This window comes from Sinomonas sp. (assembly GCF_051955515.1).
Taxonomy (GTDB): domain Bacteria; phylum Actinomycetota; class Actinomycetes; order Actinomycetales; family Micrococcaceae; genus Sinomonas.
On sequence record NZ_JBQCGQ010000075.1, the window covers coordinates 1 to 41,488 of the forward strand.

The 41,488-nt window shown below is 68.8% G+C and carries 39 protein-coding genes, 6 tRNA genes and 1 pseudogene; 26 read left to right on the forward strand and 20 right to left on the reverse strand.

Annotation, left to right across the window (positions count from 1 at the left end):
• Positions 1-416, forward strand: a pseudogene (locus ACTHL9_RS04080) (thymidine kinase); the annotation flags it as partial.
• Between the two features lie 2 nt (positions 417-418).
• Here ACTHL9_RS04080 and sepH read toward each other — a convergent pair.
• Positions 419-1,774, reverse strand: a complete 1,356-nt coding sequence (gene sepH / locus ACTHL9_RS04085; RefSeq protein WP_440517501.1) for a septation protein SepH — start codon at positions 1,772-1,774, stop codon at positions 419-421.
• 233 nt (positions 1,775-2,007) lie between these two features.
• On the opposite strand from sepH, the gene ACTHL9_RS04090 reads away from it, so the two are divergent.
• On the forward strand, positions 2,008-2,307 hold the full coding sequence (locus tag ACTHL9_RS04090) for a DUF4193 domain-containing protein (protein WP_043122976.1): 300 nt from the start codon (positions 2,008-2,010) through the stop codon (positions 2,305-2,307).
• 24 nt (positions 2,308-2,331) lie between these two features.
• On the opposite strand, the gene ACTHL9_RS04095 is transcribed toward ACTHL9_RS04090, so the two are convergent.
• Positions 2,332-2,814: a DUF3093 domain-containing protein gene (locus ACTHL9_RS04095; RefSeq protein WP_440517502.1), complete on the reverse strand. Its 483-nt coding sequence runs from the start codon at positions 2,812-2,814 to the stop codon at positions 2,332-2,334.
• Between the two features lie 24 nt (positions 2,815-2,838).
• Between ACTHL9_RS04095 and dut the strand changes: the two genes are divergently transcribed.
• The 4 genes from dut (at position 2,839) to ACTHL9_RS04115 (ending at position 5,128) form a co-directional block, all read left to right on the forward strand.
• Entirely contained in the window at positions 2,839-3,354 is a 516-nt protein-coding gene (gene dut, locus ACTHL9_RS04100; protein WP_440517503.1) for a dUTP diphosphatase, read from the forward strand.
• 63 nt (positions 3,355-3,417) lie between these two features.
• Positions 3,418-4,128 (forward strand): DUF3710 domain-containing protein, encoded by a 711-nt coding sequence (locus ACTHL9_RS04105; protein WP_440517504.1) that lies wholly within the window; start codon positions 3,418-3,420, stop codon positions 4,126-4,128.
• The gene (locus ACTHL9_RS04110; RefSeq protein ID WP_440517505.1) at positions 4,121-4,432 is read left to right on the forward strand and encodes a hypothetical protein; all 312 of its coding nucleotides are present in this window, start codon (positions 4,121-4,123) and stop codon (positions 4,430-4,432) included. Before ACTHL9_RS04105 ends, ACTHL9_RS04110 begins: the two co-directional genes overlap by 8 nt.
• Positions 4,433-5,128 (forward strand): DUF3159 domain-containing protein, encoded by a 696-nt coding sequence (locus ACTHL9_RS04115; protein WP_440517506.1) that lies wholly within the window; start codon positions 4,433-4,435, stop codon positions 5,126-5,128.
• A gap of 34 nt (positions 5,129-5,162) precedes the next feature.
• On the opposite strand, the gene ACTHL9_RS04120 is transcribed toward ACTHL9_RS04115, so the two are convergent.
• Complete coding sequence (locus ACTHL9_RS04120; RefSeq protein ID WP_440517507.1) at positions 5,163-5,882, reverse strand: potassium channel family protein; 720 nt, start codon at positions 5,880-5,882, stop codon at positions 5,163-5,165.
• Entirely contained in the window at positions 5,879-6,553 is a 675-nt protein-coding gene (locus ACTHL9_RS04125) for a potassium channel family protein (RefSeq protein WP_440517508.1), read from the reverse strand. Before ACTHL9_RS04125 ends, ACTHL9_RS04120 begins: the two co-directional genes overlap by 4 nt.
• A 78-nt stretch (positions 6,554-6,631) precedes the next feature.
• Between ACTHL9_RS04125 and ACTHL9_RS04130 the strand changes: the two genes are divergently transcribed.
• The 12 genes from ACTHL9_RS04130 (at position 6,632) to ACTHL9_RS04185 (ending at position 22,193) form a co-directional block, all read left to right on the forward strand.
• Positions 6,632-8,605: an APC family permease gene (locus ACTHL9_RS04130; protein WP_440517509.1), complete on the forward strand. Its 1,974-nt coding sequence runs from the start codon at positions 6,632-6,634 to the stop codon at positions 8,603-8,605.
• Positions 8,602-9,933, forward strand: a complete 1,332-nt coding sequence (locus ACTHL9_RS04135; protein ID WP_440517511.1) for a class I SAM-dependent RNA methyltransferase — start codon at positions 8,602-8,604, stop codon at positions 9,931-9,933. The genes ACTHL9_RS04130 and ACTHL9_RS04135 overlap by 4 nt, the downstream gene beginning before the upstream one ends.
• Positions 9,934-10,081: 148 nt before the next feature.
• Complete coding sequence (locus tag ACTHL9_RS04140; RefSeq protein ID WP_440517513.1) at positions 10,082-12,931, forward strand: aconitate hydratase; 2,850 nt, start codon at positions 10,082-10,084, stop codon at positions 12,929-12,931.
• A gap of 134 nt (positions 12,932-13,065) precedes the next feature.
• Positions 13,066-15,045 (forward strand): 1-deoxy-D-xylulose-5-phosphate synthase, encoded by a 1,980-nt coding sequence (dxs, locus tag ACTHL9_RS04145; protein WP_440517514.1) that lies wholly within the window; start codon positions 13,066-13,068, stop codon positions 15,043-15,045.
• Positions 15,042-15,647: a DUF402 domain-containing protein gene (locus tag ACTHL9_RS04150; RefSeq protein WP_440517515.1), complete on the forward strand. Its 606-nt coding sequence runs from the start codon at positions 15,042-15,044 to the stop codon at positions 15,645-15,647. The genes dxs and ACTHL9_RS04150 overlap by 4 nt, the downstream gene beginning before the upstream one ends.
• 11 nt (positions 15,648-15,658) lie before the next feature.
• Entirely contained in the window at positions 15,659-16,201 is a 543-nt protein-coding gene (locus tag ACTHL9_RS04155; RefSeq protein ID WP_440517546.1) for a hypothetical protein, read from the forward strand.
• Between the two features lie 30 nt (positions 16,202-16,231).
• Positions 16,232-17,209: an aldo/keto reductase gene (locus ACTHL9_RS04160; RefSeq protein ID WP_440517516.1), complete on the forward strand. Its 978-nt coding sequence runs from the start codon at positions 16,232-16,234 to the stop codon at positions 17,207-17,209.
• 62 nt (positions 17,210-17,271) lie between these two features.
• Positions 17,272-18,282, forward strand: coding sequence for a nucleoside hydrolase (locus ACTHL9_RS04165; RefSeq protein ID WP_440517548.1), 1,011 nt, complete (start codon positions 17,272-17,274; stop codon positions 18,280-18,282).
• Between the two features lie 90 nt (positions 18,283-18,372).
• Positions 18,373-19,224, forward strand: coding sequence for an ECF transporter S component (locus ACTHL9_RS04170; protein WP_440517517.1), 852 nt, complete (start codon positions 18,373-18,375; stop codon positions 19,222-19,224).
• Between the two features lies 1 nt (position 19,225).
• On the forward strand, positions 19,226-20,041 hold the full coding sequence (locus tag ACTHL9_RS04175; RefSeq protein WP_440517518.1) for an energy-coupling factor transporter transmembrane component T family protein: 816 nt from the start codon (positions 19,226-19,228) through the stop codon (positions 20,039-20,041).
• Positions 20,038-21,582, forward strand: a complete 1,545-nt coding sequence (locus ACTHL9_RS04180; protein ID WP_440517520.1) for an ABC transporter ATP-binding protein — start codon at positions 20,038-20,040, stop codon at positions 21,580-21,582. The genes ACTHL9_RS04175 and ACTHL9_RS04180 overlap by 4 nt, the downstream gene beginning before the upstream one ends.
• Positions 21,583-21,626: 44 nt before the next feature.
• Positions 21,627-22,193: a hypothetical protein gene (locus tag ACTHL9_RS04185; protein ID WP_440517521.1), complete on the forward strand. Its 567-nt coding sequence runs from the start codon at positions 21,627-21,629 to the stop codon at positions 22,191-22,193.
• Between the two features lie 19 nt (positions 22,194-22,212).
• Here the strand turns inward: ACTHL9_RS04185 and ACTHL9_RS04190 are convergent, their stop codons facing one another.
• The 8 genes from ACTHL9_RS04190 to ACTHL9_RS04225 form a co-directional block, all read right to left on the reverse strand.
• On the reverse strand, positions 22,213-24,342 hold the full coding sequence (locus ACTHL9_RS04190; protein ID WP_440517522.1) for a 3-hydroxyacyl-CoA dehydrogenase NAD-binding domain-containing protein: 2,130 nt from the start codon (positions 24,340-24,342) through the stop codon (positions 22,213-22,215).
• Between the two features lie 62 nt (positions 24,343-24,404).
• Positions 24,405-25,775, reverse strand: a complete 1,371-nt coding sequence (locus ACTHL9_RS04195; protein WP_440517523.1) for an HRDC domain-containing protein — start codon at positions 25,773-25,775, stop codon at positions 24,405-24,407.
• 27 nt (positions 25,776-25,802) lie between these two features.
• Positions 25,803-26,420 (reverse strand): DUF3000 domain-containing protein, encoded by a 618-nt coding sequence (locus tag ACTHL9_RS04200; protein WP_440517525.1) that lies wholly within the window; start codon positions 26,418-26,420, stop codon positions 25,803-25,805.
• Positions 26,421-26,488: 68 nt separating this feature from the next.
• Positions 26,489-27,577, reverse strand: a complete 1,089-nt coding sequence (locus ACTHL9_RS04205; protein ID WP_440517549.1) for a threonine aldolase family protein — start codon at positions 27,575-27,577, stop codon at positions 26,489-26,491.
• Positions 27,578-27,610: 33 nt separating this feature from the next.
• Complete coding sequence (locus ACTHL9_RS04210) at positions 27,611-28,372, reverse strand: SDR family NAD(P)-dependent oxidoreductase (RefSeq protein WP_440517526.1); 762 nt, start codon at positions 28,370-28,372, stop codon at positions 27,611-27,613.
• A complete protein-coding gene (locus tag ACTHL9_RS04215) occupies positions 28,369-29,811 on the reverse strand; it encodes a DUF6421 family protein (protein WP_440517527.1) in 1,443 nt (480 codons plus the stop codon). The genes ACTHL9_RS04210 and ACTHL9_RS04215 overlap by 4 nt, the downstream gene beginning before the upstream one ends.
• Positions 29,812-29,935: 124 nt before the next feature.
• Positions 29,936-30,394 (reverse strand): peptide-methionine (R)-S-oxide reductase MsrB, encoded by a 459-nt coding sequence (gene msrB / locus ACTHL9_RS04220; protein ID WP_440517528.1) that lies wholly within the window; start codon positions 30,392-30,394, stop codon positions 29,936-29,938.
• A 14-nt stretch (positions 30,395-30,408) separates the two neighbouring features.
• A complete protein-coding gene (locus ACTHL9_RS04225) occupies positions 30,409-30,897 on the reverse strand; it encodes a hypothetical protein (protein WP_440517529.1) in 489 nt (162 codons plus the stop codon).
• Positions 30,898-30,930: 33 nt separating this feature from the next.
• On the opposite strand from ACTHL9_RS04225, the gene ACTHL9_RS04230 reads away from it, so the two are divergent.
• Positions 30,931-32,253, forward strand: coding sequence for an alpha/beta hydrolase family protein (locus ACTHL9_RS04230; RefSeq protein ID WP_440517530.1), 1,323 nt, complete (start codon positions 30,931-30,933; stop codon positions 32,251-32,253).
• Here the strand turns inward: ACTHL9_RS04230 and ybaK are convergent.
• The 3 genes from ybaK to ACTHL9_RS04245 form a co-directional block, all read right to left on the reverse strand.
• Complete coding sequence (gene ybaK, locus ACTHL9_RS04235) at positions 32,227-32,742, reverse strand: Cys-tRNA(Pro) deacylase (RefSeq protein ID WP_440517532.1); 516 nt, start codon at positions 32,740-32,742, stop codon at positions 32,227-32,229. The genes ACTHL9_RS04230 and ybaK overlap by 27 nt on opposite strands.
• Positions 32,743-32,748: 6 nt before the next feature.
• Positions 32,749-33,219: a SufE family protein gene (locus tag ACTHL9_RS04240; protein ID WP_440517534.1), complete on the reverse strand. Its 471-nt coding sequence runs from the start codon at positions 33,217-33,219 to the stop codon at positions 32,749-32,751.
• Between the two features lie 138 nt (positions 33,220-33,357).
• Complete coding sequence (locus ACTHL9_RS04245; RefSeq protein ID WP_440517536.1) at positions 33,358-34,272, reverse strand: sulfurtransferase; 915 nt, start codon at positions 34,270-34,272, stop codon at positions 33,358-33,360.
• 213 nt (positions 34,273-34,485) lie between these two features.
• Here ACTHL9_RS04245 and zapE point away from each other — a divergent pair, with 213 nt between their 5' ends.
• Entirely contained in the window at positions 34,486-35,529 is a 1,044-nt protein-coding gene (gene zapE, locus ACTHL9_RS04250; protein WP_440517537.1) for a cell division protein ZapE, read from the forward strand.
• Between the two features lie 354 nt (positions 35,530-35,883).
• On the opposite strand, the gene ACTHL9_RS04255 is transcribed toward zapE, so the two are convergent.
• From ACTHL9_RS04255 to ACTHL9_RS04275, 5 genes are all read right to left on the reverse strand, one after another.
• Positions 35,884-35,955, reverse strand: a tRNA-Val gene (locus tag ACTHL9_RS04255).
• Positions 35,956-35,981: 26 nt separating this feature from the next.
• Positions 35,982-36,054, reverse strand: a tRNA-Gly gene (locus ACTHL9_RS04260).
• Between the two features lie 22 nt (positions 36,055-36,076).
• Positions 36,077-36,148 (reverse strand) — tRNA-Val (locus tag ACTHL9_RS04265).
• 37 nt (positions 36,149-36,185) lie between these two features.
• Positions 36,186-36,256: transfer RNA gene (locus ACTHL9_RS04270), tRNA-Cys, on the reverse strand.
• Positions 36,257-36,297: 41 nt separating this feature from the next.
• Positions 36,298-36,370: transfer RNA gene (locus ACTHL9_RS04275), tRNA-Gly, on the reverse strand.
• A 198-nt stretch (positions 36,371-36,568) separates the two neighbouring features.
• Here ACTHL9_RS04275 and ACTHL9_RS04280 point away from each other — a divergent pair.
• From ACTHL9_RS04280 to rpe, 6 genes are all read left to right on the forward strand, one after another.
• Positions 36,569-36,643: transfer RNA gene (locus tag ACTHL9_RS04280), tRNA-Val, on the forward strand.
• Between the two features lie 97 nt (positions 36,644-36,740).
• Positions 36,741-37,592, forward strand: coding sequence for a cytochrome (locus tag ACTHL9_RS04285; RefSeq protein ID WP_440517538.1), 852 nt, complete (start codon positions 36,741-36,743; stop codon positions 37,590-37,592).
• A 65-nt stretch (positions 37,593-37,657) separates the two neighbouring features.
• Positions 37,658-38,254, forward strand: a complete 597-nt coding sequence (gene def, locus ACTHL9_RS04290) for a peptide deformylase (protein ID WP_440517539.1) — start codon at positions 37,658-37,660, stop codon at positions 38,252-38,254.
• On the forward strand, positions 38,251-39,174 hold the full coding sequence (fmt, locus tag ACTHL9_RS04295) for a methionyl-tRNA formyltransferase (protein ID WP_440517541.1): 924 nt from the start codon (positions 38,251-38,253) through the stop codon (positions 39,172-39,174). Before def ends, fmt begins: the two co-directional genes overlap by 4 nt.
• Positions 39,129-40,661 carry an RsmB/NOP family class I SAM-dependent RNA methyltransferase gene (locus ACTHL9_RS04300; RefSeq protein ID WP_440517542.1) on the forward strand — a complete coding sequence of 511 codons (1,533 nt, stop codon included), beginning with the start codon at positions 39,129-39,131 and terminating at the stop codon, positions 40,659-40,661. Before fmt ends, ACTHL9_RS04300 begins: the two co-directional genes overlap by 46 nt.
• A complete protein-coding gene (rpe, locus tag ACTHL9_RS04305; RefSeq protein WP_440517544.1) occupies positions 40,662-41,330 on the forward strand; it encodes a ribulose-phosphate 3-epimerase in 669 nt (222 codons plus the stop codon).
• The last annotated feature ends 158 nt before the right edge of the window (positions 41,331-41,488 follow it).

The window sequence follows — 41,488 nt, forward strand, 5'->3', positions numbered from 1 at the left end:
ACTATCTGGTGTGCGACGAGGCTCAGTTCTACCTTCCGGCACAGGTCGACGAACTCGCGCGCGTGGTGGATGAACTCGACGCGGACGTCTACGCCTTCGGGATCCTCACCGACTTCCGCACCCAGCTGTTCCCGGGGTCGCAGCGCCTCGTCGAGCTCGCGGACAGGATCCAGCTCCTGCAGGTCGAGACCCTATGCTGGTGCGGACGGCGGGCCACTCACAATGCCCGCACGCTGGACGGCCGGATGATCGTCGAAGGCGCGCAGGTCCTCGTCGCAGACGTCCGCACCGAGCGCCTGCCCACCCGCGAGATCGGGTATGAGACGCTCTGCCGCCGCCACTACCGGGAAGGGCGCACGGCAGCCCTTGCCAACATCCTCCACGAGGAGGATCAGCTGCTGCCGTTCGAGGAGTGAGGCTATTCGCTCTTCGTGCCGAAGACGATCTCGTCCCAGCTCGGGATCGACGATCGCTTGGGCCGGGACGAACGCCGTGTGGGCTCCGACGCACCGAGTGAGGGCGCCTCTCGCTCAGCCTTGCGCCCGTCCACCGGTTCGGGCCGCATAGGCTCGGGCTGCACAGGCTCTGGCTGCGCGGCCTCCGAAGGTGCCTCCTCTGCGGCGCTTGGCGGCGTCCGGCCCTCGGCATCTTCGCGCGGCGCGACCTCGTGGCGGTCCTCGGTCGGGGCAGCCGGTGCCGTCGGCCGCGGCACGATCGTGATCTCGCGCGTTGCAGACCCCAACCCCGGCGCAAGCCGCAGGTGACCGTCCTCGTGGCCCGGACCGTCGTCGTCGTTCGCTGTGGTGTCCGGGAACCTCGACGGCGCCGAGTCGCGCACGGGTTCGAGGCGCCTCGGCCGCTGCGGTTCCCCATCCCGCTCCTCGCCCTGCCGCTGACGCTCGGTCGGCGTCTCGGACGGGCGCGGATGCGCGGCAGGAATCCCTTGGGTCAGGAGCAGCGCAAGCGCGTCGTCCCCGTTCTCGTCCACCCCCAGACGCTGGCCTCGGCGCGCCCTGAGCATGTCGAGGAGCTCGGCCTCCGCGTCGCGAGGCTCGGGAAGGGGCTCGGGCGCGGCCTCGACATCGAACGGCCTGTCCACCACGGAGAGCCGGCGGGGAGACGTGGGTCCGTCCAACGGTTCGAGCTCGCTGAGCTGCTGGGCCCAGCGGTTGGCGTTCGTCACGCCGCGCCGCACCGGATTGAAGGTCCACATGGCCGGCGGCTCCTCGCCGATCGACGCCGGTGCGCCCTCGGGGAGCGTGAACCGCGCAACCACGGTCCACATGCCGTCTCGGCGCCGCCACGAATCCCACTCGACCGTCGACGGATCGATGCCGTGGACGGCGAGGCGATGGGAGACCAGGTCTCCCAGGCGGGCAGGGCCAGTCCCGAATTCGGCGGCGAAGGCGGAATTCGTGGGCGGTGGCGGGCCGATCTCGGCGGCCTGGGCCAGCTGGGCGATGTGCTCCCGCTCCGCGAGGACGGGTGATTCGTAGCGGCGGACGCGGTCCAAGGGGATGCCCGAGGATTCGGCGATGCTCTCGGCAGTCGCGCCCGCCCGGATCTCAGCCTGGATCTGGCGCGGCGACATGGTGGCGCCGTCACTGGGCATGGGGCGCTGGGGAGCCGGGCGCGCGACGGCGCGCCGCAGGGCTTCGTCGAGGCGAAGACGGAAGAGCTCACCCGAGTTGGCGCTCAGCAGAAGATGCTGCCCGTCGTCGTGCACGCCGACGAGGCGAAGGTCCTGCAGATTGTCCTGCGGTTGCTCCCGCATTGAAGCCTCCAGCTTTGCCTAGTCCTCCGAGAACTGTGCCATCCTCGAGCCCGGATTTCCGGGCAATCCCTCGGTGTGCCGCGACTTCTGGCGTCCCGAGTGGCAATTCCGCGCGCGATCGGGAACAATCTCCCCGTCACTGGGCACAAAATGGGGGCCGAGTGCGTTAGAGAGTGGACCACGTGGAGTGTCCACGTGACTGATGTGACCAACCGGAGCGTGAACGAATAACTATGGCGACCGATTACGATGCGCCGCGCAAGAATGAAGAAGAGCTCAACGAGGATTCCATCGAGGAGCTGAAGACGCGGCGCACGGACAAGCAGTCCGCCTCGGTGGACGAGGATGAGGCCGAGGCCGCCGACAGCTACGAGCTGCCCGGCGCCGACCTCTCCGGCGAGGAGCTGCTCGTACGCGTCCTGCCTGCTCAGGCAGACGAATTCACGTGTGCGTCCTGCTTCCTCGTGCGCCACCGGTCGCAGATTGCCCGCGAGAAGAACGGGCTCTACTACTGCAAGGAATGCGAGGGCTGATCGGGGACTGCTGATGCAGTCCGTTCAGCGCCCTTCGGCCAGCGCGGCAACCAGCTGCGCTGGCCGTCGTGTTGAAACGAGCCAGTACGGCGTCGCATCGTCCGGATCGTCGAGCTCGACCCGGACCACGGGGGAGATCCAGCCGCGCAGGCAGAGATAGGCACGTCCGTCGAGGCGCGTCCCGCGTTCGGCGGTGGCCTCGTCGCCCGTGAACGGTTCAGCCGAGGCGATGAATTCGCGCGGCAGCACCGCACGGCCGGCGCGCAGTTCGCGCGGCGTGACGACCACGGCCGGCGTGCTGGCGATCAAGGCTCCGACGAGCACGAGGAAGACGACAATCGCACCGATGATGCCGGCCGCGATGCTGATGGGGGCGAGCACAAGGATGCAGGCACCGGAGACGCCGACCACAACGATCCACACCCACAGGGCCGGCCACAGCTTCTCACTGTAGACGGAGGCCGTGGTGTCACGGGGCAGGGGACCGGTAGAGGGCGATTCAGGCATGCCTCCAGCTTATAGAGTGGTGGGGTGACCTCAGACGCCACAACCTCAGAAGCCACCGCGGACCGTCCAGAGGCCGCCCTCGCCTGGCAGCCCAGCCTCGACGTCGAAGTGGTGATGCTCGACGACGGCCTCCCGCCGCCGTCGTATGCCCACCCCGGGGATGCGGGCGCCGATCTCTGCTCGCGGGTCGATGTCACGCTGGAGCCCGGCGAGCGGCGGCTCGTGCCGACCGGAGTGAGCATCGCCCTCCCGTTCGGATTCGTGGCCCTCATCCACCCCCGGTCCGGCCTCGCCACGCGCCACGGCCTCACCGTCGTGAACGCACCGGGCACCGTGGACGCTGGCTATCGCGGCGAGATCGCGGTGACCCTGCTGAACACGGACCGGCACGAGGCACTCACACTTCGCCGCGGCGATAGAATTGCCCAGATGGTGATCCAGCGCGTCGAGTACGCGCGCTTCGTCCCCGTCGCCTCGCTTTCCGAGTCGGCGCGGGGGACCGGCGGCTTCGGCTCCACCGGGGGATTCGGGGCGCACTAGCGCCTGCACGGCCGGGGACCGCTGAGCGCTCGCCCCGGACGGCTGACTGAAGGAGTTGTTGACGTGCTGTTCGGACGTGGCAAGAACGCCAAGCTGACGGCTGAGGATCCCTCGGTGCTCGGCACGCCCGAGCGAGGCCAGGAGCCGGACAAGAGCGGCTATGGGAGATCGACCACCGGGCCCTTCGACGCGAGCGAGAAGGACACGACGGTCGGCTACGTTGACCTGGGGGCGCTGCTGATCCGGCCCGTCGAGGGCCTGCAGATCCGGCTCGAAGTCGAAGAGACAACGCGCCGTGTGGTGGCGGTCACCATGGACCTCAACGGCTCCAGCCTCCAAGTCCAGGCCTTCGCCGCCCCCCGGACCGAAGGGCTCTGGGGCGAGATCCGTGCCCAGATCGCGCAGTCTGTGGCGAGCCAAGGCGGCACGGTCGAGGAGGCGGAGGGCAGTTTCGGTCCCGAGCTGATCGCCAAGCTGCCGACGTCCACGGCGGATGGTCGCCGCGGCTACAGGGTGGCGCACTTCATGGGCGTGGACGGACCCCGGTGGTTCCTCCGCGGTGTCATGTCCGGCAACGCCGTGACGGATCCCGCCGCAGCCGAGGAGCTGAAGGAGCTGTTCCGCTCCGTCGTCGTGGACCGCGGAGAGGCTCCGCTGCCGCCGAGCGAGCTGCTGCCGCTGCGGCTGCCGGTCGATCAGGCCCAGCCGGAGCAGGGGACCGACCCCGGATTGACGGCCCCCGAGCGAGGGCCGGAGATCACGCATCTTGGCTGATCGGAGCGCACCGCTCGACTTCTCCCGGATCCCCGAGCGCGGCGTGGTCCAAGGCGAAGGAGTCATCCGGTCGGTGACGTTCGTGCCACCCAGCCAGCCTCCGAGCTTCAGCGCGGTGATCGAATCGCCGGACGCGGAACGCCCCGGCCGCGGGCCGGCCATTCGCCTGTTCTGGCTCGGCCGCAGGCGGATCCGCGGGATCGAAGCTGGGACCCCGCTCCGCTTCTCGGGGATGCTCTCGGCACCCCACGGCGAGCCGACCATCTACAACCCGCGGTACGAGATCTTGGCCAAGGAGGACTGAATGAGCACCGAGGGGCAGCCCCGCGAAGAGCCGAGCGCCGCCGAGCTCGCGGCGGCCTACGCTGCGAAGGCGGGGGTGCACCGCCACGAGGACGGCCGCATCAACGTCCTCAAGAGCGCCGGCGGCGTCAGGGGAGTCCTCGAGTCCGTGGTTCCGGGCGTCGTCTTCCTCGTCGCCTTCACGATCCTGCGGGACCTCGTGCTCTCGACCGTGCTCTCCCTCGTGGTCGCGGCGGTCTTCGTCGTCGCCCGCCTCGTGACGCGGACTCCGCTGACTCAGGCCTTCGCAGGCGTCGTCGGAATCGCGGTCTCGGCGGCTCTCGCGCTCTTCACTGGCAAAGCGGAGAACTTCTACATCTCGGGGTTCCTCACGAACGCGGCGTACATTCTGGCGCTCGTCATCTCGATTGCGGTTCGGTGGCCGCTCATGGGCGTCGTGTTCGGGCTCCTCCGCAGCGAGGGCGTCCACTGGCGCCAGGACGCACAGCGGTCTCGGCAGTATCGGATCGGCACGTGGATCATGGTCGCCGTCCTCGCCCTGCGGCTCGTCGTCGAGGTTCCCCTCTACCTCATGGGCGATCCGGGGCTCGTGGCCCTCGGAACCATGCGGCTCATCCTGGGGGTGCCGCTCTATGCGCTCGGCCTCTGGCTCGCGTGGCTCGTCACGCGGCCAGCCGTCTCAGCCGAGGAACGCTGAGCACGTGCGCTGACCCACCCGGGCGCCCAGGGCACTACCCGTCGAACAGGTCGTCCTCGTTCTCGTCTGCGGGCAGCTCCTCGGACTCCTGTCCGTTGCCGGGGGCGAGCAGATGCCGCAGCTCGTCTTCGGCGGGAAGGGTCGTGACGAAGAACAGCTCGTCGCGGTGCTCGATCACGTCGTCGACGCTCGGCGCGATCGGCGACTGGTCGCGCAGGATCGCTACGAGGGTGGCGTCGGCCGGCCACTCGACCTGACCGACGGTCCGGCCAATGAGCTCCGAGTGCTGCGGGACGGTGAACTCGACGAGGGAGGCGACCCCGGTCTGCAGGGTCAGGAGGCGGACGACGTCGCCGATTTCGACGGCCTCCTCGACGAGCGCGGTCATGAGGCGCGGGGTGTTGACGGCCACGTCGACACCCCACGAGCCGTCGAACATCCAGTCGTTCTTGGGATTGTTCACCCGCCCGACCGTGCGCCCCACGCCGAATTCCGTCTTGGCCAGACGGGAGACAACGAGGGTCACCTTGTCGTCTCCCGTGGCGGACACCACGACGTCGGCCTCGTCGACGCGGGCCTCCTTGAGGGTCGAGATCTCACAGGCGTCTCCGACGAGCCACTTCGCGCCTCGGAGTCCGCTGCGGCCGATGACCTCTGGCTTGGGGTCGATGAGGAGCACATCGTGGCGGTGCGCGAGGAGTTCGCGCGCGATCGATGAGCCGACGCTGCCCGCGCCCGCGATGATGACCTTCACAGCCCCTCCTTCACCGGCGGCGCCGACAGGATGCGGCCGACTTCCGAGGAGTCTTCGAGCCGCATCATCACGTGGACGGTGTCGCCTTCCTGATAGCTCGTGCTCGGGGCAGGGACGACGCCCTCTCCGAATCGCGTCAGATACGCCACCCTGACCGGTGCTGCCTTCTCGATCGCGGTGATCGGCTCGCCGAGCCATCCAGCATCGAGACCGACTTCCGTGAGGACGAGTCTGCCGGAGGCGTCCCGGAAGTCTCCCGCGATTCCGGCTTCGGGCAGGATCCGGCGCAGGACCTGGTCGGCGCTCCAGCGCACCGCGGCCACGGTGGGGATGCCGAGCCGCTGGTAGATCTCCGCGCGGCCCGGGTCATAGATGCGCGCCACGACGTGTGGCACATGGAAGGTCTCGCGCGCTACGCGGGTGGCCAGGATGTTGGAGTTGTCGCCACTGGACACCGCGGCGAACGCATAGGCCTCTTCGATGCCGGCCTGGCGCATGGTGTCGCGGTCGAAGCCGATGCCCGTGACCTTCCGCCCGCCGAAGGTGCGCCGAAGGCGCCGGAAGGCGCGGTCGTCCTGGTCGATGATGGCCACCGAATGGCCCGAGTCCTCGAGTGTGTGGGCGAGGGACACGCCAACGCGCCCGCATCCCATGATGACGTAATGAGCCACAGGTTCAATCTACCGAATCCACAGCCTCTCAGCTGCGTGCGACTATGACTTGCCGCGCGCAGCGCATACCGTGTCTTCGTGCTGCAGATATTCAACGCGGTGAAACGGGTGCTCGTGGGGCGTCCCTTCCGCAACGACAGGATGAGCCACACGCTCCTCCCGAAGCGGATCGCACTTCCCATCTTCGCCTCCGACGCGCTCTCCTCGGTGGCCTACGCGCCCGACGAGATCCTGCTGACCCTTGCCCTGGCCGGGGTGAGCGCCGTCGCCCTCTCGCCGTGGGTGGGCATCGCCGTGATGCTCGTCCTGCTCACCGTCGTAGCCTCCTACCGCCAGAACGTCCACGCCTACCCTTCGGGCGGCGGCGACTACGAGATTGCGACGACGAACCTCGGCCGGTTCGCGGGCCTCACCGTCGCGTCGGCGCTTCTCGTCGACTACGTGCTCACCGTCGCCGTGTCGATGTCCTCCGCGGCGAACTACCTGACGACGGCGGTCCCGTCCCTCGAGGGGGACCAGGCGGCGATCGCCGTGGTCGGCGTCCTCGTCCTGGCCCTCGTCAATCTGCGCGGCGTGAAGGAAGCCGGAACGGTGTTCGCCGCGCCGACGTACATCTTCATGGCCTCGATCATCGGCATGACGCTCGTCGGCCTGTTCCAGTTCCTCACCGGGAACCTGAGGCCCGCCGTGAGCGCGGGCTTCGAGATCGTCCCGTCGACTGAATTCGATCAGGGGCTCGTCGGGCTCGCGGGGGCCTTCCTCCTGCTCCGGGCCTTCTCATCCGGCGCGGCCGCCCTCACGGGGGTCGAGGCGATCAGCAACGGCGTCCCCAACTTCCGGCCGCCGAAGAGCGCCAACGCAGCCAGGACGCTGCTGCTGCTCGGCGTGGTCGCGGCGAGCATGCTCGCCGGGATCCTCTTCCTCGCCAACGCGACCCACGTCCACATCGTCCAGGACCCCGCGAGCGAACTACGGGCAGGGGGCGCGCCGCTGTCGTCCGACTATATCCAGACGCCGGCGATCGGGCAGATCGCCGATGCCGTCTTCGGCAGCGGAAGCGTCGCGTTCTACATCGTGGTGGCCGCTACCGGCGTCATCCTCGTGTTCGCGTCCAATACCGCGTTCAACGGCTTCCCCATCCTCGCGTCCATCCTGGCCCAGGACGGGTTCCTCCCGCGTCAGCTGCGCACCCGCGGCGATCGCCTCGCCTTCAGCAACGGCGTGATCCTTCTCGCGGCCGGCGCCCTCGTGCTCATCGTCGCCTTCGATGCAGACGTGACCCGACTCATCCAGCTCTACATCGTCGGGGTGTTCGTCTCGTTCACGGCGAGCCAGTTCGGGATGATCCGCCACTGGACCAGGGAGCTCAAGCGTGTCAAGGACCGCAGCGTGCGCCAGCGCATGCAGCGGTCCCGGGTGGTCAACACGATCGGCTTCGGCATGACGGCCACGGTCCTGGTGATCGTCCTCATCACGAAGTTCGAGCACGGCGCCTGGATCGCCCTGCTGGCCATGTTCGTCCTGTTCCTCATCATGTGGAGCATCCGGGCGCACTACGTCAGCGTGGCCCGCGAGCTCGCCGTCGGCGACGACGCCTCGGCGCGCGCCCTGCCGAGCCGCGTGCACGCCGTCCTGCTCGTCTCCCACGTGCGCAAGCCCGTGCTCCGCGCCCTCGCGTACGCCCGTGCGTCGCGGCCTTCCCGGCTCGACGCGGTGACGGTCGATATCAGCCCGGAGGAGACCGCCCAGACGATTGCAGACTGGGAGAAGCTCGATATCCCTGTTCCGCTGACCGTCCTGGCGAGCCCTTACCGCGAGACCGTCACGCCGCTGCTCGAGTACATCGACAGCATGCGGCGCGAATCCCCGCGCGATCTCATCGTCGTGTACATCCCCGAGTACGTGGTGGGCAAATGGTGGGAGCAGCTGGTCCACAACCAGACGGCGCTGCGCATCAAGACGCGGCTCCACTTCGAGCCGGGGGTCATGGTGGCGAGCGTGCCGTGGCAGCTCAAGTCCTCGGAGGCGTCGAGGAAGCTGCAGGAACTGTGAGCGAGACCCTGCCCCTGCTCGAGTTCCGGCTCGGCCCCATCGCCCATGGGGGTCATACCGTGGCCAGGCACGAAGGGCGCGTCGTCTTTGTCCGCCATGGCATTCCCGGAGAGCTCGTCCGCGTGCAGCTCACGGAGGCGGAGGAGGGCAAGAAGTTCTGGCGGGCGGATGTCGTCGAGGTCCTCGATCCTGCTCCCTCTCGACGCCCCCATGTCTGGGCCCCCGCCGACTCGCCCTCTGCCTATGCCGCGGGAACTCTTCCCGTGGGCGGGGCGGAGTTCGGGCACATCGAGCTCTCGGAGCAGCGCCGGCTCAAGGCCGCCGTGGTGCGCGAGCAGCTCTCGCGGCTTGCGCACGTGGAGCTCGACGTCGTCGTGGAGCCTGTGCCCGTCGATGGCGGGAGTTCCTCCAGCGAGGGGCTGCACTGGCGGACGCGCTGCAGCTTCGCGGTCGACGGCGAGGGGCGCCTCGCGATGCACGCCCACCGCTCCGACGCCGTGGTGCCGATCCGGGACATGCCTCTCGCCGTCGAGGAGATCGAGGACCTCGGGCTGTGGGACACGGACCTCTCTGGCGTCGAGCGGGTTGAGGTGGCTGCTCCGTCGGCCGGAAGCGCACCGCTTGTCATCTTCACGCTGCAGGACGGCTTGGACTCTTCGCGTCTCGCCGAACTCGTCGAGGCGGTGGATCCGCGCGATTCGGTGAGCGCGGTAGGCCCCGACGGGGGAGCGCCACTGACCCTCCGAGGACGCGGCTCGGTCACGGAGGAGGTCGAGGGCTTCCACTACACCGTGACGGGTGAGGGGTTCTGGCAGATCCACCGCCGTGCCCCCGAGACCCTGATGCGCGCGGCGCTTGATGCGGTCGAACCGGCGCTCTTGAAGGGTTCGGCCGCGGCCGACCTCTATGCCGGGGCTGGCCTCTTCACGGCTCCTCTGGCCGCGGCCGTCGGTCCCTCAGGCGCTGTTCTCTCTGTCGAAGGCTCCCCCGGGACCAGCCGCGACGCGCGGCGGACCTTCAAGCGGCAGCCGCAGGTCGACGTCGTCCAAGGGCGAGTCGAGCGAGTGCTGCGGCGTCACGCCGGGACCCGATTTGACGCCGTCGTCCTCGATCCTCCCCGCGCCGGGGCGGGGCGGGAAGTCGTGCGCGGTCTGGTCGACCTCGCCCCGCGCGCCATCGCCTACGTGGCCTGCGATCCAGCCTCGTTCGCTCGCGATCTCGGCTGGTTCCGCGACGGCGGGTGGAGGCTGGAGTGGCTGCGGGCGTTCGATCTGTACCCGCAGACCCACCACGTGGAAACTGTCGCACTGCTCACGCCGGGATGGTGACTCCCGTCGCTTGGAACGGGTGCCCGAACTAGGATGGCTTTGAACCGGGAGCCCCTTCGCGTCAGGACGCAAGCTAGCTAAGGCTTGCCTAACTAGCAACGCTTCTTGTGCGCGACAAAGATGGCAGTGTTGCGAGAGGAGTGGTGCATTGAGCACTGTGGACAGCTTCGGGTCCAAGGGCGTACTGAACGTCGGAGGAACCGATTACGAAATTTTCCGTCTGAGCGCGGTTGAGGGCTCGGAGACCCTCCCGTTCAGCCTCAAGGTTCTGCTCGAGAACCTTCTCCGCACCGAAGATGGTGCCAACATCACTGCTGAGCATGTGCGTGCGCTGGCGGGCTGGGATCAGAATGCCCAGCCGAGCACTGAGATCCAGTTCACCCCTGCCCGCGTCATCATGCAGGACTTCACCGGCGTTCCGTGTGTCGTGGACCTCGCGACCATGCGGGAGGCCATCAAGGATCTTGGCGGCGATCCCGAGCGCGTGAACCCGCTCGCACCCGCCGAGCTCGTCATCGACCACTCCGTGCAGATCGACGTGTTCGGCAACGCCGGCGCGATCGAGCGGAACATGGAGATCGAGTACCAGCGCAACGGCGAGCGGTACCAGTTCCTGCGGTGGGGCCAGACTGCTTTCGAGGACTTCAAGGTCGTCCCGCCGGGCATGGGCATTGTGCACCAGGTCAACATCGAGTACCTCGCCCGCACGGTCATGACCCGCGAGGTCGAGACGCCCGAGGGCAAGGTGCTGCGCGCCTACCCGGACACGCTCGTCGGCACCGACTCGCACACCACGATGGTCAACGGCCTGGGCGTCCTCGGGTGGGGTGTCGGCGGCATCGAGGCGGAGGCCGCCATGCTCGGCCAGCCCGTTTCGATGCTCATTCCGCGGGTGGTCGGCTTCAAGCTGTCCGGCTCGATCCCGGCCGGCGCCACCGCGACCGACGTCGTCCTCACCATCACCGAGATGCTCCGCAAGCACGGTGTGGTGGGCAAGTTCGTCGAGTTCTACGGCGAGGGCGTGGCCGAGGTCCCGCTCGCGAACCGCGCAACGATCGGCAATATGAGCCCTGAGTTCGGCTCGACCGCCGCGATCTTCCCGATCGACCAGGTCACGCTCGACTACCTCCGCCTCACGGGCCGCGCCGAGGAGAGCATTGCCCTCGTCGAGGCGTACGCGAAGGAGCAGGGGCTTTGGCACGACGCCTCGCGGGAGCCGCGCTTCTCCGAGTACCTCGAGCTCGACCTCTCCACGGTGGTGCCCTCGATCTCCGGCCCGAAGCGGCCGCAGGACCGCATCGAGCTCTCGGACGCCAAGGAGCAGTTCCGCAAGGACCTGCACAACTACGTCCAGATCTCCAATGGCCACCCCGAGGCCGGGACAGTCGACGAGACGATCGATGAGTCCTTCCCCGCCTCCGATTCGCCTTCGACGACTGAGGCCGACAGCCACGTCCACGAGACGGCGCGGCTTGCCAACCCCATCGAGTCGGCCGCGAGCGGCGCCTTCGGCCGCCCGACGCAGCCGATCCACGTGAAGATGGCGGACGGGCGCGAATTCGAGCTCGACCACGGCGCCGTCACGATCGCCTCGATCACGTCCTGCACCAACACCTCGAACCCGTCGGTGATGCTCGCGGCAGCGATCCTCGCCCGCAACGCCGTGGAGAAGGGCCTCGCCTCGAAGCCGTGGGTCAAGACCTCCGTAGCCCCCGGGTCGAAGGTCGTCACCGACTACTACGAGAAGTCCGGCCTCGTTCCGTACCTCGAGAAGCTCGGCTTCTTCACGGTCGGCTACGGCTGCACCACGTGCATCGGCAACTCGGGCCCGCTTGAGACGGAGATCTCGGAGGCTATCCCGGCCAACGACCTCTCGGTCACGTCGGTCCTCTCGGGCAACCGCAACTTCGAGGGCCGCATCAACCCGGACGTCAAGATGAACTACCTTGCGTCCCCGCCGCTCGTCATCGCCTACGCCCTCGCCGGCACGATGGACTTCGACTTCGAGACGGAGGCCCTCGGCCAGGACCAGGACGGCAACGATGTGTTCCTCCGGGACATCTGGCCGAACCCGACCGAGGTCCAGCAGGTCATGGACGCGTCCATCGACCAGGACATGTTCACGAAGTCCTACGCGACGATCTTCGACGGCGACGAGCGCTGGCAGTCCCTCCCCACGCCGACCGGTTCGACGTTCGAGTGGAGTGACGAGTCGACGTACGTCCGGAAGCCCCCGTACTTCGAGGGCATGAAGGCGCAGCCGGAGCCCGTCGCGGACATCGAGGGCGCTCGTGTGCTGCTCAAGCTCGGCGACTCGGTCACCACCGACCACATCTCGCCAGCCGGCTCGTTCAAGTCGGACACGCCTGCGGGCCAGTACCTCCTCTCGCATGGCGTGGAGCGCAAGGACTTCAACTCCTACGGCTCGCGCCGCGGGAACCACGAGGTCATGATCCGCGGTACGTTCGCGAACATCCGCATCAAGAACCAGCTCCTCGACGGAGTTGAGGGCGGCTTCACGAAGGACTTCACCCAGGACGGTGCTCCCCAGGCGTACGTGTACGATGCCGCGATGAACTACCAGAAGGCGGGCACGCCTCTCGTCGTCCTCGCGGGCAAGGAGTACGGTTCGGGTTCGTCCCGTGACTGGGCAGCCAAGGGCACGGCCCTCCTCGGCGTCAAGGCCGTCATCGCCGAGAGCTACGAGCGCATCCACCGTTCGAACCTCATCGGCATGGGCGTCCTCCCGCTGCAGTTCCCGGAGGGCGAATCCGCCGCGACGATCGGCCTCACGGGCAACGAGGTGTTCTCCTTCGAGGGCATCACCGAGCTCAATGAGGGCTCCACGCCCCGGACGGTCAAGGTGACCGCGACGGCTGAGGACGGCGGCACCAAGTCCTTCGACGCCGTCGTGCGCATCGACACACCCGGTGAGGCGGACTACTACCGCAACGGCGGCATCCTGCAGTACGTCCTTCGCCAGATCTCGGCGAAGTGATCGCCACCTGACAGGCTGACGGGAAGGGCCTCCACCCCAAGGGTGGGGGCCCTTCCCGTATCCATGACGGATCTGGGCCTCGCCGCGCGAGGCGCTACAGTGGGTTGAGCATGTTTCGAGCAAGGAGCCGCCGTTTGGGCATTCTGGAGAGCATTCGCGGACCGAAAGACCTCGATCGCCTCACCTCCCAAGAGCTGGCGGATCTGGCCGAAGAGATCCGCCGATTCCTCATTCGCAATGTCGCGCAGACGGGTGGGCACCTCGGCCCCAACCTGGGTGTTGTCGAGCTCACCCTCGCGATCCATCGTGTCTTCGACTCGCCGCGCGACAGCGTGATCTTCGACACCGGCCATCAGTCGTATGTGCACAAGCTTCTGACCGGACGGCAGGACTTCTCGACGCTTCGCCAGCAGGGCGGGCTCTCGGGCTACCCCTCGCGCACTGAGAGCGAGCACGACGTCGTCGAGTCCTCGCACGCGTCCTCGTCGCTGTCCTGGGCGGACGGCATCTCCAAGGCCCGGAAGCTCACCGGTCAAGGCGACCGGTACACGGTCGTGGTGGTCGGCGACGGCGCCCTCACGGGCGGCATGGCCTGGGAGGCCCTGAACAACATCGCCGCGGACAAGGATCGGCGCGTGGTGATCGTGGTCAACGACAACGGGCGATCGTACGCCCCGACAGTCGGGGGATTCGCGGACTACCTTGCCTCGCTGCGGCCCGCCATCGACGCCGTGCGCGCTGCCCCCGCCTACGAGGGCACCCTCGAGTTCTGGAAGCAGCGCCTCCAGCAGGGCGGCCCCGTGGGCCGTTTCGCGTACAAGAGCCTCCATGCGGCCAAGAAAGGCGTCAAGGACTGGTGGGCTCCGCAGGGCATGTTCGAGGACCTCGGGCTCAAGTACCTCGGTCCCGTCGACGGGCACGACGAGAGGGCGCTCGAGAACGCGCTCACGGCCGCGAAGCACTTCGCCGGGCCGGTGATCGTCCACGCGATCACCGAGAAGGGCCGCGGCTACGCCCCGGCACGGGCGAACGAGGCCGACCAGTTCCATGCGGTGGGCGTCATCGATCCGCTCACCGGCGAGCCGGTGAGCTCGGGCGGGGCGGCGTCGTGGACCAGTGTCTTCGCCGACGAGATCGCAGCCATCGCGGACCAGCGGCCGGACGTCGTCGGCATCACGGGGGCCATGCTGATCCCGGTGGGCCTCCACAAGTTCGCCGAGCGGCACCCGGACAGGGTGTTCGACGTCGGCATCGCGGAGCAGCATGCGATGACCAGCGCCGCGGGCATGGCCTTCGGAGGCCTCCATCCCGTGGTAGCCGTCTACTCGACGTTCCTCAACCGCGCGTATGACCAGCTGCTCATGGATGTCGCGCTGCACAAGGCCGGCGTGACCGTGGTGCTGGACCGGGCCGGCGTGACGGGTCCTGACGGGGCGAGCCACCACGGCCAGTGGGATATGGCACTTGTCCAAAGCGTCCCCGGCCTGCATCTCGCCGCGCCGCGGGATGCGACACGGCTGAGGGAAGAGCTCCGGGAGGCGGTCGCAATCTCGGACGCCCCGACGGTCGTCCGGTTCTCGAAGGGCACGGTCGGCCCCGAGACCGAGGCGCTGGAACGCCTCGATGACGGTGTGGACGTCCTGCGCAGGGCTGGCTCCGAGAGCGATGGAAGCGGCCCAGACGTCCTCCTCGTTGCGGTCGGCGCGATGAGCGAGCTCGCACTCGAGGTTGCCGAGCGCCTGGACCACCAGGGAATCAGCTCGACCGTGGTCGACCCACGCTGGGTCCTGCCGGTCCCGGAGAGCGTCGTCCGGCTGGCGGCGCAGCACCGGATCGTGGTGTGCCTCGAGGATGGAGTGCGGGCTGGCGGAGTGGGCTCCCGCATCCGCCAGGAGATGCGGGCAGCCGGTGTGGACACCGCGCTGAACGAAGTGGGGCTGCCGGCCGAGTTCCTCGACCATGGCACACGCTCCGAGGTGCTCGCACGAGTCGGCCTCACAGCCCGGCAGGTCACGCACGACATCGTCGCGCAGGTCCTCGGCACCAAGGTCCCCTTCGCGCGGCCGCTCCCGGGACAGCCGGCGCCGAGTACCGGGAGCCTCCCGCAGCTGTGATTCCCGAAACCCTCGCACCCGCCGTGGCGCCGCTGCCCCGCGATCTCCCGCGCCCGGGGGACCTCGTCGTGGCGCGGAACCGGAAGTGGGACGGCGGTGCCCACTGGGTCGTGCCGGGGGTGCACCTCGGCGAGGACCGGCACGGCTGGTGGATCTACCAGGGCCGCGGCGAGTTCATCTCGCGGCCGGGCATGGCGCTTCACACTCTCACGGACGCGGTCCTCCTCGTCCCCCGCGAGGGCGCATACGCTGCCACGTTCTACGACGACGAGAACCCGGGAGAGTTCCGCGTCTACGTGGACCTCGCGTGGGACCTGTCCTGGCATCGCATCCGGGACGCTTCGCCCACGGGATCCGGGGCAGTGGAGTTCCACATGGTCGACATGGACCTCGACGTCATCCAGTCGTCCGTGCGGGGAGTCTTCGTGGACGACGAGGACGAGTTCGAGGAGCATCGCGTGAGCATGCACTACCCGCAGGCTCTGGTGGACGCGGTCCAGCAGGAGTGCGCGCGCCTCCTCGCAGCAGTCCGGGACGCCACAGGGCCCTTCGACGGCACCGCCGACGAATGGATGGCCAAGGGACGGAAGGAGACCCGGTGAGCTACGTGCGCATGTATCGCCGTCGAGAGGACGGCGCCCTGGAGTTCCGCGAGGCCTGGCACGACGAGGACGCCAGCCAGTTCGTGGTCAACCACGGGACGGTGGGGCACCTCGCCGCGTCGAACGCGACGGACGACGTCGATGCTGCCGCCGGCGAAGAGCTCATCGCCGCCTTCGAGGCCCAGTGCGAAGCAGACGGCTTCGCGGAGATCCCCGAGGATGCGCAGCATCGCGTGATCGCCCAGTTCGCCCTCAAGTCCCAGGCCGGAACGGACCGGGATCGCTTCCTCGAGCGTCAAGCCGTGCGCGCTCTCACCGCGCACCTCGCCTGGCGCGGCCTCGGCACCGTCGAAGGCAGCCAGATCGGCGAGGGCAAGCTCTCGATCTTCACGCGCTGTGTCGACGTGAACAAGGCCGTGACCGCCATCAAATCGTGCCTGCGGGAGGCGACGAGCGACTTCACCAAGCTCTCCATCGCCGCGGCGGCTCCCGATGCGCCGGACACCTTCAAGCTCAAGCACGCCCCGGCGGGAGTCCGCACCTTCTCGCTCTGACTGCGCTCCTCGCGGGCGTAGGCTGGCGCTATGACTGACTACCGCCGTTTGGGCCGGTCTGGCCTCACTGTGTCCACCGTCGGCCTCGGCTGCAACAATCTAGGCCGGGCCAACACCCCGACTGAGACCCAGGAAGGCACCGATGCCGTAGTTCACGCGGCGATCGATGCGGGCATCACCCTGTTCGACGTGGCCGACGTGTACGGCAAGACGCCGGGCCTGAGCGAGGAGATGCTCGGCCGCGCCCTCAAAGGCCGCAGGGATGACGTGGTGATCGCCACGAAGTTCGGCATGGACATGCATGGTGCGAACGGCCAGGACTTCGGCGCGCGAGGATCGCGGCGGTACATCGCCCAGGCGGTGGAAGCTTCGCTGCGGCGGCTCGACACGGAGTGGATCGATCTCTACCAGTTCCACACGCCGGATCCCCAGACTCCAGTCGAGGAGACCCTCTCGGCCTTGGACGACCTGGTCCACGAGGGCAAGGTGCGCTATATCGGGCACTCGAACCGGGCTGGCTGGCAGATCGCCGAGGCGGAATACGTGGCACGGATGGGCGGCTACACTCCGTTCGTCTCGAGCCAGAACCACTACAACCTCCTTGACCGCCGCGCCGAACTCGAGGTGACGCAGGCCGCGGAGGCGTTCGGACTGGGCGTCCTGCCGTACTTCCCGCTCGCGAACGGACTGCTCACGGGCAAGTACTCGCGTGGCACGGCGCCGGAGGGCTCGCGGCTGTCGCATACCCGGACCAACCTCGTGCATGACGCAGACTGGGACCAGCTCGACCGGTTCTCGGCTTTCGCGGAGGAGCGTGGCCTCACCGAGCTGCAGGTGGCCTTCTCGTGGCTCGCGGCGCAGCCGTCCGTCTCCAGCGTCATCGCCGGGGCCACGAAGCCGGAGCAGATCCGCGAGAACGCCCAGGCGGCCTCGTGGCAGCCGAGCCGCGAAGACCTCGACGAACTCGACGACATCTTCCCGCGCACGCCCAAAGTGGCACTGTTCTAGGCGTGCACGAGGCCTCCCGCCCGGTCGTCCACGAGCCGCGCCGCGAACCCGTCTCAATCCTCATGGACTGCGACACGGGCATCGACGACGCGCTCGCACTCGTCTATCTCTGCAGCCAGCCCCACGTTGAGCTCGTCGCTGTCACCAGCACGCCGGGAAACGTCGATGCAGACCAGGTCGCCCAGAACAACCTCGCGCTCCTCGAACTGTGCGGGCGCACGGACGTGCCGGTCGCGATCGGCGCCCGGAAGCCCCTCCAGATCCCGCTCGTCACCACCCCTGAGACCCATGGTCCTCAGGGCATGGGATACGCGGAACTCCCGAAAGCCCGCCGAGGGAGCGAGCCGACGGACGCCGTCGAGCTATGGGTCGAGGCGGCACGGGCTCGACCCGGCGAGCTCACCGCGCTGGTGACCGCCCCGCTGACGAACTTCGCGCTCGCCCTGCGTGCGGAACCGAGGCTTCCCCAGCTGCTCAAGTCTGTTGTCATCATGGGAGGGTCCTACTACTACCAGGGCAACACGACGCCGACGGCGGAATGGAACACCCACGTTGATCCGCACGCGGCGGCCGACGTCTTCGCGGCCTTCGCGCGGCAGCCGGAGGCGCGCCTGCCGATCGTGTGCTCGCTCGAGACGACGGAACGGATCGAGATGCGGCCCGAGCACGTCGCCGCGCTGGCTGAGGCAGCGGGGTGCAGCGCGCCTGAGCTCGTCCTTCCCGAGCACCCGCGAGGACAGCGAAGCACGGCGCCCAGCGCCTTGGTGCGGCAGGTGAGCGACATGCTGCGCTTCTACTTCGAGTTCCACCGTGACTACGACCAAGGCTATGTCGCCCACGTCCATGACTACTTCGCCGCGAGCGTTGCCGCGGGGACGGCGTGGTACGCCGCGCGCACCGCGACGGTGCACGTCGAGACTGAGGCGCCGCGGCTGCTGGGGACCACGGTCGCCGACTACCGGGGACTCTGGGGCGAGGCGCCGAATGCGAGGATCGTGAGCGACAACCGGCCCGCCGAGGCGTTCGCCGAGCTGGTCTCCGCGCTCGGAGCGCTCGCCCGGCGGCTCGACTAGAATCATGTACGGCCCTGTAGGGCCCCCGTCGAGGTGACATAGGCGGGCATTATCCAGAACGTTCCCACCATCGAAGGACAGCGCCTTCCCATGTCGCATCCCCTGACGTCGCATTCGCTGACGGTTGACGCGCCCGGCCGCTCACCCCTCAGGATCACGCTCACCGTCCTCGGGGCCTTGGCCGTCGTCGCGACCTACGCCTTCCTCATCGTCTCCCAGCCGGCCGACGTCGTGAACGGGCCGACCGCCGCATCGGCCCTCGTTGCCCTCACCGGCTATGGCCTGGCCATGGTGTTCCTGTTCGCAGGCATCCTGCCCACGCTTCCCACAACGACTCTCGCCCTCATCCCCGTGGCGCTCGTCCTCAACATCGTGCTCGGCCAGTTCGTGGGCACCACGCTAGTGCCCATCTACCTCGACTCGATCGGGACCGTCCTCGTCGGGTTCCTCGCGGGTCCGGCCGCGGGCGCGGCCACAGGGCTGCTGAGCACCCTCGTGTGGTCGTTCTTCAATCCCACCGTGCTGCCGTTTGCGGCGGGCGCCGCGGCGATTGGTGCGTTGGCCGGGCTGACAGCGCGCATGGGCCTGGTCCGACGGTTCTACGTGCTGCCGCTGGCTGGAATCGTGACGGGCTTCATCGCGGCGCTCATCGCCGCGCCGGTCGCGGTCGCAGTGTTCGGAGGAACCGCAACCGGTGCCACGGGTGTCGTCATCGCGGTCTTCCGGGCAGCCGGCGACAGCCTCGCCGAGTCGGTCACGAAGGGCGCCATCATCTCGGACCTCTCCGACAAGCTCGTAACGTTCGTCGTGGCCGCCGCGCTGGCTTACGCGCTGCCCCGCCGCAGCACTCAGCGTTTCGCCTTCGTGCGCAAGCACCGGGTGCTCGCGGGAGCCAAGAGCACTGCGAGGGGCGCCGACGGCGAGGCCGCGCCGGCCGCGTGACGTGACCCTTCCGCAGCACCCTGGCCCGGACCGCCCCGACGACGGATCGGCCCCTCGTGGTCGCCTCAATCCGCTGACCGGGCTGGTCCTGGCGGGAGCCGCGGTGGTGGTCTGCCTCGCGTGGGCGTCGTGGTCGGTGTGGCTTGCGGTCCTTGCCGCAGCCCTCGTGGCCGCGTCGCGGGCGCGTGTCCTCTCGCGCGTGGCGGCGGCAGGCTCCGTCGTGGTGGTCCCCTTCGCGCTGTGGGCGCTCGCGATCCACGGCCTGTTCTTCCCCGAGGGCCGAACAGTCCTTGCCGAGGTCGGCCCGGCCCGGGTGACCGCGGAGGGCCTCGACTACGCAGCACTGTTCGTTCTGCGGACGGCGACGCTCGTCGTCGTCATGCTCGCCTTCTCGCTGTGGGTGGACGTCGCGACGCTGCGTGTCGCTCTGGTGCGGCGCGGGGTACCCGCGCAGCTCGGGTTCGTCCTCGCATCGGCCTTGGGGCTCGCGGCCGCCGTGAGCGGGCGTCTGGCGGGGATCCGGGCGGCGCAGGAGGCGCGTGGGCTCGTGGTGCGCCGTGGGATCGCAGGACGCGTGGTCGCCGCGAGGCTCCAAGTCGTGCCGCTCGTCCTTCAGCTGGTGGACGAGGCGGGCGAGCGGGCCACCGCGCTCGAGGCCCGTGGCTCCTCCCTTCGGGGTCGCCGGACCTTCTATGTCGAGGAGCCGGACTCGCGGCTCCAGCGATGGGTCCGCTGGTCGCTCGCCGTGGCGAGCCTCGCTGTGGTCGCGTCGGTGGTGGTCCCGGCAGTCGTCGGGACCTTCGGGAGCGCCGGGTGACTGCCGATGCTGCCGCGCCCGTCCTCTCCGCGGACATCAAGAGCTTCGCGTACGACGACGGCGACGCCCCTGTGCTCCACGGCGTTCGGCTTGGGCTGCGGGCGGGCTCGCTCACGGCCGTGCTGGGCGCCTCGGGGAGCGGCAAGTCGACGCTCGCCAAGGTGCTCGCCGGCTGGGCCGTGGCGCCCGGCCACGCGCGATTCGCAGGAACGCTCCACCTTGCAGCTGGCGACGGGTCGGAGGCACGGCTCGAATTCGCCGGTTCGGACGCCGATCCTCGCCTTCATCTCGGGGCGTGGGGAGCGCGAGTTGCCTATGTTCCCCAGCGGCCGTCGGACCTGCTCACGGGGGCCGCTTCGGGGGCAGGGGAGGAGCTCGCCTTCTCCCTGGAGCAGCAGGGCGTACCGCGGGAAGAGATGAAGGCCCGCGTGCGGTCAACGGCACGCTCCGTTGGGCTCGAGGGCCTCCTGGGGCGACGCCCCGCGGGCCTCTCAGGCGGTGAGCAGAGGCGGCTCGCGCTCGGTGCCGCGATCATCACTCGACCGGACGTGGTGCTGCTCGACGAGCCGACGGCCTCGCTCGACGCAGAGGGCGAGGAAGCCCTCGCTCGAGTCATCGACGAGCTGCGCGCCTCGGGCACCGCCGTCGTCCTGTTTGCCGCCGCAGCCCACAGCCTCGCCCTCCAGGCCACGCATTGCCTTCTGCTCGAGGCGGGAACCGTGGCGGCGGAGGGAGCTCCGGCCGACGTCTTGGGTTCGCGCGCATTCGAGCGGTCCGGCGTGCTGAGGACCGATGACGGCAACTGCCCCGCCGCTTTGCCGGCTGTTGCTGGGAGGGATACCGCAAGCAGCGGTTCTCCGGCGGCGGAGATGGACGGCGTGACGTTCTCGTACCGGACGGGCAAGAGGGTGGACGGGCAAGAAGGGCTTGTCCTCGGTGATGTCTCCTTCACCGTCTGGTCTGGCGAAGTGCTCGCACTCACGGGTCCGAACGGGGCGGGGAAGTCGACGCTGCTTCGCCATCTTGCGGGTCTGCTCCGCCCCATGAGCGGAACCGTCCGAATTGACGGACGCGATATCAACCAGACTCCTGCGGGGGCGATCGCGGAGACCGTAGGGACCCTGTTTCAGGATCCCCGGGACCAGCTCTTCGAGCGCAGCGCCCTCCGGGAGGTCGGCTTCGGCCTGCATAGACTCGGGCTGGCGAAGCGGGACTGGCGTGATTCCGCGCTCGCGGCACTCGACGCCGTCGGCCTCGCGACCCAGGCTGACCGGCATCCGTACGAGTTCTCAGCCTCGGAGCAGAGGCTCCTTGCCCTCGCCACGGCCTTGGCGCGAGCGCCCAAGGTGCTGCTGCTCGACGAGCCGACCGTGGGCCTTGACCGGCGCGGACTCACCCGGCTTGAAGCTGTGGTGAGGTCCGCGGCTGAGGGGGGCGCCGCCGTCGTGCTCTCAACGCACGCCCTCGCGTGGGCGCGCTGCCACGCCCATCGCATGGTAGGCCTGTCCGGCGGACATCTCAGGGAACTGCGGGTCGGCTAGTGCGGTCGGCATGGGAGCGGTGGGAGAGCCTCTGGGTCGGAGGCGTGCGCCAGGGAGCTGTCTTCCGGGGGTTCGACGGAGACCTCCTCATCACGCGTGTGGCCTTCGACGACGGCGCCGGCTCCGCGTTTGCGTCCGAGACCCTCCTGCGCCTGGAATCCTCGGGGGACACCTGGACTGGATTCCGCTACCGGATGGAGCCCGGGGCGCTTTCTGCGGGCGTCTGGCGGGAGGAGGCTGGTCTCGGCGTCGACACCCTCCCTGCCACGGGCGAGTACCTTCTGCTCGAGCGGCTCTCCCGGTCGGAGCGCCGCCGAGCGAGCTTCGGCCGCGTGGATGAAGCGCGGCCCGATACGCCGCCAGCCCCGGCGGAGATCCGCCGCGCGGGACTCGAGTCGGTCGAGCTGCCAGACGGCAGATCGGTCCGCGCTGAGCGCTACGACGTCGTAGCGGGCGGCATGCGCGCGGGAACCCATTGGGTCCGCGACGGCGTGACCGTGCGCAGCGCGTGGGGCGGCGTGCTCACCTTTGCGGGCGAGCGGCCCGAGGCCCTCGCCCGCCTCGGCAGTCGGCTGGCCGACTTCCTGGCTGGAGGCTTCGGCCCCGGGTGATCAGGCGAAGGCTGCGGGGTCAGGGATGGAATGCGCGCCCGTTCACGCGCTCGGAGGCGCCGACCCGATCGAGGTACGGCGTGATGCCGCCCAGATGCATCGGCCACCCAGCCCCCAGGATTATGCAGAGGTCCACGTCCTCAGGTCCGGCAACCACGCCTTCCTCGAGGATGAGGCCAATCTCCTCGGCGAGGGCGTCCTGGCAGCGCCGCAGCACCTGCTCGGAGCTTGAGGGCGAACCCCCGAAACTCAGGAGGTCCATGGTCGATGCCGGGATCTCCTTCCCGCCGTCTGCCGTGGTGGCCCAGAGACCCTTGATCCCCGCGTCGATGAGCGCCTGCTGATTGGCGGAGACGTGGAAGCGATCGCCGAACGCAGCGCGGAGCGACTCCGAGACGTGCTGAGCGACCGGAAGCCCCACCATCGAGGCGAGCGTGAAGGGCGTCATCGGGAGGCCCATCGGGGCCAGGGCCGAATCCGCGACCTCCGCCGGGGTTCCCTCGTCGAAGGCCGCGGTGACCTCGCCCATCAGGCGGAGCAGGACCCGGTTCACCACGAAAGCGGCCGCGTCGCGCACGAGCACGCCGGTCTTCTTGAGCGAGGCCGCGAGGACGAAGGCTGTTGCCAGCACCGCCTCGTCGGTCTTCGGGGCGCGCACGATCTCCACGAGTGGCATGACGGCCACGGGATTGAAGAAGTGGAAGCCGATGACCCGTTCCGGGTGGGCGAGGCCTTCGGCCATGGACGTGACCGAGAGGGAGGACGTGTTGGTGGCCAGGATGCACTCGGGCGAGACCACTGCTTCGAGCTCGGCGAAGACCTGCTTCTTGACGGAGAGCTCCTCGAACACGGCCTCGATCACGAAGTCGGCATCGGCAAAGGGCTCCTTCGACACGGATCCGGTGATGAGAGCCTTCACCCGATCCGCCGAATTGGATGACAGGCTCCCGCGTGCGAGAAGCTTGTCCACCTCGCTGTGGACGTGGGCCACGCCCTTGTCCACGCGTGCCTGGTCGATGTCGGTCATGACCACCGGGACTCTGAGCTGGCGCGCGAACAGCAGTGCGAGCTGGCCGGCCATGAGCCCCGCCCCCACGACCCCGACCTTCGTCACGGGTCGGGCGAGGCTCGCGTCCGGTGCCCCGGCAGGGCGCCGGCCCCGGCGCTGGACCACGTCGAGGAAGGCGTACACAGTGTCGCGGAACTGCGGGGTCTGCATGAGCTCCGTCAGGGCTAGGACCTCGAGTTCAGCCGACTCCTCCTGCGTCGCGAGCTTCCCGGCTTCGAAGACGTCGAGAACCTTGGCTGGGGCGGGGGCCGCATCGCCCGTCTTGGCGGCGACGACGGCGCGAGCGGCCTTCGCCGCGACGTCCCATCGGCTGAGCACCTCCGGGTCGCCCGACGCGGGGTCGGCGGCGTGCGGGCGTTCGATCGGAATGCTCCCCGCGAGGACGTCTCGGGCCCAGGCGAGCGACTGGGCGAGGAAGTCTTCGCCTGCGAACAGGGCGTCCGCGATTCCGAGGTCGAAGGCCTCGGGGCCGCCAATCGTCCGGTTGTTCCCCAGGGGATTCTCGATCATGATCTTGAGCGCGGCCTCGGGGCCTATGAGTCGCGGCAGGCGGTAGACCCCGCCCCAGCCGGGGATGAGCCCGATGAAGGCCTCGGGGAGGCCGATGCCCTGGGCGTCGGCCGAGACCGTGCGATAGGTGCAGGCCAGAGCGATCTCCAGCCCTCCGCCGAGGGCCACACCGTTGATGAAGGCGAAGGTCGGCACACCGAGGTCGGCCAGGAGGTCGTAGGCGGCGTGTCCGAGCCGGGCCATCTGGGTCCCCAGTTCCCGTTCGCGCAGTTGCTTGACCGTTGTGAGGTCGGCGCCCGCAACCAGATAGGAGGGCTTGCCCGTCACCGCAACGGCGTCGATCTCTCCGGCTATGGCACGGTCCCTGAGGATCTCGAGCGTCCGGCCCAGCTCGACGAGCGTGTTCGGCCCCAGAGTGGTGGGCTTGGAGGCTCCGAGCTGGTTGTCGAGGGTGATCAGAGCGATCGTCGCGCCCGGCACTGTGATGTCCTCGACGAGGGAGTGGGTGACGGCCTCCCCGGGAACCCGCGACGCGAGGGCGTCGAACCGATCGAAAGCAGACGGCGTCATCTTCTGGCCCTTCCTGTAGTTCCGCACCCAATGTTACTGGCGGGTAACTTCGAGGGCAACGCCTAGGAGTCCGCGGCCGCCCTCTTCCGGGGACTCAACTGCTTGGGATGTTCGAAGGAGTCGAGGACGGTGGCGAGCACCCGATCGATCTGCCACTGCCGTGCCCCGAGTGTTCGGAGCGCGGCGGCGAGCGATTCGGCGGTGAGCGGCTCGGGCGGCCGCCACGCGGCACGCCGGAGGTGATCGGGCGTCAGGAGATTCTCGGACGGCATCCCAAGGTCGTCCGCCAGCTCTGCGATGCGGGGCCGCACCGTCTGGAGCCGTGCGGCCGCCTCGGGGTCGCGATCCTCCCAGACTCGAGGCGGCGGAGGTGCATTCGTGGGAAGATGCAGGGGCGGCAGCTCACCGACCGGGAGCGAGCGGGCGGCGGAGATCGCCCGCAGCCAACGCGGCGCCTCCCGCTGGGCCGCGCGGCCGTGGAAGCCTTTCGTGGCGAGCAGCTGGGGCACCGTGGAGGGCATGGCGCGGGCGACGGCGACGATCGCCGAGTCGGGGATGAGCTTGCCCGGCGCGATGTCGCGCTTGCGGGCGAGAGCGTCCCGCTCCACCCACAGTTCCCGGACGGCCGCCAGCTGGCGGCGGTCCCGGATGTGGTGCACGCCCGAGGTTCGCCGCCACGGGTCCGGCTTGGGCTCGGGGAGTCCCGCGGCGAGGATCGCCGCGAACTCCTCTTCTGCGAACCCCAGCTTCCCCTGGGCCTCGAGGAGGTCGGCAAGCTCGTCGCGGAGCTCGACGAGGACTTCGACGTCGAGGGCCGCGTACCGCAGCCACGGCTCGGGGAGCGGACGGGTGGACCAGTCCGCGGCCGAATGCTCCTTGGCGAGGCCGAACCCGAGGAGCTGCTCGACGACGGCGGCGAGCCCCACCCGCGGAAGGCCGGCGAGCCGGGCGGCCAGCTCGGTGTCGAAGAGCCGGTCGGGCCACATTCCGAGCTCCGCAAGGCACGGAAGATCCTGGGTTGAGGCGTGCACGACCCATTCGACGCCGCGAAGCGCCTCTCCCAGAATCGACAGATCGGCGAACGGCTCGGGGTCGATCAGCCAGGTCCCCGCCCCGTCGCGCCTGATCTGCACGAGGAAGGCTCGCTGCCCGTACCGGAATCCTGAGGCCCTTTCGGCGTCGACGCCGGCGGGGCCGGTCCCGGCCGCAATGGCCCGTGCGGCGCGCTCAAGACCCTCCTGCGTCTCGATCACGAGGGGAACGCCGTCGCGCGGGGCATCCAGCTCCACGACGGCGGGAATCGGGTCCTCGAATCCCGGGACGCGGACGTGGGTCTGCTCGCCGTTCTGCTCTGGCATGGTCTGAGCTGCGGAGCCTGCGGAAGGGTCGGCTTCCGAACCGGCCCGGGGAGAGTCCTGAGACTGTGCGGTCATGATTTCCTGAGTCTACGCCCGAAGGGGTCAGTCTCTGCGGCGCGGCAGTGGTGAGACCCCGTCGGGAAGGGGAGGGAGGCCGGCGAACGCACAGATCATGTCCGCCCACGCCTCGAGATGTGTCTTCACCCCTGAGCTCAGGGGTGTCCACGAGGCTCGCAGCTCGATATCAATCGACTCCCGCCGCCCCTGCAGGGTCCCGAAGCTCTCCGAGAGGACGCGTGTGGCGGTGCCACCCGCGGCTGTGTAGTCGGCGCGGTGCTTCTCGAGCGCCTCGACGAGCCATGTCCAGGCCACTGACCCGAGAAGGGCGTCCTCCGCCATCTCGGGCTCGAGACGCGCCCGGATGTAGGTCACGATCCGGAACGTCCCCTGCCACACTGCGGGAGGTTCCGGATCATGCAGCAGGATGAACCGACCGGTGGCGAGCTCAGGAGCCGCGCCGGGGTCGTCGCTTCCTCCCGCATCGCTCGCCGAGGGCGCTGCGCTGTCGAGGACCTCGGCCTCGAGGGCAACGGCGTACGGCGCAAGCCTGGCGGGGGCCGGGATCTCCTGGAGCCTCAGCTCGGGGCGGCCGACGGCGGCGCGCAGCGAGCGCAGGGCACTCAGGAACTCCGCAGGCAGCTGAGCTAATGCGGTCACCATCACAGGGTACGTCCGAGGGTCCCAGCGTGCCCCTCGTGGCGCGCCGGGACCCTCGGTGTCGCCGCAGGTCAGCGGGTGAGTTCCTCGCGCAGGGCGGCTGCGAATGCGTCGACATCCGCTTCACGCGTATCGAACGAGCACATCCATCGCACCTCACGGCGGGCGGCGTCCCAGTCGTAGAACGCGAAGCGCTCGCGCAGGCGGTCGGCCACGCCCTCGGGCAGGATCGCGAAGACCCCGTTCGACTCCGTCTCCTGGGTGAGCTCCACGCCGTCGAGTCCTTCGACCGCGGCACGCAACCGAGCGGCCATCGCATTCGAATGGGCGGCCGAGCGGAGCCAGAGGTCGTCCTCGAGGAGGGCCAGGAACTGGGCCGAGACGAAGCGCATCTTCGACGCGAGCTGCATGTTCATCTTGCGCAGGAACTCGAGCCCGGGGGCGGCTCCCGGGTCGAGGGCCACTACGCACTCGCCGAACAGCATCCCGTTCTTGGTCCCGCCGAAGGAGAGGATGTCGATCCCAGCATCGCGGGTGAACGCGCGCACCGGCAGGCCGAGTCCGGCCGCCGCATTGGCGAGTCGTGCACCGTCCATGTGCACAGCCATCCCGAGGGCATGGGCGTGCTCGGTGACGCTCCGGATCTCGTCCACGGAGTATCGGGTTCCGAGCTCGGTGGTCTGCGTGATGGAGACGGCGAGCGGCTGCGCCCGGTGTTCGTCGCCCCAGCCCCACGCCTCGCGGTCGATGAGCTCGGGGGTCAGCTTGCCGTCGTCGGCCGTCACGGAAAGGAGCTTCATTCCGCCCACGCGCTCAGGCGCGCCGTTCTCGTCGACGTTGATGTGGGCCGTGCGCGCGCACACCACCGCTCCCCATCGGGGCAGCAGTGCCTGAAGCGAGAGGACGTTCGCGCCCGTCCCATTGAAGACGGGATACGCCTGCACGCCTCCGCCGAACAGCCGCTCCATCTCGGACTGCAGCCTGGCCGTGTACGGATCGCCGCCGTACGAGGTCACGTGGCCTTCGTTCGCGGCGGCGAGGGCAGCGAGGACTTCCGGATGGGTGCCCGAGTAGTTGTCGGAGGCGAAGCCCCGGCGGTTCGGATCGTGCAGCGGCCAGCCGGCCGGAGCGTGTGCAGGAGTAGTCGGGGCAGGGTGGATCGAAGTCACTGTCACAGTATTCCTCAGGCCTTCTCAGGTGGTCAGATCGAAGCGTGCGCCGTTCACGGCGGCGGCGCTCTCCGAGAACAGGGCGACGGTGCGCGCCGCAAGGGCGTCCACATGGGTGTAGCCGGGAAACCGGCGCCCCGGCTGCGCCGCGAGCATCTCCTTGTCGAGCAGGGCCTTGACGGCGAGCACGACGGCGGCGCTCGTCAGAGGCGACGGGTCACCGGAGCGTTCGGCCTGGTCGGAGGCGAAGCCTCGGGCCATCGCTCGCGTCCACGCCTCCGCGGCGGCCTTCGCCGCCGCATAATTGGCGTATCCCGCGCGAGGATGCTCGATGAGGGTCGAGGACACGATGACGAAGCGTCCGCGCCGCGAGCCGAGCAGGTCATCGTAGAAGGCCCGGCTCGTGTTGCGGACGGTCGTGATGCCCGTCTTCTCGAGGAAGTCCCAGTCCTCGTCCGACTGGTCGGTGAGCGAATGCCCGCCGCGCCAGCCGCCGACAAGGTGGATCACGCCGTCGACCGCTCCGAAGCTCTCCCGCAGGTCTTCGGCGAGCGCCTGGACGCCCGCGTAGTCGGTGAGGTCGCACTCCCGCTGGGGCACGCCGCCGTCGTCCGCGCCCCCCGGGCGACCGAAGGCTGCAGCAAGTCGCTCCGCGTTGCTGCCGACGGCGATCGCCGTCGCCCCCGCCGTGCGCAGGGCGCGGACCATCGCCGTGCCGGCGGCCGAGCTGGCGCCGGCGACGACGACGACCGCGCCCTGGGCGCCGTCACCCGGGCTGGGGCTCACGCGGAGGCCCCATGTAGCGGGGCTGCCCCGTTCAGCCCTGCTGCCCCGTCCAGCCCTGCTGCTTCGTTCAGAGGCGTCTCGCCGGTGATTCCCGCCGTCGACTCGATCACGTGCCGCATCTTCTTCTCCAGTGCCTCGTAGAACATGGACAGCGGGAACTCATCATCGAGCACTTGGTCCGTGATCTCGCGCGGCGTGCCGGTGAGGGGGAGCGCCTCGGGCCCCTTGGCCCAGACGGACGCGGGATGCGGGATCACGGTCCCGGAGACGAGCTCGTACGCTGCGAGCCAGTGTGCCACCTTGGGCCGGTCGATGGAACGCCAGTACAGCTCGTCGATCGCGTCGCCGAGCGCGCTCACGACGTCGGGCACCTCCGTCCAGTCGATCGTCAGCTTCGTGTCGGTCCAGTGGAGAACCCGGTGCTGGTGCATCCACGCGAACAGCAACTGCCCTCCCAGCCCGTCGTAGTTCCGCACTCGGCTGCCGGTGATGGCGAAGCGGAAGATCCGGTCGAAGATCACCGCGTACTGGACGAGCTTGGCGTGGCGGCGGGCTTCGGCGTCGGCTGACTCGTCGCGCTCGATCTTGACCGACTCGCGGAAGGCCGTGAGGTCGCAGCGGAGTTCTTCGAGCGAATACAGGAAGAACGGCATCCGCTGCTTGATCATGAACGGGTCGAACGGCAGGTCCCCGCGCATGTGGGTCCGGTCGTGGATCAGGTCCCACATGACGAACGTCTCCTGGGCGAGCTTCTGGTCGGCCACCAGTTCGGCGGCCTCGGCCGGGAGCTCGAGGTTCGTGACCTTCGCCGCCGCGTCGAGGACCCGCCGGAAGCGCGCTGCCTCACGGTCGGCGAAGATGGCGCCCCAGGTGAAGGTCGGGACCTCGCGCATGGCGACGGTCTCGGGGAACAGGACGGCCGAGTTCGTCGCGTAGCCCGGGGTGAAGTCGAGGAAGCGGATCGGGACGAAGAGCTTGTTGCTGTACGCCCCGCCCTCGAGGTCGGCGATGAAGTCCGGCCACACGACCTCGACCAGAACTGCCTCCACGAGCCGGTCGCGGCTTCCGTTCTGCGTGTACATCGGGAACACGACGAGGTGGAGAAGCCCGTTCACCCGATGAAGCTGGGGCTGGAACGCCAAGAGCGAGTCGAGGAAGTCCGGCACCCCGAAGCCGGCCTGAGCCCACTTCCGGAAATCTTCGACGAGCACGCTCAGGTATTCGGCGTCGTGGGGGAAGGCCGGGGCGAGAGCCGTGATGCCGCAGATGATCTTCTCCACCAGCTCGGCGGCCAGCGGAAGGTCGGTGGGTTCGGCAAGCGATCCATCGTGGGCTTGGAGCGGCTGCAGTGCCATCACGGCATCCTTGAGGGCATGCCAGGCGGGGTCATGGGCAACGGAGCGCGCGGAGGATTCCGGCGCGGGAGCGATGGTGGTCATGGCACTCGCTTTCTCTCGATCGGAGGACTGAGATGAGCGTAGCCATGGAAAAGTTCAGCTGGAGCTGAAAAGCCCTGAGCAACAGGAACTTGATTGCTCAGGGCGTGCCAGACGATGCGGTGAATCAGGCCTCGTCAGGGACGAGCGTCAGCGAAATGGAGTTGATGCAATAACGCTGATCTGTGGGGGTGTCGTAGCCCTCGCCCTCGAACACATGGCCGAGGTGAGAGTTGCAGGTGGCACATCGCACTTCCACCCGATCCATGCCGAAGGTGCGGTCGTGCAGGTAGACGACCGCGTCGGCGGCGAGCGGGGCCCAGAACGACGGCCAGCCGCAGTGCGAGTCGAACTTCTCCTGGCTGGTGAAGAGCTCCGCCCCACATGCGCGGCACCGGTAGCTTCCCCTGGTGTGCGTGTCCCAGTATTCGCCGGTGAACGCACGCTCCGTGCCCGCCTGCCGGAGGACGTGATACTCCTCAGGCGTCAGGCGATCACGCCATTCCTCGTCGGTGAGGGACGCTGCGGACCGCTCGAGGTCTGGATTCTGCTGCGGGGGAGTCGTGGGCTCGAAGGAAGCTTCCATACCCACCACAACGCTCAGGAGTCCCCGATGAATCCCGTGCCCGCGTAGAGATGGAGCACGGGAATCCCGAGCTTCCGCTGGGCCTGGTTGGCCCAATCCGTGTGAAGTGTGTCCTCGACAGCGTGCGGCAGCGTGACGACGATCGCCTGCGACGCCCCCGACTCGGCGGCGCGGTCCGCGAGCACGGCGACGGGATCGCCCTGGATGAGTTCACCCGTGCGCGGCCCGCCGATGCCCTCAAGCGCGGCGAGGGAGCCGGTGAGCGTGGTCTGGGCTACGGCCTGCTCGCTCTCGGGGCTCGTCTTCGTCGACAGGTCTCCCACCGCCTTGCGGAACTCGAGCATGGAGAGATGGTCCAGGAAGTCCACCACGAGCCGGCGCTTGCGGCCCACGGGAACCAGGACGTTGAGTGGCGTGTCCGTACCCTCGATGAGTTCGGAGAGTGCCTTCCGCTCGGCAGGGCCCAGGGCGACTTCGGTCAGGATGAGGATCGGCGCCGTCATGGGTTCAGACTAGACGCTTGCAAGAATGGTTTCATGCCCCGCAGACGAATGTTCGAGGACACGGACTTCCCGGATGCCCATCCCAATCGCCAGCACTCGGACGAACGGCTGCCTCGGAGCCTCTGGGCCCTCCTCGGCGCGGGCCTCGGCCTCGGGGCGGCCTCCGCGGTCGCCGCCTCCAGCTCGGCCCTTGCGGCCTACTTCGCACGCCGAATCGTCACGCCCGAACGAGTACGCGTGGAGGACCAGGAACTCCTCGCCGTGCAGGGACGCGGCGACGAACGGCGCGTCATTCTCAAGGCCACGCCGGAGACGGCCGTCGACGGCGAGTACAGCTTCTTCTTCGCCGGCGGCACCGGGCACGTGCGGCTCGGGCCCCTCGAGGACTATCAGCCGGGCGACGAGACGGTCACGCGGAGGGTTATCGCGGAGTACAGCGGCGATCTGGACAGGGCGGTGAAGGGCAGGTGGAGCGGAGTCGTCTTCAGTTCACCGGGGGACGTGGGCTATGAGTTCCAGGAAGTAGCCATCCCCACCGCGCTCGGCCCCGCACCTGCCTGGCTCGTCCCAGCGGGGGAGGGCGGGACGTCGCGGACATGGGCCATCATGGTCCACGGTCGCGGCGCGACCCGATTGGAGAGCCTGCGAGGACTTCTGCCCGCCCAGCGCCTCGGCCTCACGAGCCTGGTGGTCTCGTACCGGAACGACGGAGAGGCCCCGGCGACCGCGGACGGCCGCTATGGGCTCGGCATGACCGAGTGGCGGGACGTCGAGGACGCGATCTCCTACGCGCTCGGGCACGGCGCCGCCGACGTTGTCCTGTTCGGCTGGTCGATGGGCGGCGCCATCAGCCTCGCGGCGGCAGACCGCTCAAGCCAGCGTCAGTACATTCGCGCCCTCGTGCTGGACGCCCCCGTCGTGGACTGGGTGGATGTGCTCGCGCATCAGGCCCAGAAGAATCGCATACCGCGGGGGATCGGGCGCTTCGGGCAGTTCCTGCTCGCCCATCCGCTGGGACGGCGCATGACCGGCCTTGCCGCGCCCCTCGACTTCCGGGCCATGGACTGGGTGACGCGGGCGGTGGAGCTGCGGACCCCCACGCTGATCCTGCACAGCGCCGACGACGAATTCGTGCCCTTCGGCCCCTCCGCGCTGCTGGCAGGCCGCAACCCGGAGATGGTCACGCTCGAGACGTTCCGGAAGGCCAGGCACACCAAGGAGTGGAACGTCGACCCCGAGCGGTGGGAAGCGACGATCGTCGCCTGGCTGCGCGATGTCCTCGCTCCGCGTCCGGCACCAGGGGGATCGACGTCGTCGTCCGTTGCGTCGTCAGGCGCTGCGCAGCCGGACCACTGAGGCCTTCGTGAGGCGAACGAGGTCGGCGGGGGAGAGCTCGATGTCGAAACCGCGGCGTCCGCCTGACACCAGAATGCTCTCGTGCTCGAGCGCGGATGCGTCAATCGCCGTGGGCGACGGCTGGCGCTGGCCCAGCGGGGAGATGCCTCCCAGCACGTACCCAGTTCGCCGCTCGGCTGCCCCGCGATCCGCCATCGCTGCCTTCTTCGCCCCGAAGGCAGCGGCGGCCGCCTTGAGATCCAGCGACCCGCTCACGGGCACGACGGCGACGCACAGCTTGGCGGACCCCTCGCCCCCGAGGTCGATCACCAGCGTCTTGAAGACGCGCTCGGGCTCGACGCCGAGCGCCTCGGCTGCCTCGAGGCCGTAGCTCGACGACGACGGATCGTGCGCATAGGGTCGCGCCACATAGCTCACGCCCGCGGCGTCGAGCACCGCCGTCGCGGGCGTTGCCGGTCCGTGGAGCGCAGTGGACTTTCCCTTCGCCACTTGCCCTCAGGCGGTTTGGCCGAGGTGGCACTCCCCAGCCACCTTGCGCTTGATCCGAGCGAGCATCGCGCTCATCCCGCGCAGGCGCAACGGGGACACGGCGCGGTCAAGGCCCAGCTCGTGCGCGATATCGTCCGGAACTGCCAGGATCTCGTTCGCCGGCAGCCCATCGAGCCCCTCGAACAGGATGCTCGCGAAGCCGCGCGTGGTCGGCGCTTCCCGAGGGGCGGTGAGGAACAGGCGCACCACTGGAGATGCCGCGTCCGTACCGGGTTCGGTCTCGATGGTGATGAACACCGGAGACTGGCACTCGACGACCTGCTCGAGCCGCTCGGGGTGGTCCTGATACCGCTCGGGGAGCTCCGGAAGGGACTGTGCGAACTCGAGCAGCAGCTGGAGCCGCTCGCGCTCCTCGAGCCCCTGGAACTCGTCGATGATCTCCGCAAGGGCGGCAGGGGTGGTGGTATTCGTCGTCATATCCCTTCCAGACTACGGTCATACGGCAATGCGGCGGCCTCGTCCGATGCCGCCGCACCGCGCAGTCGAGGACGCTCTAGCCAAGCGGCCAACTGCTGCTCATCCGCCACCCTGATCCGGGAGACGGAACGCCGCCTTTCAGCTGAGCGGCCAAGTACCTCGTTCTTCACCCTTAACAATCGGAACCCGCACCGCATTTCCCCACTCGGTCCACGAGCCGTCGTAGTTGCGGACGTTGTCGAAGCCGAGGAGGTACTTGAGCGCGAACCACGTGTGGCTGGAGCGCTCTCCGATGCGGCAGTAGGCCACGACCTCGTCGCCAGCGGTGAGGCCGGCTTCGCCGAGGTACAGGTCCTCGAGCTCCTGGCGCGACTTGTACGTGCCGTCCTCGGCGGCCGCGCGGGCCCACGGGATGGACGCCGCGGTCGGGATGTGGCCGCCGCGGAGGGCGCCTTCCTCCGGGTACGCGGGCATGTGGGTGCGCTTTCCCGTGTACTCGTCAGGGGAGCGGACGTCGATGAGCGGCTTGCCGAGGTGCGCGAGGACGTCGTCCTTGAAGGCGCGGATCGGGGAGTCGTTGCGCTCGACGACGGGGTAATCGCCTTCGATGGGGGTGGGAACCTCGGTGGTGAGCTCGCGGCCCTCGGCGATCCACTTGTCGCGGCCGCCGTCGAGGAGGCGGACGTCCTCGTGGCCGAACAGGGTGAAGACCCAGAGGGCGTAGGCTGCCCACCAGTTCGACTTGTCGCCGTAGATGACCACGGTCGTGTCCCGCGAGATGCCCTTCGAGGAGAGGAGCTTCGCGAAAGCCGGGCCGTCGACGTAGTCGCGGGAGACCTCGTCGTTCAGGTCCGTGTGCCAGTCGATCTTCACCGCGCCGGGAATGTGGCCGGTCTCGTAGAGCAGGACGTCCTCGTCGGACTCCACCACGGCGAGCTTGCCGCCCTCGAGGGCGCCGTCGGCGAGCTGTGCGGTGAGCCATTCGGTGGAGACGAGGCGCTCCGGGTGGGCGTAGGCGGCGAACTTTTCGTTCTGATCGAGGGGATAGCTCATGGTGAGGCCTTTCGCTCGGCTGAGCCAGGGCGTGCGACGATGACGACGCGCTCCTGAGATGTCCCTTCCAGCGTAGCCACGGGATGCCGCTGTGGTGAGTGCCGCCGTCGCGCCCTGTCATGAGGCGAAACATGACGCACCGCTCCGCGATATCCTTGCCACTGCCCCGCGCACCGATGTAAACGCCTTCGGGCCCTATGACGGACGGAATCCTTGGCGACTGTCGCACACTTGACCACCCGCACGCCGAAAGTCTCCGTGGAGGAACTCCTGGCCGGCTTTCACCCCTCACCGCGCTTCGGAGAGGTCTCGTTCGAGAGCTACCGGCCGGACCCTGCCCAGCCGTCTCAGTCTGCCGCGGTGCGCGCCCTCCAGGCGTTCGGGGCCTCCATGGAGGGGCAGCGGGGCGGAGGCAGCGTGTTCTCGCGGCTGTTCGGGGCGAAGAAGCCAGCTTCGCGCGCGGGCGTGTATCTTGACGGCGGCTTCGGCGTCGGGAAGACGCACCTCCTCGCCTCGCTGTGGCACTCCGTTCCCGGCCCGAAGGCGTTCGGGACGTTCGTCGAATACACCAACCTCGTCGGGGCGCTGTCGTTCCGCAAGACCGTGGAAGCCTTGAGCTCGTACCGGCTCGTCTGCATCGACGAATTCGAACTCGACGATCCGGGCGACACGGTGCTGATGTCGCGGCTCATGCGCGAACTGGCCGACGCCGGCGTCAAGCTCGCCGCCACGTCCAACACCCTCCCCGGCTCACTCGGCGAGGGCCGGTTCGCCGCGGTGGACTTCCAACGCGAGATCCAGGTGCTGGCCGACCAGTTCGACGTCATCCGGATCGACGGCGAGGACTATCGCCATCGTGGGCTGCCCGAGGCGCCCGCTCCGCTGGAGAACCACGAGCTGGATGCGCGCCTGAATGCGGAGTTCGACGGCGGTGTGGTGGCCGTGGACGACTTTGGCGCGCTCATGAAGCATCTCGCCGGTGTCCACCCGAGTCGCTACAGGCAGCTCATCGATGGGGTGGACGGAGTCGTGTGGAAGGACGTCCACACGATCGAGGAGCAGGCCGTGGCCCTCCGATTCGTGGTGCTGGCCGACCGCCTGTACGACAAGGACGTGCCGATCCTTGCCTCAGGCGTACCGTTCGACAAGCTCTTCAGCGAAGAGATGATGTCGGGGGGCTACCTCAAGAAGTACTTCCGTGCCGTCTCCCGGCTGACGGCGCTTGCGCGGGAAGCTCAGACGCACGAGGCGTCGTAGCCTCCAGACCTCGCCCGAACGCAGAAATGCCGGTCCCGCCTCTCAGCGGTACCGGCATCCCTGTGACGTATCTTGGTCAGTCCGGCCTGGCGCCGGCTGAGTTTCTAGGGTTGGTCCCCGACAACTCGGGCGGGCAGCTCGATGCAATCGAGTTCCCGGGCGCTCCTACCGTGACTGGCCGCGATGGCGTCGACTAAGGACACGGCCACCTCCTTTCCCTCAGGGAGCCAGTGCGCTCCACCACGAACGATGGTAGCCACGCACGGCGCGCAAGCCAACACCCTTTTTCCGCGAGCGAACGGGAAGTCGCCGGGTACACGAATGGCGCCCGCCAAGGGGGCGCCATCTCAAGAGTGGGCGATACTGGGATCGAACCAGTGACCTCTTCCGTGTCAGGGAAGCGCGCTACCGCTGCGCCAATCGCCCGGGTCTGTCCCGGTTAACGAGAAGAGAGCGGACGACGAGATTCGAACTCGCGACATCCACCTTGGCAAGGTGGTGCTCTACCAACTGAGCTACGTCCGCAGGGGAGGCGCTAGCCTCTCCGTGGGCGATACTGGGATCGAACCAGTGACCTCTTCCGTGTCAGGGAAGCGCGCTACCGCTGCGCCAATCGCCCGGATTCCCAGACATTGCTGGGAGTCAGGTTTGCACCGAGGTGGGGACGGGATTCGAACCCGCGTATACGGCTTTGCAGGCCGCTGCCTCGCCTCTCGGCCACCCCACCGTGTTGGCATCCCATGAGGATGCTTCCGACAGTGTCCTGCGAGCGGACGACGAGATTCGAACTCGCGACATCCACCTTGGCAAGGTGGTGCTCTACCAACTGAGCTACGTCCGCGGGAGTTTCTGCTCGGTTCCGACTTTGCCTCTGGAAGATGGCGTCGTGCCGCGCTTCAACGAGTAAAAACTCTATAGGACCGGAGGGCAATGCACAAATCGCGCTGCGCCCCCACAGTCCCCTCCTGATTTGAGATCGGGACGCGCTGTGGGCTAAAGTCGGAGAGCGCTCGGCGACGGGTGCTCGTATGAAAGAAGCGGGCGATTGGCGCAGTGGTAGCGCGCTTCGTTCACACCGAAGAGGTCACTGGTTCGAACCCAGTATCGCCCACCAGCGGGACCCCCGGACTCTGTCCGGGGGTCCTTTCTCGTTGTCCCGGCCCCGGATGAGGAGCGTTAATGATGTCAGACCCCTGTGAGAGTGTGCACGCATGACAGTCCCCGGCCTCGCCGCAGATTCCCCCGACGGCTTCGGGCGGATGTACCGGCGCTCGCTCTCCGATGAGCCGACGGTTCCATCGATCACCACCGTCATCGCCCAGCAGCCACTCGACCTCGACGGCTGGCGCAGCTACATGGCTGCGCGGCATCTCGCGGACCATCCCGAGCTTCGGACGGCTCTCGACAGTCCAGCGCGGATTCGGCAGTTGGTGCGCACCGCCGTCGACGCTTCCGAGGACTACGCCCGCGCGGCCGCCCAGCGGGGGGACCGGGTCCACGCGTTCGCCGAACAGCTCACCCTGCGGGCCCTGGGCCGTCCGCATCAGCTCACGGAGGCGCGTGAGCTCCTGCGCTCCCACGGCGAGGAGGCGTTCGCGCTCAACGTCGAGCGCTGGTGGGAGGCGTTCTCGGTGGAACCGCTCGCCGCGGAGCAGACGGTCTGGAACACGACACTCGGCTATGCGGGCACCCTCGACCTCGTGGCGCGCATCAACGGCCGGGTGTGCCTCGTCGACTACAAGACCAAGGGGACCACGCGGGACGGGCGCGTCAAGCCGCCGGACGAGAAGGTGGCCATGCAGCTTGTGGCAGGGATGAAGGCCGAGGAAGGCCTTCTGGATGCCGAGGCAGGGGAGTGGGAGCCGTGGCGCTACGGCGAGGACCCGCTGCTCATTGCGGTTGCCGTGGGAGAGACGGAATTCGCGGCGGTGCGGGTCAATCCGGATGTCCGCCGTCACCATTGGCTCACCTTCTGCAGGCTCCGCCGGGTCTGGGACGCCCGCGTGGAGACGGCGGCGGCCGGCCGAACTCTCCTTCCCCTGCCGCCCCCGCCGATCGCCTAGCAGGAACGCCTCCCGACTAGACTCGTCCCCGTCCCTCGCTCTCTCGTCGAAAGGCCCATCTCGCCATGGCAGTCCTGCCCATCCGGATCATCGGTGACCCCGTGCTGCGGACGCCCGCGGATCCCGTCACCGAGTTCGGGCCGGAACTCGAACGGCTCGTGGCAGACATGATGGAGACGATGGAGGACGTCGACGGTGCGGGACTTGCCGCTCCTCAGGTCGGCGTTGGCCAGCGGGTCTTCACCTACCAGATCGACGGGCAGCGCGGGCACGTCGTCAACCCGCTCCTGACCCTCTCGGATGACTTCCAGGACGACGTCGTCGAGGGGTGCCTGAGTATTCCTGGTGTTGCGTTTCCCGTCCGTCGTCGGCGTTCGGTCGTTGCCAAGGGATTCGACCTGCAGGGGAATCCGATCGAAATCCAGGCGCAGGGCATGCTCGCGCGTGCGTTCCAGCACGAGACGGATCACTTGGACGGAGTCCTTTTCGTCGATCGGCTCGAGGGCGATGACCGCCGCGCGGCCTACCGGGCCATTCGCGGCCTGAACTATTCCTCGATCGCTGATGAGACCGTGACCAAGCGGGCCGGGCACGTCGGCTCGGCGTTCGGCATCGGGGCATCGTCTCCCGCGGCTTCCTTCGGCCGGGGCCCGACCGCGTGAGGGTCCTGTTCGCGGGGACGCCGCGCGTCGCTGTCCCCTCCTTGGAAAGGCTCGCTACGGCCGCCGGCATGGACCTCGTCGGGGTGCTCACCCGACCCGACGCACCGATCGGACGCAAGCGCGTGCTCACGCCGTCGCCCGTCGCCGCCCGAGCCGCCGCGCTGGGACTGCCGGTGATCAAGGCGAGCCGCATCACGGCCGAGATTACCCAACAGATAGCAGACCTCGAGCCCGAGGTTGCGGCGATTGTCGCGTTCGGCGGGCTGGTGCCTCCTGCAGCCCTCACCGTCCCCGTGCACGGCTGGGTGAATCTCCACTTCTCGCTGCTGCCAGCGTGGCGCGGGGCGGCTCCGGTACAGCACGCGGTGATCCACGGGGATGACGTCGTGGGAGCGTCCACCTTCAAGCTCGAAGAAGGGCTGGACACGGGGCCCGTCTACGGGACGATGGCGGTCACGCCGGCGGCGGAGGCCACCTCCGGCGAGCTCCTGGACGAGCTCGCGGCCAGCGGCGCCGAACTTCTTGCGCGCACGCTCGAGGGAATCGCCGACGGCAGCCTCGTGCCGCGCCCGCAAGAGGGGGAACCCACTTTCGCCCCCAAGCTCACGATCGAGGATGGACGGATCGATTGGACCCAGCCCGCCGTCGCCATCAATCGGCGCGCGAGGGGGGTCACGCCCGAACCCGGAGCCTGGACGGTGCTCGACGGGCAGCGGTTCAAGCTTGAGCCACCCAAGCTGCGTCCCGACGCCGGCGACCTTGCGATGGGCGAGGTGGCCTGGGACGGGAAGGTCGTGCTTGTGGGCACGGCGACGCATCCGGTGGAACTGATCCGCGTCCAGCCGGCGGGGAAGAAGATGATGGCAGCCGCCGATTGGGCCCGGGGCTCCTGGGCCAGCGAGGGAATGAGGTTCTCGTGAACGGCTCACGCCGTAACGAGCGCGGCCGCGAACGGAATCGCGGTACGTCTGCTCGTCGCCAATTCAGTCAACAGGCGCCCAGCCAGCGGTCCCGTTTCGCGGACCCCGCCCGGCTCGTGGCGTTCGAGGTGCTCCGCGCTGTGTCGCGGGACGACGCCTACGCGAACCTGGTGCTGCCCGCGAGCATCCGCCACCATCGCCTCGACCGCCGCGATGCCGGCTTCGCGACCGAGCTCGCCTACGGGGCGCTGCGCGGACAGGGCACCTACGACGCGATCCTTGCGCGCTGCGTCGACCGTTCCCTCGATCGACTCGACACAGCGGTGCTCGACGTCCTCCGCCTCGGGGCCCACCAGCTTTTGGCCATGCGCGTCCCTCCTCACGCGGCCCTCAACCAGACCGTCGCCCTGACACGCGCAGTGGTGGGTGCCGGGCCCGCGTCTCTGGTCAACGCTGTGCTGCGCCGTGTGAGCGAGCGGGGCCTCGAGGACTGGCTCGCGGATTTGGTCGGGGCCGCTAGCGACGACGTCGAGGCGGCAGCCCTGCGCCACGCCCACCCCGCATGGATCGTTCGCGCCCTGCGCCAGTCACTGGTCGCGCATGGCCGGGCGGTGACCGAGATCGAGGACCTGCTCGAGGCGGACAACGCCGCGCCCGTAGTCAATCTGGTGGCGCTCCCGGGGATAGGAACTCTCGACGAGGCCCTCCACGACGGTGCCACCCCCGGGGAGCTCGTCGAAGGATCCGCGCTCTCAGCAGGAGGGGACCTGGGCCGATGGGATGCCGTGCGCGGCGGCACCCTGCGCATACAGGATGTGGGCTCCCAGCTCGTGGCGCGCGCGGTGGCCGCCGCGCCCATCGAGGGGACGCGCCCCTCTGGCGAACGCTGGCTCGATCTGTGTGCTGGACCCGGAGGCAAGGCTGCTCTCCTCGGCGCACTGGCGGCCGAGCGGGGGGCTACGCTGCTGGCCAACGAGCCGGCCGAGCATCGTGCCGAGCTCGTTCGGCGCGCCTTGCGCCCGGTGCCGGAGAACGTCTGGTCGGTGCGAACGGGCGATGGTCGGACTCTCGCGCCTGAACTCATCGGAACGTTCGACCGGGTGATTGTCGATGTCCCGTGCAGCGGACTCGGAGCGCTCCGGCGTCGTCCTGAGTCACGATGGCGCAGGACGCCCGCGGACGTGGCTGAGCTCGGACCGCTCCAGCGGCAGCTGCTCGACGCCGCGATCGACGCCACGGCACCCGGCGGCGTCGTCGGCTATGTGACGTGCTCGCCCCATCCCGCAGAGACCGTCGCCGTCGTCGCGGACGCCCTGCGCCGGCGAGCCGACGTCAAGACCCTCGACGCCGGCGTCGTCCTCGACGCAGTGGCGCTGCGTCCGCTGGAGGCGGCCCACGACGGAACCGCCCAACTCTGGCCGCACGTCCACGGAACAGACGCCATGTTCCTCGCCCTCTTCCGCAAGCTACCCACCGAGGAGTCCTGAGTGAACCGCTGCAGCATCCATCCCAGCATCCTGTCTGCCGACTTCGCGAACCTCGAGGCCGAGCTCGCCCGCATCTCCACCGCCGATGCCGTGCACGTCGACGTCATGGACAATCACTTCGTCCCGAACCTCACCCTCGGCCTTCCCGTTGTCGAGCGAATCCAGGAGGTCAGTCCAGTTCCCCTCGACGCACACCTGATGATCGCGGAGGCGGACCGCTGGGCCCCGCTCTATGCCGACCTCGGGCTCGCATCCGTGACGTTCCACGCGGAGGCAGCCATCGCGCCCATCAAGCTGGCGCGCGAACTGCGGGCCCGCGGCTCCCAAGCCGGGATGGCGCTCCGACCTGCGACCGCCGTCGAGCCCTACCTCGACATGCTGACGGAGCTCGACATGCTGCTCATCATGACCGTCGAGCCCGGCTTCGGGGGCCAGGCCTTTCTCGACGTGATGCTTCCGAAGATCCGGCGTGCGCGAGCGGCCGTGGACGGCAGCGGCGCGAAGGTGGCAATCCAAGTCGACGGCGGCATTTCGGCTTCGACGATCGAACGTGCGGCGGAGGCGGGCGCCACTGTCTTCGTTGCCGGGTCCGCCGTGTATGGCGCCGACGACCCGGCGAGCGCGGTGGAGGCGCTGCGGGCTGCGGCAGAGGCCACCGTCCGCGCCTGAAGCACCCCGCCGCTCGCCGACGTCGGGCCGTGTGGCGCCGAGGTCGGGCCGTGTGCCGCCGACGTCGGACCGTGTGGCGCCGAGGTCGGGCCGTGCGGCGCCGAGGTCGGGCGTGGTGGCGCCGAGGTCGGGCTTTGCGGTCATATACAACGACGGGG

Bases quoted from the DNA above. Each gene is read 5' to 3' on its own strand.
- ACTHL9_RS04160 (WP_440517516.1), top strand. From the start codon at position 16,232: ATGACTGACTACCGCCGTTTGGGCCGGTCTGGCCTCACTGTGTCCACC.
- ACTHL9_RS04285 (WP_440517538.1), top strand. From the start codon at position 36,741: ATGACAGTCCCCGGCCTCGCCGCAGATTCCCCCGACGGCTTCGGGCGG.
- ACTHL9_RS04245 (WP_440517536.1), bottom strand. From the start codon at position 34,272: ATGAGCTATCCCCTCGATCAGAACGAAAAGTTCGCCGCCTACGCCCAC.
- msrB (WP_440517528.1), bottom strand. From the start codon at position 30,394: ATGGAAGCTTCCTTCGAGCCCACGACTCCCCCGCAGCAGAATCCAGAC.
- ACTHL9_RS04225 (WP_440517529.1), bottom strand. From the start codon at position 30,897: ATGACGGCGCCGATCCTCATCCTGACCGAAGTCGCCCTGGGCCCTGCC.
- sepH (WP_440517501.1), bottom strand. From the start codon at position 1,774: ATGCGGGAGCAACCGCAGGACAATCTGCAGGACCTTCGCCTCGTCGGC.
- ACTHL9_RS04170 (WP_440517517.1), top strand. From the start codon at position 18,373: ATGTCGCATCCCCTGACGTCGCATTCGCTGACGGTTGACGCGCCCGGC.
- ACTHL9_RS04095 (WP_440517502.1), bottom strand. From the start codon at position 2,814: ATGCCTGAATCGCCCTCTACCGGTCCCCTGCCCCGTGACACCACGGCC.
- ACTHL9_RS04090 (WP_043122976.1), top strand. From the start codon at position 2,008: ATGGCGACCGATTACGATGCGCCGCGCAAGAATGAAGAAGAGCTCAAC.
- ACTHL9_RS04165 (WP_440517548.1), top strand. From the start codon at position 17,272: ATGGACTGCGACACGGGCATCGACGACGCGCTCGCACTCGTCTATCTC.
- ACTHL9_RS04215 (WP_440517527.1), bottom strand. From the start codon at position 29,811: ATGACCACCATCGCTCCCGCGCCGGAATCCTCCGCGCGCTCCGTTGCC.
- def (WP_440517539.1), top strand. From the start codon at position 37,658: ATGGCAGTCCTGCCCATCCGGATCATCGGTGACCCCGTGCTGCGGACG.
- ACTHL9_RS04155 (WP_440517546.1), top strand. From the start codon at position 15,659: ATGTATCGCCGTCGAGAGGACGGCGCCCTGGAGTTCCGCGAGGCCTGG.
- ACTHL9_RS04200 (WP_440517525.1), bottom strand. From the start codon at position 26,420: ATGGTGACCGCATTAGCTCAGCTGCCTGCGGAGTTCCTGAGTGCCCTG.
- ACTHL9_RS04240 (WP_440517534.1), bottom strand. From the start codon at position 33,219: ATGACGACGAATACCACCACCCCTGCCGCCCTTGCGGAGATCATCGAC.
- ACTHL9_RS04115 (WP_440517506.1), top strand. From the start codon at position 4,433: ATGAGCACCGAGGGGCAGCCCCGCGAAGAGCCGAGCGCCGCCGAGCTC.
- ACTHL9_RS04190 (WP_440517522.1), bottom strand. From the start codon at position 24,342: ATGACGCCGTCTGCTTTCGATCGGTTCGACGCCCTCGCGTCGCGGGTT.
- ACTHL9_RS04195 (WP_440517523.1), bottom strand. From the start codon at position 25,775: ATGACCGCACAGTCTCAGGACTCTCCCCGGGCCGGTTCGGAAGCCGAC.
- ACTHL9_RS04230 (WP_440517530.1), top strand. From the start codon at position 30,931: ATGCCCCGCAGACGAATGTTCGAGGACACGGACTTCCCGGATGCCCAT.